The sequence below is a fragment of the Nocardia sp. NBC_00511 genome, from assembly GCF_045161165.1.
GTDB lineage: Bacteria > Actinomycetota > Actinomycetes > Mycobacteriales > Mycobacteriaceae > Nocardia.
The window spans coordinates 57,672-115,342 of sequence record NZ_CP107850.1; the positions used below are offsets into that span (position 1 = coordinate 57,672).

Annotated in this window: 44 protein-coding genes (1 of these 44 only partly in view); 6 read left to right on the forward strand and 38 right to left on the reverse strand. The window is 63.4% G+C overall.

Features of this window, described 5'->3' with window-relative positions; all coding sequences use genetic code 11:
- The 17 genes from OG300_RS41565 to OG300_RS41645 form a co-directional block, all read right to left on the reverse strand.
- Positions 1-673, reverse strand: partial view of an NAD-glutamate dehydrogenase gene (locus OG300_RS41565; protein WP_331723053.1) — the beginning only. Its footprint begins 4,217 nt before the window's first position; 673 of the gene's 4,890 nt are visible here — the first part of the coding sequence; it begins with the start codon at positions 671-673; its stop codon lies beyond the left edge, outside the window.
- Positions 674-803: 130 nt separating this feature from the next.
- Complete coding sequence (locus OG300_RS41570; RefSeq protein WP_405498971.1) at positions 804-1,529, reverse strand: hypothetical protein; 726 nt, start codon at positions 1,527-1,529, stop codon at positions 804-806.
- 10 nt (positions 1,530-1,539) lie between these two features.
- Entirely contained in the window at positions 1,540-2,616 is a 1,077-nt protein-coding gene (locus OG300_RS41575; protein WP_331723055.1) for a hypothetical protein, read from the reverse strand.
- A 68-nt stretch (positions 2,617-2,684) separates the two neighbouring features.
- Complete coding sequence (locus OG300_RS41580) at positions 2,685-2,984, reverse strand: helix-turn-helix domain-containing protein (RefSeq protein WP_405498973.1); 300 nt, start codon at positions 2,982-2,984, stop codon at positions 2,685-2,687.
- A 72-nt stretch (positions 2,985-3,056) separates the two neighbouring features.
- Positions 3,057-4,718, reverse strand: a complete 1,662-nt coding sequence (eccE, locus tag OG300_RS41585; RefSeq protein WP_405498975.1) for a type VII secretion protein EccE — start codon at positions 4,716-4,718, stop codon at positions 3,057-3,059.
- A 35-nt stretch (positions 4,719-4,753) separates the two neighbouring features.
- Entirely contained in the window at positions 4,754-6,073 is a 1,320-nt protein-coding gene (gene mycP, locus OG300_RS41590) for a type VII secretion-associated serine protease mycosin (RefSeq protein ID WP_405498977.1), read from the reverse strand.
- Positions 6,074-6,129: 56 nt separating this feature from the next.
- Positions 6,130-7,665, reverse strand: a complete 1,536-nt coding sequence (gene eccD, locus OG300_RS41595; RefSeq protein WP_331723059.1) for a type VII secretion integral membrane protein EccD — start codon at positions 7,663-7,665, stop codon at positions 6,130-6,132.
- Entirely contained in the window at positions 7,662-9,182 is a 1,521-nt protein-coding gene (locus tag OG300_RS41600) for a MinD/ParA family protein (RefSeq protein ID WP_331723060.1), read from the reverse strand. The genes eccD and OG300_RS41600 overlap by 4 nt, the downstream gene beginning before the upstream one ends.
- Before the next feature lie 36 nt (positions 9,183-9,218).
- On the reverse strand, positions 9,219-10,052 hold the full coding sequence (locus OG300_RS41605) for an ESX secretion-associated protein EspG (RefSeq protein WP_331723061.1): 834 nt from the start codon (positions 10,050-10,052) through the stop codon (positions 9,219-9,221).
- Positions 10,053-10,129: 77 nt separating this feature from the next.
- A complete protein-coding gene (locus OG300_RS41610; protein ID WP_331723062.1) occupies positions 10,130-10,429 on the reverse strand; it encodes a WXG100 family type VII secretion target in 300 nt (99 codons plus the stop codon).
- Positions 10,430-10,464: 35 nt separating this feature from the next.
- On the reverse strand, positions 10,465-10,812 hold the full coding sequence (locus tag OG300_RS41615) for a hypothetical protein (protein WP_331723063.1): 348 nt from the start codon (positions 10,810-10,812) through the stop codon (positions 10,465-10,467).
- A gap of 73 nt (positions 10,813-10,885) precedes the next feature.
- Positions 10,886-12,226, reverse strand: a complete 1,341-nt coding sequence (locus tag OG300_RS41620) for a PPE domain-containing protein (protein WP_405498980.1) — start codon at positions 12,224-12,226, stop codon at positions 10,886-10,888.
- A 36-nt stretch (positions 12,227-12,262) separates the two neighbouring features.
- Positions 12,263-12,598, reverse strand: a complete 336-nt coding sequence (locus OG300_RS41625; protein ID WP_331723065.1) for a hypothetical protein — start codon at positions 12,596-12,598, stop codon at positions 12,263-12,265.
- Positions 12,599-12,721: 123 nt separating this feature from the next.
- Positions 12,722-16,726, reverse strand: coding sequence for a type VII secretion protein EccCa (gene eccCa / locus OG300_RS41630; protein WP_331723066.1), 4,005 nt, complete (start codon positions 16,724-16,726; stop codon positions 12,722-12,724).
- The gene (eccB, locus tag OG300_RS41635; RefSeq protein ID WP_405498983.1) at positions 16,723-18,261 is read right to left on the reverse strand and encodes a type VII secretion protein EccB; all 1,539 of its coding nucleotides are present in this window, start codon (positions 18,259-18,261) and stop codon (positions 16,723-16,725) included. The genes eccCa and eccB overlap by 4 nt, the downstream gene beginning before the upstream one ends.
- An 82-nt stretch (positions 18,262-18,343) precedes the next feature.
- Complete coding sequence (gene eccA / locus OG300_RS41640) at positions 18,344-20,104, reverse strand: type VII secretion AAA-ATPase EccA (protein WP_331723068.1); 1,761 nt, start codon at positions 20,102-20,104, stop codon at positions 18,344-18,346.
- 466 nt (positions 20,105-20,570) lie between these two features.
- Entirely contained in the window at positions 20,571-21,599 is a 1,029-nt protein-coding gene (locus OG300_RS41645) for a C40 family peptidase (RefSeq protein ID WP_405498985.1), read from the reverse strand.
- Positions 21,600-21,690: 91 nt separating this feature from the next.
- Between OG300_RS41645 and OG300_RS41650 the strand changes: the two genes are divergently transcribed.
- Entirely contained in the window at positions 21,691-22,731 is a 1,041-nt protein-coding gene (locus OG300_RS41650) for a hypothetical protein (protein ID WP_405498987.1), read from the forward strand.
- Positions 22,732-22,830: 99 nt separating this feature from the next.
- On the opposite strand, the gene OG300_RS41655 is transcribed toward OG300_RS41650, so the two are convergent.
- The 18 genes from OG300_RS41655 to OG300_RS41740 form a co-directional block, all read right to left on the reverse strand.
- Positions 22,831-24,681 (reverse strand): type VII secretion target, encoded by a 1,851-nt coding sequence (locus OG300_RS41655; RefSeq protein WP_331723071.1) that lies wholly within the window; start codon positions 24,679-24,681, stop codon positions 22,831-22,833.
- A 104-nt stretch (positions 24,682-24,785) separates the two neighbouring features.
- Entirely contained in the window at positions 24,786-27,332 is a 2,547-nt protein-coding gene (locus OG300_RS41660; RefSeq protein ID WP_331723072.1) for a hypothetical protein, read from the reverse strand.
- A 12-nt stretch (positions 27,333-27,344) separates the two neighbouring features.
- The gene (locus tag OG300_RS41665; protein ID WP_331723073.1) at positions 27,345-27,659 is read right to left on the reverse strand and encodes a hypothetical protein; all 315 of its coding nucleotides are present in this window, start codon (positions 27,657-27,659) and stop codon (positions 27,345-27,347) included.
- A gap of 15 nt (positions 27,660-27,674) precedes the next feature.
- Complete coding sequence (locus OG300_RS41670) at positions 27,675-28,022, reverse strand: hypothetical protein (RefSeq protein WP_331723074.1); 348 nt, start codon at positions 28,020-28,022, stop codon at positions 27,675-27,677.
- Complete coding sequence (locus tag OG300_RS41675) at positions 28,019-28,732, reverse strand: hypothetical protein (protein ID WP_331723075.1); 714 nt, start codon at positions 28,730-28,732, stop codon at positions 28,019-28,021. Before OG300_RS41675 ends, OG300_RS41670 begins: the two co-directional genes overlap by 4 nt.
- On the reverse strand, positions 28,729-29,067 hold the full coding sequence (locus OG300_RS41680) for a hypothetical protein (RefSeq protein WP_331723076.1): 339 nt from the start codon (positions 29,065-29,067) through the stop codon (positions 28,729-28,731). Before OG300_RS41680 ends, OG300_RS41675 begins: the two co-directional genes overlap by 4 nt.
- Complete coding sequence (locus OG300_RS41685; protein ID WP_331723077.1) at positions 29,064-30,548, reverse strand: PPE domain-containing protein; 1,485 nt, start codon at positions 30,546-30,548, stop codon at positions 29,064-29,066. The genes OG300_RS41680 and OG300_RS41685 overlap by 4 nt, the downstream gene beginning before the upstream one ends.
- A 28-nt stretch (positions 30,549-30,576) precedes the next feature.
- Positions 30,577-32,340 carry a hypothetical protein gene (locus OG300_RS41690; protein WP_331723078.1) on the reverse strand — a complete coding sequence of 588 codons (1,764 nt, stop codon included), beginning with the start codon at positions 32,338-32,340 and terminating at the stop codon, positions 30,577-30,579.
- A 41-nt stretch (positions 32,341-32,381) separates the two neighbouring features.
- Complete coding sequence (locus OG300_RS41695) at positions 32,382-32,963, reverse strand: hypothetical protein (RefSeq protein WP_331723079.1); 582 nt, start codon at positions 32,961-32,963, stop codon at positions 32,382-32,384.
- Positions 32,964-33,077: 114 nt separating this feature from the next.
- Entirely contained in the window at positions 33,078-34,121 is a 1,044-nt protein-coding gene (locus tag OG300_RS41700) for an NlpC/P60 family protein (RefSeq protein WP_331723080.1), read from the reverse strand.
- A 443-nt stretch (positions 34,122-34,564) separates the two neighbouring features.
- The gene (locus OG300_RS41705) at positions 34,565-35,422 is read right to left on the reverse strand and encodes a hypothetical protein (protein ID WP_331723081.1); all 858 of its coding nucleotides are present in this window, start codon (positions 35,420-35,422) and stop codon (positions 34,565-34,567) included.
- A gap of 61 nt (positions 35,423-35,483) precedes the next feature.
- Complete coding sequence (locus tag OG300_RS41710) at positions 35,484-37,943, reverse strand: hypothetical protein (protein WP_405498991.1); 2,460 nt, start codon at positions 37,941-37,943, stop codon at positions 35,484-35,486.
- A gap of 171 nt (positions 37,944-38,114) precedes the next feature.
- Positions 38,115-40,628 (reverse strand): ATP-binding protein, encoded by a 2,514-nt coding sequence (locus tag OG300_RS41715; RefSeq protein ID WP_331723083.1) that lies wholly within the window; start codon positions 40,626-40,628, stop codon positions 38,115-38,117.
- Positions 40,618-41,040 carry a hypothetical protein gene (locus tag OG300_RS41720; protein ID WP_331723084.1) on the reverse strand — a complete coding sequence of 141 codons (423 nt, stop codon included), beginning with the start codon at positions 41,038-41,040 and terminating at the stop codon, positions 40,618-40,620. Before OG300_RS41720 ends, OG300_RS41715 begins: the two co-directional genes overlap by 11 nt.
- On the reverse strand, positions 41,037-41,303 hold the full coding sequence (locus OG300_RS41725; RefSeq protein ID WP_331723085.1) for a hypothetical protein: 267 nt from the start codon (positions 41,301-41,303) through the stop codon (positions 41,037-41,039). The genes OG300_RS41720 and OG300_RS41725 overlap by 4 nt, the downstream gene beginning before the upstream one ends.
- A 16-nt stretch (positions 41,304-41,319) precedes the next feature.
- A complete protein-coding gene (locus OG300_RS41730; protein WP_331723086.1) occupies positions 41,320-42,333 on the reverse strand; it encodes a conjugal transfer protein in 1,014 nt (337 codons plus the stop codon).
- A 64-nt stretch (positions 42,334-42,397) separates the two neighbouring features.
- Positions 42,398-43,516, reverse strand: coding sequence for a GAF domain-containing protein (locus OG300_RS41735; protein ID WP_331723087.1), 1,119 nt, complete (start codon positions 43,514-43,516; stop codon positions 42,398-42,400).
- A 159-nt stretch (positions 43,517-43,675) separates the two neighbouring features.
- Positions 43,676-44,569: an ROK family protein gene (locus tag OG300_RS41740; protein WP_331723088.1), complete on the reverse strand. Its 894-nt coding sequence runs from the start codon at positions 44,567-44,569 to the stop codon at positions 43,676-43,678.
- Positions 44,570-44,636: 67 nt separating this feature from the next.
- Here OG300_RS41740 and OG300_RS41745 point away from each other — a divergent pair, with 67 nt between their 5' ends.
- The 3 genes from OG300_RS41745 (at position 44,637) to OG300_RS41755 (ending at position 47,642) form a co-directional block, all read left to right on the forward strand.
- A complete protein-coding gene (locus tag OG300_RS41745) occupies positions 44,637-44,915 on the forward strand; it encodes a hypothetical protein (protein ID WP_405498995.1) in 279 nt (92 codons plus the stop codon).
- Positions 44,916-45,319: 404 nt separating this feature from the next.
- Positions 45,320-46,006, forward strand: coding sequence for a MerR family transcriptional regulator (locus OG300_RS41750; protein WP_405498997.1), 687 nt, complete (start codon positions 45,320-45,322; stop codon positions 46,004-46,006).
- Between the two features lie 916 nt (positions 46,007-46,922).
- On the forward strand, positions 46,923-47,642 hold the full coding sequence (locus OG300_RS41755; RefSeq protein WP_405498999.1) for a hypothetical protein: 720 nt from the start codon (positions 46,923-46,925) through the stop codon (positions 47,640-47,642).
- A 104-nt stretch (positions 47,643-47,746) separates the two neighbouring features.
- On the opposite strand, the gene OG300_RS41760 is transcribed toward OG300_RS41755, so the two are convergent.
- Both OG300_RS41760 and OG300_RS41765 read right to left on the reverse strand, forming a co-directional pair.
- Positions 47,747-48,793 carry a hypothetical protein gene (locus tag OG300_RS41760; protein WP_331723092.1) on the reverse strand — a complete coding sequence of 349 codons (1,047 nt, stop codon included), beginning with the start codon at positions 48,791-48,793 and terminating at the stop codon, positions 47,747-47,749.
- Between the two features lie 10 nt (positions 48,794-48,803).
- Positions 48,804-49,805 (reverse strand): hypothetical protein, encoded by a 1,002-nt coding sequence (locus OG300_RS41765; RefSeq protein WP_331723093.1) that lies wholly within the window; start codon positions 49,803-49,805, stop codon positions 48,804-48,806.
- 3,346 nt (positions 49,806-53,151) lie between these two features.
- On the opposite strand from OG300_RS41765, the gene OG300_RS41770 reads away from it, so the two are divergent.
- Positions 53,152-54,075: a ParA family protein gene (locus OG300_RS41770; RefSeq protein ID WP_405499001.1), complete on the forward strand. Its 924-nt coding sequence runs from the start codon at positions 53,152-53,154 to the stop codon at positions 54,073-54,075.
- Entirely contained in the window at positions 54,076-54,783 is a 708-nt protein-coding gene (locus tag OG300_RS41775; protein WP_331723094.1) for a hypothetical protein, read from the forward strand. It abuts the gene before it with no gap.
- A 154-nt stretch (positions 54,784-54,937) separates the two neighbouring features.
- Here the strand turns inward: OG300_RS41775 and OG300_RS41780 are convergent, their stop codons facing one another.
- Complete coding sequence (locus tag OG300_RS41780; RefSeq protein WP_405499004.1) at positions 54,938-55,855, reverse strand: replication protein RepA; 918 nt, start codon at positions 55,853-55,855, stop codon at positions 54,938-54,940.
- Positions 55,856-57,671 lie beyond the last annotated feature (1,816 nt).

Below are 57,671 nucleotides of genomic sequence, written 5' to 3' on the forward strand. Positions count from 1 at the left end.
GACGATAGCCATAGCCCAGGAGTGTGAAGCGACCCTCGACCAGCCAGCGCAGCAACCGCGCGCACTCGTGCAGCTCGCTATCCGTCGACCACTGTGCGGCGGTGTCGAGTTCACCGGCCACCGCCAGCATGCGTCCTGACATATCGTCGCTATCGGTCCACACCTGTCGCACCGCCGTCAGCAACGGTGACAGCGCCGTTTCGATGCGATCCAGCTGTTCGTTCTCGGTCGTTATGGGGAGTTGGACGTGGATCCAGGATTCCCCGGCCAACTCACCGTCCTCAGACCCCGCCCCGCCCGGCGCCACGCTGCGCAGCTTGCCGCGCTGATCGCGCGATACAGCGAAGATCGGATGAATCACTTCGGTCGCGACGACGCCGCAACGTCGCAGCAAGGACGAGACAGAATCGACGAGCATCGGCATGTCGTCGTTCACGATCTGGATCGCCGCGCCCAGCCCGGAATCGTCGTCCGGCCGATACACCCGGGTAGTGGCTGTCCCGGGTCTGCGAATGTGCGCCAGCGCCAGATGGTTACGGAAGATTCGCCCTGCCCGATCGGTCAGCGCGGCCGCCGAATCCGGCGCGAGCCAACGAAAATACACGGTCTCGAGATCGGCCGGATCCTCACGGAGCCGCCGCCAGGAGATCGCCTGCTGGGTGGTTGCCACCATGGAACCGCACCTTCCGGGAGATGAGCCGAGTTCATGCGCCGTTATTTAACGGCACGTTATTTACTGTAACACCTTTGCGGCGGGCGCAGCTCACGAAGTGGGCCGCGAGACAGCCGGACACATGAGGCGTTCAGTGAGTCAAAAGGCCCGCGCGCATCAGAAACGTGCGCGCAGCCGCAGCGTTGACCATGGGACCGGTCTCGACGGACAACCCCGAGCGGACATCGGCGTACCAAGCGTCATTGGATGGCCCGATCGCAACGAACGCGTCACCATCCGTCAGCACCGACGTCGCGGTCGAACGCCAACGGGTCAGTTCGGACGACACCTTGCTCGCCGGCACGATGTCGACCGTCAGCATCAGATCCCTGCCGCCGCTCACACTGCCCGAAAGGAGCATGCTGTCGGCCGGAATCACGCACCTCTGAGCGCTCTGCTCACCGTCCACGGAACGGCAGTCCGCCGCGAAACGCAGCGTCGCGGGTAGCGATTCGAACGGGGTGCCCAAACCCCCGATAGGAACTGCCGCCGCGCAGGATCGCAGGACGACCACGACAGCCACGAGGATCGCGGCAAGACCGATGACGACGGCCAACAGCTGCCCAAGCATCGTCCGACCTCGACTCGCAAGAGCTCTGCTCGCCGTTGCCACCCCGGCGGCGCCCACCGCGGCAGCCACGCCGCCCATCCGCATCGCGGACTTCTCGGCCTCCCGGGCCAGCTCGGCCGACGCGTGCACGCCCGACTCCAACCGAGATGCGATGGCACGCAACGGAGCACCGCAATGAGCGCAACACGACTGCACGCCGTCGGAAGGCCGCAGGCAATATTCACAGATCGACGACAACTCGCTCATTGCCACTCACTCAATGTCCGGTGATCACGATCGACGAGAGTGCGACGCTGTTCACGGCCTGATCACCCTTCGACTGCAATACCGTCAACACGATCGTCGAGGCGCTCACCGGCGGGTTCATCTTCGTCACCACGGGAGCGCGCTGATCCAGCGTCTGCTGCGTATAGCTGGTGGCGTTCGGATCATCGAACTGGTATGAAACCCGGCTCACAGTACGGTATTTCGTCCACTGGTCGGCTCCGTCGGTGCCGATCTCGTCGAAACCAGGCACGACACTGATCGAATCGATCAGGTACGTGTGGCCCAAGTCGATGGTCAGGACCTGCCCGTCCAGGTGATAGGCCCGCGCACATGTCCACGCCTTCCCCGGACCAGCGAAGGCATCCGAACCGGACGCACCGCCCGGCGGGCAATGCGCCTTCACCGCCCGTGGCTGAATGGTGCTGCCCGGCGGTGTCGACGGAGTCGGGGCCGTTGCCGATGGATTGCCGCCCGCAGTCGGCGCGGCCGTCGGTAGAACCAACCGATCGGTCTTGTTGTCGCCGCCACTGAAGACCAACACCAGGATCAAGGCGAGCACGATACCCCCGCCGATCATCAAGGCAACCTTGGGCTTTCGCACTACCAGCAGGAAGTTACGAACCCGGTCGGCAGGCCGCTGAAGAGCACCTTGTCCGGATCGCGGCGAATCCGAAGCCTCCGAGTCCAAGCCTCGATCGACCTGTGCGCTGCGATCTGGAAGTACCGTGGCAAAATCTGGCGCCTGAGCGTCGGCGGTTTGGCCGTTCAGCAGAGCCAGAATTTGCTCGCTTGCTCTGGGTCCGCGCGGACCCTCGTGTTCCGTTGGACGAGTCGGCGGATAGTCCAAGTCTTCGAGCGGATCCACGGGGTCCGATGGTTCGCCGACATCGAGGCCGTCGCGCGACAGCCTCTTTCGAGCCGAAGAACGATCGTCGAGCCCGGGAGCCGGCCCGACAGGGAGAGACCCTGACATGTCGGTCCCGCCGAGCACGGGATCGGACAACAACGCATCCAGTACCGCGACTCGATGGCGCAGAAAGCTATCGTCCGGATCCGCGGCGGGCATGGCCGGATCGTATCCGTGCCGATGGCCTCGCCACGCCGCCTGCTATTCCCGGTGACGGGAAAGCCGCGTCACCGAGTTCGCTGCCCGGTTACGAAATACTCCGGGGGCACATCGAACACTCGCGCCAAGGCGATGATCAGATCCAAACGCGGAATCGCGTCACCGTGTATGAGCCGGTACAGACCGGACTGAGAGACCGGGACATCGGGATAGGCCATTTCGAGATGCTGTGCGAGGGAATACAGCGTCAAGGATCGGGTCGCACCGTCTTCCGTCGAGACCATGGACTCGGAAATGAGGTCCGAGAGCCGACTGGAGAAGACCGCCGCGGCCACCTCGCGTGGGCTCGGATCCCCTGAGGATCCCACGGGCCGACCTTCGTCATCATGTGCGGATTCCGCTACCACCTCGACAGACATAGCTGTCCCACTTCCCTTCGCTTACCCGCCAACCGGGGTGATATCTGGAGGAGTTGACGTCAACGCGCCCGTCACGGAGGCTTCCGTGTCGACCGTAGATTCGAGGTACCGGGCCTCGCCGCGCGGCTCGATCACCTGAACTCGGACTGTGCGCATCGGAATACCGATGTCAATCGAGTCCTCGCCGACCTGCTCGATAGTCAAATCCGCCGACCGCCGCCGGATATTGCCGGAGTCACCGATGACAATGGTTGCACGTGCGCCCGTGCCGCGCACCGGGACTTGATCGAAAACCTCGATGGTCATCGACCGCTGATCGTCTTGTTCATCATCAGCGAGGTCGGAAGCCAATCGCAGTGCCCTTTCGTCGCCCACCGCGGAAACAGTCGACATCCAACGCTGTGGCCTTGACGAGTAGACCGTCACGCTCGCGCCGACCACCATCGTGCGCAAGACAATCTGCTGCGCTACCGCAAGACCCGTCCGAAGGTCGATTGTGCGACGTCGGGGATCATGCCGGACCGCGTCGAACAGTGGCAAGGCCAGAATATTCCTCTTTTGTCCGCCGATCGCACCGAGAATCTGGCCGTGTGGTCCCACCGGCACCTGGATTTCCGAGAGCAGATCGAATGGTGGGACCTGAGTATTCCGGACAAGGGTCAGAGAGCGGCCCGGTGGTGTAGGTGTCGGCAGCGTCATGAGATACGCCGTCGATTGTCGTCCCGTCAACGGGCACAGATAGGCGGGGACCCCGCCGACGACCTCCGGGCCGACGAACCGCACCAGGGCACGAGGCCCGGCTGTCCTGCGCGACAGCGTGATCACCATGGTGGTGCGCCCGCGATTGTGAATCCAGCAATCCTCCAGCCGCTGCTCACCGAGCGAGTGCCAGTCCACGGCGAAGGTGGTGACGAAACGCCCCGGATGCGCGGTGACCAAATGCTGCCAGGTCTCGCGCAACCCGGACGGTTCGATATCGGCATGCAGGGCACGGGTGGCATCGAGCAACGCCGAGGCAGGTAGCACCCTCGCCGCGAGGCCGTATTCGCGCAGGCGATTCGCGATCCGATGAGCTGCCGAAGCGAGCGCCTGCGGACCGGAGACCTCGCAGGGCCCACGGCGGACCAGCGATGTCACGTTGTACTCCAGGTCAAGACGCACCACCAGCCACGTGAGGCGTTCGCCCACCACAGGACGGGATCCGATGAGCTGGTCGTAGACCAGGCTGTACTCGCCCGTGGTACGGGCCCGGCGACCGGTGAAAGCGATGTCGATGTCGAGGGCGATCCCGTACTGGTCGAGGAGTGCCTCGACAACGTCCAGCGGGATCGTGTCTTCGGTGTACACCGTCGAATCCGCGATTACGGTCGGCAGATCCAGGTTGGGCGCCAGCTGAATCATCGCGACCAATGTTTTTGTGCCGGCATATATTCCGCACACACCGGCCGCGGTCACGACGTCGGTACACGAGGCGGAGTCCATGCGAGCCGCGGCACGGGCGTTCCGGCCGAATCGATACGCCGCCCAGTCGATGAGCCAACGCGCTGGAGTTCGACCGAGGATCTGCACGGCCACCGTCGTCACTGCTACCGCTACCGTCGCAACGAATCCCCACCACGACGTATGTCCCGAGACGAACACGATCACAGGGGTGCCAACGATGACCAGCACCGCGACCGGCACACGGTCGAGAGCACTCGGGCGAATTCCCAATCTTCTCATCGGCGCTGCCTCGTGACGGTGGGCACGACCCGCACGGCTACCCCGAGCAGTAAGGCACCGGCCACGAGATAGGCCGCCACTCGACCAGGCCGAGAGTCCTTCGCACGCGGAGGTACGGGTACCGGCAGTGGCGCGCCTCGAAACACTCCCGCCGGCGGCTGCGGCGGCGTACGAAAGCTCAAAGATGCTGCGGGATCAATCATTCCGGCACCCACGGCGTTGTCGATTCCCCGTGCGGGGGCGTGTGCGCCTGCCGCCAGCCGGGCGGCGATCTCGCCGGGTGTTTCGTCGGGGTAGCGCGAACGCACCAACGCGGCGACCCCGCTGACGTAGGCGGCGGCGAAGGACGCGCCACCCACCGCGGTCAACTTGCCCGGTTCGCCCACGGCATTGATCAGCCCGCCACCTCCCGGACCGAGCGATTCCACCCCGGTGCCCGGAGCGGCGATCGAAACCCACGGACCTGTCAGGGATTCGGATATCGGATCGCCGGTCGCGGTGGTGTAGCCGACCGTCAGGACATCGCCGAACCAGCCGGGGATCGAGATGGTCTTGACATTGTCCCAATTGCGCGGGTCGGTCGGGCGTCCCGGGTCGATTTCCGGATTCTGTTCGCAACCCGAGGCACTCGTGTCACCCGCACCGGCGACAATCAAGGCGCCGCGGACGTGCACCGCGTAGCCGATGGCGGCCGAGAGCACGGACTGATCGACTCCCAAATCCGCAGGGAGACAGCTCGGCATAGAAATCGTGATGACCTGAGCACCCAGATTCGCCGCATGCGTTATCGCCCTTGCCAAGGTGCGGACGTCCAGAGCTGCCTGCTGTCCTTGATCGACGCTCGCGCCACCCTGGGCCGGGCTGAAGGCACCCGATCGGCTGCGCAGCGAGATGATATGGGCATCGGGGGCCACACCGGCGAACCCGTCGGCGGGATCCGGTGCCGCACCGATGATTCCAGCGATCAACGTGCCGTGCGCGTCACAATCGGACAACCCATCGCCGCCTGTCTGCACATAGTCCCCGGCGCCGGACAGATTGGGCAATCGAGGATTCGGACTCACACCCGTGTCGATCACCGCCACCGTGACGCCGCCACCCCGGCTCAGCGAGCGGGCACGCTGCAGATCCAGTGCACGCTCCGGCTGTGGTGTCTGTGTCAGATCACTGTTCGGCAGCACTCCGACAGCAAGACAGCCCTTGTCTTGTTTGGTGGGAGCCTCCGGGCCCGGCGGATCGTCGGCGGGAAGGGCGCCGATGATGACCTGGGGCGGCTGCACCGCCAGCGCGGGAGCAGCGGACCCGGCGAGAAACACGCCGATAGCCAGAGCGACACCGCCTCCACTGCGAAGCGCCCGTGCCCCGCCCGGCATCAAATCGCCCGCATCGCGGTGTAGATGCCCATGGTCCAGCAGGCGAGGGCCGGGACAACCAGGATCAGCGCGAATTCGACCAGGTCTATGACACGGCGCACGACCGGTGAGAGGCGAATTCCCGGAAGCTTCACGCCCGCAACAGATCCGGCTGCCGCGGCCGCAGCGACCATGAGAACGACGGTCGCCCGCGCGGGCGCGCTACCGTAGCCGCCGATCAGAACGGCGGCCATGCCCAGGACAGTGAGCACAGCACCACCGAGCAATGTCACCGCCTGCATACGATCCGGATGCCAGCGGGCCCGCATCGCCAGCAGTCCCGCGACAGCCACAGCAAGCACGATCCCCCGGATCCCCCCTGGTTCAGCCGCCATAACCAGCACGGCCGACAAGCCCAGCAGCAGCGAATCAGCGAGGAACAGACCACGTAAGCTCGTCACCGCCAGCCGGGCGTGGGCTTCCAGCCTGACACCGGGCCGATCGTACGGCTGCTCCGCCGGCCCGTCCGGCTCCTCGATGCTTTCGGGGGCCACGGACTCGGCGTCGAAGATGTCGGTCAGAGTGCCCGGCCCCAATTCACGACCTGGATCAGGCAGATCCGGCGGCCGGATGCGTGCGACGACCACCGCCAGTCGCGGCGCGGTGGTCAACATGATCAGTGCCGCCAGAGCCGTCCCGCCGGCGATCTGGCGCACCGAGAGATCCAGGTAGGAAACCAAGTCCGAAGCGACCGCACCGACAATGCCGACGGTGGTGGCGGCGATCAAGGCGGGCGTCCCGATGCGTATCGAACGGAGGAGGACAGCGGCCACCACGGCGAGAACAGCCGCCCCTGCGGCGATATTGTCCGCGCCGAACCACCCGGGATGTCCATACGGTGGCGGCACCAGCATGGCCACTCCGGTGGACAACAGCGGCAGCGCTGCCAATGCCAGACTCAATGCCCCGCTCGTGCGCCCAGCGCGCCGGGCCGCAAACTCTGCACCGAACCAGCACAATGCGCCGAGTACGAGCGCCGGGACCGCGCACCACAGCACGGACGCTGTCGTGCTCCACGACCACGACAGCAACCCCGCGATGGTGAAGGCACCGAGTGCGAGCGCTACATGCCCAACCACAGCTGCAGTGCCGGAGTCGAATTCGCCGAATTCACGCTGATTGATGAAAGCCAGGGCATCGGTGATGTCCTCGACGACCGGGACGAAAATCTCGGTGGATTCGACGGTGGTCAACATCAGCACCGCGCCGTCGACGACGTCGTAGTCGGCGAGTGTCCGCCATCGGGGTATGGGTGGCATGCCGGGCTGGGCCAGAGTCCACTGGCCCGCGATGGGAGTGAACTCCACCGACTCGTCGTCGATCGCCGAGGCCAGAACCGCCAGCAGGTCATCGATGAAGGTCTCGACACTGAACTTCGTCGGCATCACCACATCGACCTGATAGTGGGCGATCATGATCGCGACCCGGACCCGCGCGACCTCGGCAGGCTGTTGTACCCCGGTCGGATTGGAAACCGGGGCTACCGCGGTGCTCACCAGTGGCCTCCCAGTTTTTGCTGACCTACCGATTCGGCTGGGAAGCCGTCGGCGAGCGCAGCCGCGAGTTCCTCGAATGCCAGCGCGGTGTCCTTCTGCACAAGCCGCAGATCGATCTCGCCGCCTTCGGCCAGATGCTCGTCATAGGGCAATTGGAACGTCGAGTGATTCGCGGAGTCGAACAGTTCCTCGATCCGGTTCACCTCGACAACGGGCTTGGTCGACTGCTGATGCACGATCGCGATGATCGAGGACGCCACCAGCCGATGGAGTCCGTGCCTGTTCAACCACTCGAGCGTGGCGACCGCTCCTGTCACCCCTCGCACAGTCGCCGGTGTCGCGACCACCGCTGCGTCGCTCGTCCGCAGTACCGTCGCGGTCACGGAGTCCAGAACGCCTGTGCCGCAATCGATCAGCATCAGGTTGTAATGCTTTCGGAGCACGCCCACAGCGCTGAGATACTCGGCTCCGGACAGCGCCTCCACCGACGACGGCGACCAGGGCGAGGCGACCACGGCGAGATCCGAGTTCGCGATCGAGGTGAACGACTGGACCGCCGAATAGGCTTCAAGTTTCGTCGCCTGCGCGAGGTCACGCAGCGTCAGGCCGAAGGGGTGCCGACTGCTGCGGCTGGGTAGATCACCGAAGTCGGGATTGGCGTCGACGGCGACCACGCGATCCGGGCGAAGCCCTGCGAACGTCGAGCCCAGCGCCGAGACGGTGGTGGTACGCCCCACTCCGCCCTTCACACTCAGCACAGCGATCTGGTAAGGCGTGTTGAGCTGCCTTCGAATTCGAGCGTGCCGACTCTCGGTCTGCTGCTCGGTCTGCGACAGTCCCAAATTGAATCCGACTCTGTTCAGCGCGCCCCGAACACCGCTGGTCGACCTCAGCTGTGCTTGCCGGCTCGCGGCGATGTCGGCGAGCAGTTCGGCCGATGTCAACGCGATGGGGAGCATCCCGGTCTGCTCGATGTCGGTGCCGCCGACCCGGTTCGCCGCGGTGGGCGCGACGTCGGCACGGACAGACAGAGCAGAAGGTGGTTGCGGGCGACCCGCCTGCGACGCGGTGGCGCCCGGCGCTGCCGAGCCGGCATGTGCATCGGTCACGCTGTGTTGTCGCGAGTACGCCCGCGCGCCACCGTGTACCGCGTGTGCGCCATCGGCGGACCGCGAACCGGACTGGGATTCATTCTCCTTCGACACGTTTCCCAAATCGATCGTGTGAAGGGAAGTAAAGGGCGGCTCGCCGATCAGGGGCGCCGATGCAGCCAACATGGGAATCGAACTTTGCTCTGTCACACCAGGCTCGGCGCTCACCACATGTCGTGCCGCCGTCTCGGCCGTTGCCGCCGCCGTGTGCGTGTCCGGCTCGGATCCGGACTCCGGCGCATGAGAGGGGTCGTAGCGCCGCTGTCGGTCTTCCTGCGGTTCCGGGAGCTGTGCGAAATAGGCCTCGTAGCCAAGGCGTCCCTGCGTGGAAGCCACGGCTTCACCGTTGCTCGGTGCTTGATCCACTTCCCACTCATCCTCTCGAAAACACCGGAAGGCCAGTCACATTCGGCTGGATACATACCAATTGCGGGCGGGCAGGAGGTCGACAAGAGCCCGTACCCCCAGGTGGAGGTTGACCGCGTCACCCGGCATATAGGTCGACAGGATCCGGCCATCGAGCGATCGCGCGGGTATCGCGACGAAGCGACCGGAAGGCGTGTCGTACACACTCAGGCACAGCTCGTGATCGGTGGAATTGTCGTCGTCGTGATACTCGACCATCAGCACCTCGGCCCGGCTCGTCGCTTCCGCCGCGGCTCGTGTCAGCAAACTCGCGGTATGCGGTAGCGCCCCCAGCTCCGCCAAGGCGCGCCGCCGCTCATCGGAATCCGCGGGGATGGTGGCCAGGTCTTCCTCCGCGACGGTGAATGGACTGAAATCCAGCGGGGCCGCGGGGCCGAGCGCCTCGAGAAGCACCGCCGTGAGCATGTCCAGCCGCTCACCGTCTGCGAACACCCTTTGAATGACGACATGGTCATCACAGCGCAACGCCAGTACGTGCGTGTCACCTGCACGCACCAGCGATAACCTCAACATCGCACCGTGCGTCGGCATGCCGGGTTCGGGGACGATGATGCGGGCCACCAATTCGGCATCTGGGCGCTCCAGGCAGCGCAGCCAGTGCTCGATCACGGGGTGAATGCGATCGCCGTCGATAATGCCCTGCTTGGTCAAGTCAGTGGCGACTGCCGCCCATACCCGCTCACGGTCGGCGATCCGAGTTATGTTCGGCATCAGCGCCAAGACCAGAGGATAATCCTCGAGACCGGCCATATGCTTGAGCATCAGGGCGGAATCGACATTCAGATCGATTGCCACCGGTTCCTCGTTCATCCGACCGCCATCAGCCGGAAGGGATGAGGGTGCAGCCCGGCCGTCATACCCGGGGCAGAACGGGCGGGCGGCACCAGTTACCCACCGATGGCGTAGAAGCGATTGCCATTGTTGACGTCGGTGACTTTCATCAGACCCTGAGACGAGGCCGTTTGAGCAATGGCACCTTTGACGCTTTGCATACTTGTGTGATACTCATCCAGTTTCCGGCCCAGGGCGTCCATGACCGTCTGATAACCAGTAGCACCGGAACCGGTAAAATCGCTCAGCAGCTGCGATTTCAGCGTTACCATGTTCTGATAATTCGACTCCATGTTGGCAATAATTGCCCCGAGTGTTGCATGATGGATATCTACTGCGGCGAAATCGTATTTCATTGGAATTCGATCCTTTCCGGGATTTAAGAGTTAAGTCACACTCGGTCGAGGTTGATTCCGGCGGCCGCGCTGGTACTCCAACCGCCGACCGAGGAATTCACATGCGATGCATTCTCGATGTCCTGAGCGTCGACCCGCACACCGGTCTGTGAAAGCTGGGTGACAATGTCGCCGAGGGTGCCGGCCAGCGCCTTGCCCTTCTGCCAGGCATCGCCCAGAGTGTTGTAAATTGCTGCTCCCGTGCCGGCACTGACCACGGCCTGGTGGAGGTCATCCTGGACGTTGCTCAAGGCAGTGAGCTGGTTCTCGAGCTCGTTGAGGCATTGGGTGGTGCTGTTCGCCGAACTTTGCAGCCGTGCGGGATCACCGGTGTAGATACTCATCTCGCGTTCCTTTCGCGGTCGATCTCAATGTCGGCCTCGGCATATGGCCGAGGACGTGCGGGGTGTGGTCGGATCAGTCGAAAGGATCCGACCAGTCTGCGTCGTGCCCGAGCGCAGCGACAGCAAGCAGGCTTTCCGAGGCCGAGACCCGGTAGTCGTCCGCGTCCGCGTTTTCGATGACACCGATCGCGGGTTCCTGTTCCAGAGTCGGCACATCCGTCGGTTCTCCAGGGGCGAAGACTCTGCCGGATCTGGTTTCCTCGTCGCGACGACGACGGCGAGCACCGGACACACTCGCGCCACGGGGCGCGGTACGAGCCGGAGCCGGTTGCGCCGACTCCGCCGCGGGAGCACCCGCCCCGAAAGTCTTTGCCGCGGAGAGCTTCCAATTCGCCGGCATCCGGAAGCCGGTCGCACTGCCGGCCATGGTGCCCAGACCACCCCGGACCATACTGAGCGGGACGGCACTGCCCACTCCTCCGTTGAGGCCGGACAGAGTGCTCGAGTTCGGCGAAGTGCCGTAGAAGCCGCCCTGACCGTCATTCGTCGCCGGATTCTGCGCACCGGCATCCCTGGCGGAATCCGTTGCGGACGGCGGAGCCTGTTGCCCGGCAGCAGACTGCCCGGGATCCACAGGACCCGGCGAGGGAGTGGTCGGCTGCCCGCCACCGTTCGGGCCCGGGCCCGGTCCGGGGGGATCGGGCTGCGTCCCAATCGGATTCGGCGGGTGGACCGGATTCTCTCCGATCGGGCCGCGGTCCAGAAGTTTACCGATCGGCACCGGCTTCACCGGTGTCGGGTTCGGCCCCGATGTAAGGCTGTGCGGGAATGGGGAAGTGTCGTAATTGCCAACAGGATTCGAGGCGAGGCTCCCGCCGCCGACAATGGTCGGTGCCGCGCTCGGTGCGGGCATCGCGGCCATCGCGGCGGTTGTGATGGCCGAGTAACCGGCCATCGCCACGATCGCCTTGACCCGCTGGACGTTGTACGCCACCTCGAGCGCCGCCATCGCCGCTCCGCGTGTTCCGACCACGTCCACAGCCATCGCCGCGGGTCGAGCGAGATCGATGGCCGCGCACTCGACCAGCACGTCGGCCATCGTCGCCTGCACGGACGCGGTGGCTTCGGCCACCTGGCTCAGCAACGCACCGGCTTGAGCGGACTTCGCCGCTTGCGTCCGCAGCCAGTCCGCATGGACTTTGAACGCGGACTGGGCGCGATCCGAGGATGGCCCCGTCCAGGTCACCGACATGGCGCTCATCGACCCGTCCGAGCCACTCGCCGCTGTACCGAGCGCGCCGGACATCGCGTTGTACGCGGCGGCGACTGTCCCCACCACAGCCGCCGACGGTGCCGCGAGCACCCGGGCGGCGATCACCTCGGGTACACCCGCTGAGGGATCAATGGGAATCATGGCGATGCTCCGAACCATCCGAGCCGACAATAGGAATCAGACGGTCAACACTCGCGAACCAGCCGCGCCGACTCCGGCACCGCCGGAGACATCGCTCGTCGCGTAGTCCAGACCAACCGGAATGAGCACATTGGCTCCTGCCACCAAATGCGCGATGCCCTCGGTCGTAGCGCCGAGGAACAGCTGCTGGTAGCCGAGAAGGTCGCCCCAGAACGACTGACTGACCTCATCACACTGCGACACCATGGCGGTCGTGGCGCCCACGATCGCGGGGAGCTCCTGGGCGCCGAGCACGGTCGTCAGGCTGGCTTGGTGGGATAGGAGAGCAGCACTGATGACCGGGAGTTCCTCGGGGATGACTTCGAGACTCATGGTTCATCTCCTAACGACGGTTTGCCGACTCGAATCGAGCCGGTGCAACACCAACGTTATTTCATTCCCACCGTTGGGAAAGAGAGTTGAACTGCTGCTCAGAGCACGAAAATATCGTTCATCTCACGAGGTTTCCGACGTGACGGCGGCCTGGACCAAGTCGCGGCGAGAATGCAGAGGCTCCACGAGAATGCCGCGGCCCACCGGTTGTTTCATCGCCTTGACGTCGCCGATGAGAATGCCGTCGAGTTTCGAACCGTCCATGATGAGGCCCGAGGAGTTCAAGTTCTTGATCTGTCCGAGCACATTGTCGTACATCGCCGTGTCAGCCTGTGCGATATTGCGCGCCACGATGACATGCAAGCCGGTATCGCGACTGTCGACAATGATGTCCTTGAGCGAATCGAGCGGGTTCAATTGACCACGCTGCGCGACCATGTGGTAGTCGTCGATGACTACGAATATCTCCGGCCCCTGCCACCAAGAACGGTCCCTGAGCTGTTGCGAGGTGACTCCGACAGGGGCACGCCGACTGCGCATTTTCGCCGCGAACGCCGGCAACCCCTCAGTGAGATCACGCTCGTTGGTCAAATGCCCGAGGAGCTGTTCCTCGCGCACCGCATCCAAGTGCCGACGACGGTAGTCGATCAGCAGGACCTGAGCCTGCTGGGGAGAAAAACGCCGACGAATGGATTCCAGCAGCGCCGCCAGCACCGTCGACTTGCCACAACTCGAAGACCCCAGCACGACCAGATGAGGGGAGACCCCGAAGTCGATCGCCGCAGGCCCGAGATCGGACTCACGGACCCCGAACGGAACCACCAGGCGCTCTGCCAGCGACACCGGTGCGGGAAGGCCGACGCTGATTTCCGCGAGACTGATCCGGCCAGGCAGCAGCCGCACCTCGGGCGCTCGACGGCCACGATACTTGCTGGTGAGCATCTCGATCGCCGCGTTCAGGCCGACGCTCGCCGTCTCAGGATCACCGATGCCATCGATGCGCGGCAACGCGGTGAGCATATGCAATGCGTCGGTTGAGACACAGCGGCCCGGCCGATCGGCCGGAATCGCGGCCACGATCTGACGATGCGACATGAAGACCGTGTCGGTCAGATCGCCCAGTCGCATCTCCAGTCGAGTCTGCAGCAGATCCTTCACCGCGGGGCGGATCGCCGCCCACCGCGAACTGCTGATCACCAGGTGAATCCCGAAGTTCAGGCCCTGCAACGCCAGGGACTCGACCACCGGGAGGTATTCGTCGAAATATGGTCCGCTGGGTGAGAATCCGACATCCCAGCCATCGATCACCAGGAAGACATCCCCGTGCAGGTCGCCACGCGCGCTCAGCTGCGCCGACTCCGCCGCCACCGCGCGTCGGCGCCGGAAATCCCGCATGCTGTCGATGCCCAGTTCCGCGAACAGCGACTGGCGACTCGCTATCAGATTCGTGATGAGCGCGAAGGTGCGCCGCACGCGGTCGCTGTCGCGCGCCGAGGCCACCGCCCCGACGTGAGGCAGGGAGCGCAGGCCCGACAGCCCACTCGAGAAGTCGAGGCAGTAGAACTGAACCTGCTCCGGGGAGTGGGTGAGCGCCGCGGACAAGATCAAGCTCTGCAGCGCGGTGGACTTACCGGACTGAGGCCCTCCGACGATGGCGACGTGGCCACCCGCCCCCGACAGGTCTACCGTCCAGATGTCCTGGCGCTGCTGGCGCGGCTTGTCCACCAGCGCCCATGGCAACTGCAATGTGCCCGGCTGCACAGCCTCCACCAAGCGGTCCAGTGTCGGAGGAATACCCAAGGGCTGCAACCACATTCGATGGGCAGGTCGCCCGTGTCCCGACAGCTCGTGCAGCACCGTGTCCATGATCGTGATCGGCTCCCCCTCCGGGGCAACGATCTCCACATCGGGCTCGGGTTCCGGCAGGGCCGAGGTTTGTTCCGCCACGGGCGTGGCAGTGAATCGGGTCGGCGGCCGGTAGCCACTTCCGGCGCGGCGCGCTCGCTGTGTGCTCTGTGAGGCCGCACGGACCGGCGCGCTGTAGGGCGCGCCGACGTAGGCCGCCTGGAAGCGCTGCAGGTCGCCCGAACCCGCTCGCAGATATCCCGCACCGGGTTTCTTCGGCAGATGGTAGGCGTCGGCGGTTCCGATCGCGTCACGAGAGTCGCTGGTCTGGTTGGTGCGCAGCGCGATTCGATACGAGAGATGCGCCTCGAGCTCGCCCATGCGGTTGGCCGGCACCTTCTGTGATGCCAGCAGCAGGTGGATGCGCAACGAACGGCCCAGCCGGCCGATGGCGACGAACAGCTTCGAGAAGTTCGGATGCTGTTCCAGCAGTTCCGCGAACTCGTCGAGGATGATCAGCAGCGTGGGCAACGGATCCAACCGGGCGCCCTGCTCGCGCGCGCGCTCGTAGTCGGAGACGCTGGCGAAATTCCCGGCGTCGCGCAGAATGCGCTGTCGCCGGGCCATTTCACCATTGATGACGTCCTCCATGCGGGTGACCAGGTCGGCCTCCTCCTCCATGTTGGTCACCACCGCCGTCACATGCGACAGCTTGTCGAATCCGAGAAAGGTTGCGCCGCCTTTGAAGTCGACCAACAGCAGGTTGAGGACATCCGGCGAGTGAGTCGACACCGCCGAAAGCACCAGGGAACGCAGGAATTCCGACTTGCCGGCACCAGTGGCGCCGATGCACATGCCGTGCGGTCCCATGCCCTCCTCGGAGGACTCCTTGATGTCCAGGTGCACGATCCCACCCATCGGATCGTGGCCGAACGGGATGTTGAGCCGGGTGCGATCAGCATCGCGGCGCGGCACCCAGTACTGATCCACACGGAAGTCTCCCGGATCGGGGATACCGACCATCTCCTCCCACGAGGTACCGACGGTCTGTTCCGCGGTCATCGCCTCGACCACACTCGAGAGCCGGTACGGCGACAGACGGCGAGCCAGGCCGATGAGCGCACCGGGAGACATCGCGTCCGCGTCGCCGACTCGCCGCCGCCCGCGCGCGGTCAACTCGAACAGCGAGCGGTCCGCCTCCACCGTGAAGCGCAACGCTCGCGGTAGCGGCTGTTCGGTACTGCCGAGCCGTATCCAGGTGCACCCGTCGATCCCGGCGATCTCACGTTCACTGGTGCTTCCGGTGACGCCCGAGATGAGCAGGAAATGCCTGCGCTCCAGCGAAGGCTGGCTGTTGACCGAGAAGGGACCTCGGTTGAGCCCGGCCAGCACCTTGGCGCGCAACTCGGCCACCGTGGAATAGATCATCCGGCCCGATCCGATGGCGTCGGTCTCGTCGGCGTGCTGCGTGTGGGGCAACCATTTCAACCAATCCCACTCCGGTGCTTCGGGGTTCGAGAGCACCGCCGCCACACCCAGCTGATCAGGGCCGTGCAGCACCACCGCCTCGGCGACCATGGCGCGAACCAGGGCGGCCGTCGCCGCCGGGTCGCCGTCGAGTCCTATCTCCGGCGCCGACAGGAGGTTGATCGCCACCGGCATCCCACCGACTGTCGAGTATGCCTTGGCGAATCGAGTCACCTCCACAACGCCGACCGGGTCCAAGTCCTGCAGCGGCGCCGCCTCGGGCACGATCACGCGTACTTGATTGGCGATGCGGCCGCGTCCCACCCGAACCCGCAGAAACTGCGGGCTGGAAACCTGGACCTCCCACATTCGGACGCTGCCGACGAGACGTCCGATCTCCACCGGCCCCGGATGGATGTAATGCAGATAGGCGTGCAGATCTGTCTCGGACCGCAGTACAGCGTGACGATTGTCGGCGACGCTCCGCAGATAGTCCTTGCGCTCCTCGTTCAGCGCGGCCGACCCGCCAGCGCCACTGCCGCCGAGCGCGCCACCCACCATGCCGAACATCGACACGATCATCATGACCGGAAAGAACATGGACATCGGCGACACCGAGCCGCCGCTACGGAACATCATGACCATCATTCCGCCCATCCCGGCCATCATGATCACCGGCATGATCATCCGAATCCGGGATGGCGGAACAGGTTTCGGCAACTCTGTGGGCGGCTGCAGGCGCAGCTCCGTCACCGCCGGAGCCTTCGGACCGCGCGGCGGCCGAGCCGGACGGACAAACCGACGAGTGGTGGTCATCGTTGCCCTCCAGGCAGCGTCGAGGCGGCCTTGTCCGTGGCGATTCCATCATGTTGAACGAACGCGTCCTTCTGCGACAGCGTCGGCCCTACCGCGAAGAGCGACACGATGTTCCATGGCGCGGGGATCGGATCTCGCAGGCCCAGTGCCGTCAATGTGGGATCCGCCGAAGCATTGCCGAGATTGGCTTCGATGCCGTAGCGGACGCCGCTGTCGGAGATCCAAAACAGCGCTTCACGCAATGGCGAGGCCGGGTCGGCACCGGTGACTCGAACGAATCGACCGGTGTTGCGAGGCAGATAGACCGCATCCGCGGTACTGCCGTGCGACCCGGTGGACGTCACCAATGGCACCGTACTGTTCTGTTCGTCGCCGTCCAGCGGCAACTGCCGGCCTACCAGCAGACCTGTCGCCGCACTCGAATCCGATCCACCGCGCGACCATCGATAGCAGGTGACATTGAAGCGCTGCGCGTCCAGAATCCGGACGGTCGCGACAGGATAGGACGCGGTGCCCGGCCAGTCCCCCGGTCTCAGGTTGGCACTGATGATGTCGGGGCCGACCGTCGTCGTCGACACCGCCCCGTGCGCGTTCGCGTTGCGAACCATCGCCGCCAGCACGGGACCCACCTGAACCACGCCTGACTGGGATACCAAGTAATAGGCGGCCCCGTGGTCCAAGGTCGACACCGTCAGAATCGACCCCACGGAGACTATGAGACCGCTGGCGAGCGTCACGGTCTGACCGGCGCCGGGCACATCCGGCACCCTGATCGGCGGCACCTCCGGGATCGCCCCCAGCAATCCCTTCGAAGCGGGCATCACCTGTGCCGTCGCGTCGATGCCCAGCGCCATCGTGACCGCTGTATCGCTGAGATCGATTGCGGCACGGACTATTCCGCGGTCATGATCGGAGTAGATCAACCAGGTGGTCGAGCTCTCCCGCAATAGTCGCGCCTCCCCCGCAACCAGCGGGCGGGTCGTGTCGCCATCGACGGTGAGCGGGCTGCCGATCGCGAACGTGCTCACCGGCGAATAGATGGTGGAAGGCAGGCCGGTGTTCTGATCGACGGGCGCCGCCGCGCCGGTGCGTGTGCTGTCACACACCGACCAGAATGAGTCCTGGCCACCAGAGTTGACGATACTTCCAGGTGCGCCGGGGATACCGACCAACGGCCCGCGCGGATACTTCGACAGTTCGTCGCGAGACACGCCGATCGGATCTTCCGGCGCACCGGCGATGAGCCTCGCCGAGGTCAGATTGAGCGCCGGAAAGAGTCTCCCGTTGATGTGCACGAACAGCGCGCCCGTGTCCTTGTCCGCGACGACGTGCGATTCACCCACCTGTTTGGCGGGTTTGAAGAACGCCAGCGCGGCCGAGCCGGCGATGACGACACAGGCCAGCGCCACGCCGATGGACAGCGCGGTGGAACGGCCCCGATGTGGATCGTCGAGCATCGACGCGTCCCGCCGGATCAGCGCGTGCTCGATCCGCCTGAACAAAAATCGCCAGCCCGAGATCTGGTGCTTGGTCACCACCCGAAAGCGGGCCGCCCCTGTGCTTTTAGGAGAAACCGCCGTACCTCTCGCTCGATGAGCCATCCGACCATGCCGTCCCTCAGCCCACGGTGGTGGGAGCCAAACCCTCGAGCGCGGCCGCGATATCGTCCGCCGATATCGTCATCAGCTCTTCATCCGTCATCTGGGCGACATCGGCGTCCTCGCGCGTGAAGCGATAGTCACGCTCGGCTTCGGCGGATTCCAGCACATTGCGGATGAAGCGACCGTTGCCGACCAGGTCGATCCGGCGACGTCCGTTCCGGGTCTGCGAGGCCAGCTGCTCACAGCGCTCGCGCAGCACCTCGAGCGCCGACGCCGCAAGAATCGAATCCTTCTTGTGCGCAATATGATCCGCGATCCGAACAAGTTCGTCCGCGTCGTAGCTGGCGAACCGGATGCGTTTGGTGAAACGCGACGCGAGGCCCTCGTTCGAGGCCAGGAAGCGATCGATCTGATCCTCGTAACCGGCGATCACCACCACCAACTTGTCGCGGTCGTTCTCCATACGCGCCAGCAACGTATCCACCGCTTCCTTGCCGAACGCGTCACCACCGGACAGGCCCTCTTGGATAAGCGTGTACGCCTCGTCGATGAACAACACACCACCCAACGCCGAATCGATGAGCGCGTTGGTCTTCGGCGCGGTATGGCCCAGATGCGTACCCACCATGTCAGTGCGGGATACCTCGACGACCTCGGCGTTCTCGACCACGCCGAGACCTGCGAAGATCTTCGCGATCACCCGCGCGATGGTGGTTTTGCCGGTGCCCGGCGGTCCAGAGAAGATCAGGTGATGAGAGCGGGACTCTACGGCCAGACCACGTTTCACACGCACCTGGTCCATGAGGACACCGGATTTGAGCCGGTTTACCTGCTCCTTCACCGAGGCCATTCCGATCTGCGCCTGCAACAGATCCGAGGCCTCGGACAGCAGGGACTCGCGCTCGGAGCGGGCTGCCGTGGCAGCGGCCTCGGTCGGATCATCACCGGACTTGGGGTCCCAGCGGTTCGTACGGGTCGCGAGCACATCGGCGGTCGTGACCTCGAAGCGGTACGCCTTGTCCGCCACCGCCTTCTGCCACTCTGGACGCTCGGGCCACAGCGCTGAGCTCCGCAAGCTCTTCAGAATTCGGTCGGCGTCCTCGTGATCTCCGTTGTGGCGCATCACCATACCGAGCAGGAAGTGAGCATCGGCCCAAATATAGGAGAGACTGCCAGAAGCGCTTTCTTCCACGAGGCGCTGAGCACGCGGCAGTGCCTCGCCGAAACGACCCTGATGGGCAAGCGCCTGAGTCGCCATCAACTCGGCCGCGATGTCCAGCAACCCGTCTTCCAGAATCGGCTTGCGGGAGCGGAAATCGGTGACATCGGGCCAGCGTTGAGTCCGGAAGTACAACGACAGGCGCACGAAATTGGCGACATCGTCACGCGGAATGCGATCGAGAATGGCGGAGGCCTCATCCCATTCGTTGTCCGCGGCGTACTGGCACGCTTGTGCCAGAGCGATCTGATCGCGATCGGCCATGGCCACCCGCAACCCATACATACCGATATCGACCTGGCACCACAGAGACCGATCGGGCAGACCAGCACGCTGCTGGTCCCGATACAGGTTGTGCACCGAACGATAAGCCCCGTAGATCACCTCCGACGTGATCTCACCGGCCATCGCCCGGCCCAGCCAGGCATCGCACATGTCCGGATCTAGCCCCGTGGCAGCCCGCAGAGCCGTCAGAGCATGCTCATCGTTCCGCGCTCCCCCCGCTACCAGTCCAAGGCTCTGAACCCCCGTGTAAAACGCATCCTCGGCCGCAGACACCTCGGAATTCCCTTCCGCCGATCACCGTCATAACGGAGGGTAGACACGCTGGACCGGGAAGCGTTTCCCATCGGTGGGAAGATCGTCAGGGGGAAGATCCGACGCCGAACCTTCCCCGAAATGGGAATCAGTGCCCACTGGAGGCGACTCACATATGCCACACTCTGGTGCGCCGCCAGTTGACGGCACACCAGATCGGGACCGATGGGTATCCTCATCCCCACGGCCCCGACTCGCGACGGGATTTACCCGGCATCCAGTCGCGAGTGGCTTCGGGTCGCGACCCTCCTGGGTCATGACGGGGTGATTGGGACTCCACCCCGCAACCGGAGCCTGGTTCGGCACAAGGAAGCCACGTCCAACCCACAGCCGCCGACTTCCTTGTGCCGATCAACTCAACATCGGGACATATCGCCCGCTTGCACGGAGGCCGGACATACCGCTTCGATCGGCAGTCCAGGCGAATTCACAGCACCCGCACGACTACGGCATCACTCGACATGCGTGACCATTGGACGGTCGAGCCGGAGTGTGGCGCTTCGATCACCATTCCCTTGCCCGCGGCCAACTGCACATGCTCGGGTCCGCGGGTGCTGAACGACCCGGCCGGGAACACGAGATCGCCTGGGCGCACCTCGGATACCGGCACTCGAACGCCGGCATGCATCTGCTCATAGGTTGTCCGGGGCAGCACGACATGCCCGCCCGAGGCCCGCGCGACCGCGTATTGGGTCAGCCCCGAGCAGTCGAACCCGCCACGACTGGGGCCGCCCGCACCACCACCACCCCACACGTACGGAGTGCCCAGCCAACCACTCGCGGCGCTGACCGCCTTGCTGCCCAGGGTGCCATCCGAGCGAAAACGAGGGATCTGCCGAGTTCTGCGCACCCTCGTCTGCCGAGACCTGGTGTTGCGCCGTCCTTTCACTGGCTGTGGTGTGGCCGCCGGCATGATCTGCGCGGCGAGTTTGCGGTTGACGACCGTATCGGTGTCGACCTGATCGGTGGCCTTGACGATCGCGATCTGGGCAGCGTCCAGCAATGCCGGCACGCTGAATCTGGTGTCCCTGACCGATGAGATGGCCTGGATACGCGATTGCAGATCTGCGATCTGATCGGTCAGCCGATTGCGGCCCGCTACGGTGGCGCCACCGGACGTGGATACGGTCTGCACAACCAACCCGTCACGGTTGGCGTGCGTGTCGGCCACCGACAGCTGCATGCCACTGGCACCGCTGTATCCGGTTTCGAGCGCGCCCGCGAACGCACCGGGACGCGCAGGTGTCGCCTCGACAATGAGCGCGCGAGCGGGATCGGGGCGATCGGTGCCGTAAAGGCCCAGAAGAGATTTGAGCACCCCATTCAGGTCGTCGGTGAACGCAGTCGCCATTCGTACCACCAGCCTTGACGTTTCATCGCGCCGACCATCATGAACGAATTCGACTATGCACGAACAAAACGACAACCGCTTCCCACAATCGGGAAGATCAGACAATAGGTGAGCAGACAACAGTGAGGCGGTGCCAGCGGATATGACCGTGCCTACGGATGCTCAGTCGTCGTCGCTGGGCGGGGACACACAGCTCGTGACGGACCCGACTCAGTCGACACCGGTCGTCGCGCAACCGCTGTACCCCACATCCGATCCGTCCAGCGGATATGGAGTCGGCCAGCACTATTGGACCGTGCCGGCATTGCCTGCGCCTGCCGCCGCGTCCACAGCGCTGAAAAGTTTTGTCGCCCTGTCCGATACAGCGATTCAGACCGCGGTCGACCTGCTCGGCCGCGGACTCTCCCAGCCCCCACCGCAGGTGAGCGATCTGATGAGCACAGTCGTGGTCTCGAACCTCGGTTCAGGAACGGCCACACAGGCATACCAGAGCACACTCGACGCAGTGCAGACCCGTGCAGCTCGACTGCAAGATCTGGACGCTCAGGTACTTCAGGTGTCGATGGTCTGTGCCGCGAACAAGGACAAGACGCTGGCATGGATGGAAAGGACGGTCGGCAACCTGGTCGGCGATCTGGGCACCAAGGCGGCGGCCATCGGTCCGCGAAAACCGAAGCCGGCAGAAGAGTCGACGATCATGAGTGAGATCGCCGAAGCGGTCGATGCGGTGTACGAACGACTCGCCAGCGTCGCGGAAGACAATGCGGCGATGGTCGGCGGCAGCAACACCGGCAGTGACGGCAGCGGTGCCGGCGGAGATCCGAATAGCACTGATCCGACAACCCAGGGCACATCGGGCTCCACGACCGCTGGTGGATCCACCGGCGGGGGATCCACCAGCGGTGGCGACAGTGGCATCGGCAGCATGCTCTCGTCCTTGGCCATGCTTCCGGTGATGGCGATCCCTCTCGTGTCCGAGGTCGCCAAACTCCTCAAACCCGACGACAAGGGCAAGGGCCAGAACGACCCCCAGCATCCTGACGGCCAGACACCTGGGGGGCAGCCCACCACGCCACAACCCGCCGCGACCGACGCTCCGGCCGCACAGCAGGCCGTCCCGTCCGTCCAACCTCCTCAGGTAGCCGGCCTGCCGCCCGCGTCAGACCCCAACGCGGCCAAAGCCACCCCCGCGGCCCCTGACGCCGCCAAACCGGCTGCCGCACCCGCACCGACGTGAGCGAACGGCGCTGATGTCCCAGCGGCGCCGCATAATACGATGGAGGCCGAGTCGCTGACAGCGACTCGGCCTCGCCACTGTCCACTGTGGCGCAAGGAATTACGAAGATTCCGGTGTCGGAACAACCGTCGGCCCGGCCACCGAGACACCCCCCGGCGGTCCCGCGACAACAGGAACGACCACGGCACCGTGGCCGACGCTCGGGGTGGACGCTGCCACCGAACCGGCACCGGGGTGAGAAACGATCTGCTCGTGTGCGTACACCGTGTCGCGCAGAGATTGGCGAGTCGGATCGCCCGCCAGCAGCAAAACGATTTCGTTCGCCCGACGCTCGAAGACCAACGCGCGCAGGGCTTCCGCCTCGGTATCCACGCGCAGTCCGCCGAGGTCGACCCGGCCGACATCGACCCGCCGCGACAGCGTGACGGCCGCGAGCAGGTCGTCGGCGTCACGCAGATCATCCCAGAGTTGGCGGGGGACAGAGATTCCAGACTGCAGGGTGCTGAGAATGCGCTCGCGCATACTCCGCACAGTCGCGACGTGGGAGCTGGATACGCCACGGGAGGCCGTCGTGTGAGCCCGATACGCGAGTACCAATTCTCGGGCGCGGATCGCCGAATCCGGCACCGCCACCAAGGTCTCCGGAGCGGTAAATCCGGACAGCGCGAGCCTGTCCACTGTGCCGTCGACCGGTACTCGCAGGTCGAGGTCGTATGAAGGACCGACGAGGTCGTCGATCGCCGTGTCGGGCAGTGCGGCACGCAGACTCGCGTCGATCGGGCCGGACGAGACGAGCGCGGAGAGATGGGCTTCGGACTCGCGGGACCGAGCCAGGGCGAATTCAGCCAGTACACGGGCGGGATCCGCCACTCCCTCCCAGGCCGCGGTGACCTCAGCGTCGATCGGTTCCTCAATGGCCCACGGGGTCGAGACCTCATCGGGCAGGAACAGACCGGCAGGCAACCAGCCACGACCCTCGTTGGAGGTGAGGAGGATTCGCTGTCCGGACGGGCCGCGCATGACCGATACAGCCCAGGCCAGACCCACCGGCGGGGTGTCCACCGCGGCGAGCACCGCGCCCAGCAGGGCGCGAGCCAGCACAAGGTCCTCGTTGACCACATCGTTGACCACGTGCGAGGTGCCGGTCTCCCGGTCCTTCGCCGCGGCCACCGCGGCCGCGAACGGCGACGGCATCGGCAGGGCGGCCGCGCCGCCATCGGCCATCTGAGTGGACGCCGCGCCCGTCGTCGCAGGCGAACCGCTGTCCTGCGTTGCGGGCGTCGCACCGATTGCCCCACCGGCGAATGGTCCAGGACCGCCGTCTGTCGCAGCGGGCGCGACGCCGCTAGAAGGTGACGCGACCGGTTCGGATCCGCTCGTGTTCTGAGCCTCCGCACCGGTGGGCGGCGCGACGCCATTCCCGGCGAGATCGGCGCTATTCCCGGCGAGATCGGCGCCACCCGCTGTAGGCGCCGTGGATGATGCGGCCAGGCCGCCAGCCGTAACCCCGGTCGGCGCGACTGTCGGCGGAGCCGAAACCGGTTGGGCAGTACTGTGATCCGATGGCGCCGAGTTCGCGGTTCCGCCCGGCGTACCGGTGACCGGCGCGTTGCCGTTGGAGTGTGGTGGTGTGCCCGGCTGGTCACCGCCGTGGTTGATCGCCGCGGCACCTTCATGGTCGACCCGCTCATAATCGTCGGCCGCGCGGCGCAATGCCAGGGCTGTCTGGTCATGTTGATCGGCCAATTGCATTCCGGCCTTTTGGCGCGCATCGTAATAGCCGTACAGCGCCGTCTCGACCGCGCTCGCAATCCTTCCGTAGGTGTCAGGGAACGCGGTGAGCCACTCGTGGGGTGGCTCAGCCCACGCCCGGATCGCAGTCGCGACCTCTTCGTGTTGCACTGCGAGTCGACGCAATACCCCAGGTTCGACTTGTACGCTGTCCGGCATGCTGATCCGAACCCCTTTCACACTTCGCCGCTAATTGTCGGCCATTCCCTCCGATGGGAATACACCCATTCCCATCCGAGGGAAGTGAATTGATCGGCGCACAGTCAGTGTCTGGCTACCGTACGAATGGGTATTCCGACTTCTGCCAACGCCGGGTGATCTGCGATTTGACCGTGCACATAGACAGCGTCTCGCAGCGAAACGCGATCGGGTTCGGTCGCGAGCAGGAGCACCAACTCATTGCAGCGCCGTTCAAATGTCAAGGCGCGCAACCGCCCCAATTCAGCGCTCAGGCGATCGATCCGCAACTCTCCCACCGGAATACTGGATGTGTTCAGTTGGAGCGGCAACATCATCGCAGCCAGCAGATCGCTGGTGTCGGACAGTTCATCCCACCACTCGGTGGGTACGGGCCGCCGCCGCAGCAGCGTGTGCAGCAGACGTACACGAGCCGCCACCGCACCGAACTCGTCCACAGATCCCGCCGCGGGCGTAGTGGTCACCCGCCGATGTGCGTCCTGTGCCAGATCCAGCCGTGTGCGCGCGATCGCCTCCTCGCGGACCGCGGCCACCCGTTCGAGTAGCCTTGGCGCAGCGGTCATTTCGAGCCGATCCCTTCGCCCCGGAGCAGGCGTGGAGAAATCCAGCTCCCGCGCGGCGGTCACCGCCTCTGCCATCGGGAGATCAGGGAAGGCTCGGCGGATACTCGAATCGATCGGCCGGGACGACACCAGCGCCGCGAGACTCGCATCTGAACCCGCGCCCCACGCCAACGCGAACTCCACCAGCACGCGCGCGGGGTCCGCCAGTCCTTCCCAAGTGCTCTCCCGCGCGACCTCCCATACCCAGGGAGTCGCGACCTCGCGCGGCAGATACAACCCCGAGGGGACCCAACCCCGGCCCTCGTTCGAGGTCACGAAAGCACTGAGACCCCTGGCATGCCGCAATACCGCGACCGACCATGCCGGCCCCAGCGGCGAGTCATCCACCACCGCGAGGATGCTGCGCAGCAGGGTTCGCGCCAAGACGAGCTCACCGTCAACCGTTCGGCCCGCCGTGAAGCCAGGACCGGCGGCCATGGCCATGGCCGCGCCGACAGCGCTCACAATCGAGTCCGCGCTCGCGTCGCTACCGCCGGGACCTGTCCCGACGACGACCCGAGGATCTGACTCGGCCCGTCGATCGGGTCGCCCGTGCCCGCGGCGCGAATGATGTTCTGCGCCATGCGCGGAGGTGGCCGCGGTCGATGCGGTCGGTCCGACCGGGCTGTTGGCGGGCCGGCCCGCTCCACCGGGCGCGGCAACACGCGGCACAGGGTTGGAAACACGTGCCGACGTGGTGTCGGTCGGAGGTTCGGCCGGGCCGAATTGCCGAATAGAACGCATCGACGGCGAATCGGGCTCTTGCGTGTCCTCCCGTCCGGGACGAACCGGAGCGGGTCGAATATCGGCAGCGCCGATACTCGGCAGCACAGGGCCGATCGGCGAAGGCCCCGGAAACGACTGCGCATCAGACGGGACGATCGGCGTTGGGGTACCGTCGCCACCCGTGTCCGGATCCCACCGTGCCGAACCTCCGCCGCCTGACGGCGAAGCAGTATCGAGGGTGGAAGTATGCGGGTCGACCCCGCTGGGATAGCCGGCATCCCCCGGGTTCGACTCGGCTGCTGATCCTGGCGAATCCGGCATCGGTCCGCCCCCTACGGTACCTGGATCAGGCTGCAGCAGATCAGAACTCGGTGACGTGACGCCTTCCGCCGCTCCCCCTGGGTACCACGGGGCCGCGGAATCCGCTCGAGGCCACTCGGTTTGCCACCCGTGCCCGTCCGAGCCTGACGTCACGATTCCCGGGCCGCCGCTAGGTGCGGGCACCGAGCCCGCGTCCCCGGCGGTCTCTGAAACATTCAGGCGTGGAGAACCGTCCCGTCCATGCCCGAGTGCCCCCATCGCATCGACTGTCCCGTGAGGTGAGGCCCACTCTCTTTGAGACACAATGGAATTCGGATCGAAACCAGCGCCCAGCAAACCCGTCTGACGAAGCGGAGGACCTGAGCGCCTCCCGCCGGAAGAGTTGTGGCCGGCCGAGGGATGAAAAGGGATGGGCTGCGTACCGTTGCCCCCTGGATTCGGCCGCCCCGTCAAATCCGCGATATCCGCCAAGCTGGGAAAGCCGCTCGGCCCCACGGCGTGCCGCGCGTCCGAGATCACCTGGTCGACCTCATCTTTGGCAGCGTTGATGATCGCCACGATGTCGGCGGTCTTCTCTTTCGGCGAGCTGCCGTCGTCCGATCGCCCCTGCACAGCCCGGATCCGGGCTTCCGCGTCGTCGGCGATATCGAGAATGCGATTCCGTGTTCGACGGACCAGATCCGCCATCTGATCGAAGACGTCGGCAGCGACATTCAACGCACCTTCGAAACGATTCAACCGAACTTGTTCGGCCGCCATCGCGTCCCGCGCCGGCGACAAACCGTCGCTGACCCGGACGCGCTCGTCGAAACCACGCCGCGCCTGCGCGTAACCCGCCACATCGACTCCAGAGGCACCGGCCCGGGCCGCGGATCCCAGTCCGTTCCAGGATCCGGGTTCGATGCTCGGCCAGTTGTCGCCGACGATGGCCTGCCAGTTCGGATGGTCATGCTGAGGAGACATGGGCGATCCGGTCTAGGGGCCGGCCCGCTCGACCGCGACACCACCGGCAGAGTCGACTGCCGCCAGCGACTGTACGGCCTCCGCGGTGTGCCGATAGGTATCGGCCACGATCTGTCCATTGCCCGCGACAGCTTCGGCCAGAGTCGTCCTGATCCAGCCCGCGGTGGCGGTGAGGTCTCTGTCGAGAGGAGACAACCCGACACCCTGCGGTACCAACAGGGTCAGTGCTTTCGACAGCCGTTCGGTGGCCGCGGTCGAGGCAGTGGCGACCAGGTCCGCGGCAGCCAGCACCTCGTGAGGTTCATCGATATCGAGCTTGTCAGCCATGATGTTCCATTCGCATCAAGGTCGGAGGGTCCCGAGTTCGGCGGCTTCCGCGAGCCGGTAGGAGGCCTCGGTCGGCAGATCGAACGAATCGATGGTGTACGGGCGAGTCCCGTTGTACTCCATTTCCGCCCGCAGACCGACACGAGACTTCAGATGCGCGAGCCGGGCGAGTTTCACGATCTCGGCCGCCAACCACTGGTCCCCGTTCTCACGTGCCTCGTCAGTGATATGGATGCCGACGATCTCACCGTCGCGATTACAGGCGACACCGGCGCAGTGATCGGGATTGAATACCTCGTAGGTCATGTTCAGCCAGTCCGGCACAGCGTCTTCCTGCGCATCGTATTCTTCGATGTCGTTCACCGCTGCTCCTCGGGGTCGGCCGCCGACGGCGGAAAGGGGGAATCTGATTCGCCGAGCGGGTTTTCCAGCTGTTCGACGAGTGGCGCCCAGGTCGGATCCTCGATGCCGAGGACACGTCGCAGCTGCCAGAAGCGACTGCCCAGATACAGGTCCGCCGTGCGGTCCTGTGCCACATCGAGATGATTGGACCCCTCGGCCTCGGGGTTGAGCCGCACCGTCGAGACCGGCGGCTCGCTGTCGTCCACCAACATCACCGTTCCGCCACCGGGTATGAAGACGTGCTGGCAGCGCTTGTCGGCCGCGATCGCTACCGCGGCGCAGTTGGTGGTGATACTGACCTGAGGGTCCAGGAGTAACTGCACGACCCACGCTCGTGCGGTGATCTCCGGACGATCGCCATAGATGCCCAGCGACTGCGCCACTTCGAGATCCAAGACCAGCACCGCGTCCGACGCTGTCACCCCGACGACGACAAGACGCCTCGGGCTGCCGGACGGATACGGGAGATCGTCGGCAGCCAGTGTCAACACGTCGGTGCCGGGGCCGGCGACGGCGTCGGGAAACGCGGTAACCATGCCTGTCGCCACCTCCACGGAATACGCGATGACAGGGCTGGGCGCTCGCCCACCGACTCCGGCCAGCCGCACCAATCCCTCGTCATGCAACCAACGGACGGTCTCGGCGACGGACACCTCGGGCACCGTGGTCATGAAGTGACCGCGACGCTCTCGACCGTAGCTGCCGCGGGCCAGGGATCCTGCTCCATCAAAGCCTGGTACTGGCGGCCGGCGTCAGCGGTGCTCTCCGCGATCGCCGCCATGATTTCCGCGACCAACTTCGTGTTGCCCAACTGTTCGGCGGTGCCGGGCGTGAGATAAAGGTCGGTCAATCTGCCCATCGCGTCCACCTCGGGAAGGACCGCACCGCTCGGAGAGGGGCGGCGGGCACGAATGGCGTTGATCTTTTCCCGCAGATCGGCGATACGGTGACGCAGATCGCGGGCAGCGTCCAACGCGGCTTGCACGTCGGGATGAATGTCGCTCACACAGAACCTCCAGAGTTGGCGGGGGCATAGTTGTTGGCGGGCGCCGGAGTCGGTGGCGTCACGGTCGGTGCGATTGTCGGCTTCTCGCCGATCACCGCCTCGGTATACGGAGTGTCATCGACGTACATGAGGCGGTCGGGATGCCAGGCGACCACGCGATTGCGATCCCCGCCCGCACCGCCGCCCTGCATCCCCGGCGCCGAGGGCATGTACGGCATGTAGGGCGAGCTACCGCTCCGGGCAGCGACACCTGAACCTGCTGAAGTCTGCAGCGGCTCAACAACATTCGTGCGCGGGAGCCCATTGCTGGTCAGCGCGGCGGCGGTCGGCACCATCGGCATGGTCGCCGCCTGGTAGGCGACCGGCGTGACCGCATCGGCGGGGGTACCGAGACCACCGGCGTCGACGGAAGGAACAGCCGGGTCAGCGCCGCCGATATCCGACGACGAGGGCACCGACGGCAAGCCGTCGAACGGATAACCGCTGTCGTCGAGGGTCGGATCGTCGGCTATCGAGTTACCCTGCTGCGTAGCGGAATTCATTCCGCTCAAGGCCGCCATCAGGGCGGGCATCATCTGAGAGAGCATGCTTCCGGTGCCGGCGCTGCCGCCGCCTGTGGTCTGGCTGCCACTGCCCCCAGCCTTGGTAGGCTGAAGGGTCGAACTGAGTTTGGTGCTGTACTCCGTGGCCGTCTGCGCCGATCGGGCATTCTGCTCGTTGAATTGCGCCAGGGCAGTCGCCAGCGCGGCAGAGTTCTTGGACCGCATGGCAGCCAAAAGCCGTTGACGCACAGCGATGATCTCCTGCGGGGTCGGATGGCGCGCTTTCGCGGTCTCGAAGGCCTCGGCGTACGAATCGACATCGCTGGCGAGCCCACCTAGCGTTGTGCCGATTTCGTCCAGCTGATTGCGGTAGCCGCTGAGCTGTGCCGCCGCTGTGGTACCGACGGGGGTCCATTCGTGAAGAACCGGAATCGCGGCATCAAGCCCCGCGAGCGTCGAGCTGTGCGTACCGGACAAGAATTGACGGACCGAATCCGCGAACGATCTCGCCGGCCCTGGACCAGGACCACCGTTCAACTGCTGAGCGAAAGTCAGCGAGTCCACCGGCGCGCTACTGATCGCGCTCGGCAGCGGGCCCATACGATACCCGTAACTGTCCGGCTCGGGAAGAGGATTGGCGAGAACGTCACCGGTGTCGCCGCCGATTCGGCGGCCGCCCTCGGCATCGGTCGCCGTGTAGTCGGCGACCGATGCTCCGATCTTATGGCTATGCGGCGCAAGCCGATTCAGCGTGGAGATCGCGTCGTTGGTGGCTGACTCGAATCGCGCATTGTGGTACGACGCGGCCAGCACAGAGCCGAGGTCTCCCCCGGCCGCTTGCACCCAGCCGGTAGGCATTCCGGCATGGAACTCCCGCGTCAGCTGAGCCAGCGTCACCGCCGTTTCCGTCAGCTGTTGCGGATCGACATTCAAAGCCATGCGCGTCTCCTTTGCACCCGCCTACTCGTCAGCTCGTGGACGCCGCTGCCATCGATACCTGCGTTGCGTTCGGATCGATGCCTGCGGCCATCGGGTCGCCCGGCTTGCTTGCGGCACTGGTCATCTCGATGCCGTGCGGATGCATGAAGCCGGCGAAGGTCCCGATATCCCCGGCAGCATCGGGCGAGGTATCCGATGGCAGGCTCGACTGCGCGCCGTCCGGCGGCACCGGCTGAGTCGGGGAAGTGGGCGCGGTCTGACCATCGCCCGACAACGGCTTCAGCTGACCGTCGTCGCCAAAGCGCATCAGGTTACCTCGGACAATGACGTCGACGGTGCCATCCGTCAGCGACCCCATCACCCGCACGATCGCGGTGTGCTCCGGATCGTGGAAGATGGCTACGTCACCGGTCATCAACTGGCTCGGATCGACCCTGTCACCAATCTGCTTGTTGTCCGACCACTTCGCCGATGTCTTGGCATACGCACCCTGGGCATCGGTATCACCGTGGTTGGAGAACGCGGCATCCAATGCCTGCGCCACGACGGCCGAAACCTTTTGCGTCACACCGTCGGGGAAGGTGTACGTCACCGAACCATCCGCATCCGGCTGATGCGCCATCGGTTGGGCAGTCGGCTGAGTCGACGTCGTCGCCTTGTCCACGGGCGCGGCCTGCTGAGCCGCAGGCGATGTCGACGGCGAGCCGGACGTACTCGTCACCGGCGGAGGTGTGGCAGCCGGTGAAGTCTGTGCAGGCGTGGGTGTCACCGGCGGCGGGGAGGGCTCGTACTGCCCGTTGCCGAGCTGGTCTCCAGGAGTGTCGCCCAGGCCCTGCTGGCCACGCAGCATGTCCATCATCATGGGCAACGAACTCAAATCGCCCAGCCCGCCAGCACTCGGTGTGGTCATAGGGGCGTTCGAAGGAATAGCGTTGAGCTTGTTCGCGAGGTCGTCGAGCTGTTGCGCGGTTCCGTTGTTTGCCCCGGTGGGATCGGTGGCCGGAGTAGGTCCGGGGGTAGAACCCGGAGTTGGACCGGTGGTTCCGTTCGGATCTATTGGTGGCGGCGCGGAAGCCTGCCAACCATTGGGATCGGCGGGAGAACCGGAGGGGTCGGTCGGAGAGCCAGAGGGAATCGTGGGGGAGCCAGACGGATCGGTGGGAGAGCCAGAGGCAGGGCCGGGCACCTTTGGTACACCCGAATTCGCGCCACCGGTCGGATCACCAGTGGATACGGCTGGAATTTTCGGTGCACCGTCCGCCTGAGCACCGAACTGGCCAGCATAGCTTGTCATGGTATCCGCAAGATTCTGCAGCGACGCTGCGATGAACTGCATGACCCACATATTCTCGGTCATCGTTGTCGGATCGGCCGGTGCCTGCACCGCGTAGCTATTCATCTCCTCGATACACCTGTTGATGTCCTGCCGACCTTGCTCGGCGATATCCGCGCTCGTCTTGAGCCACTTGAGTAGTTCTGCCTCAGCAGTCTGCAATTGCTTCACCGCCGCACTCATATTGCTCACGAGCTGCTTATATGACGTCAACGTGTCGCCAGCGCCCGCTAGCTGGCCGGGCAGGGGAATATTGACATCCAGAAGACCAGGCGGCGGGGCAGTATCGCCGTTACCAAACCTATCGAATTGCTTTTTGAAGTAGACGGGCACACTCTTGTACATCTCGACTCCAGCAGGGGAGAGCAGATATACGGGGTCATAGTGCGCAGTAATCATCTTGTCATTACTCGGCATCTTGACAAAAGCCATTTGGGTAGTCACTTGGGTAGTCACCATGCCGGATCACCTTCATCGATAGTTTGCACGCGACGCATCCATCATTCAGGCGTGGGACCGATGACTACCGCACCAGTCGCGTCGAGAAGATCGTAGGGAATCGACGGCTTCAGCGCGATGGAGCGTGGCTTGGCTTGTGTATCGGACGAATTGGGTAGGGCTTTTACCGCCACCTTCTTATCCAGGTCCTGATAGAATGCAAGGGCCCCATCAAGGGTCGAGCCTGCGTATCGATTGAGCTTCGCCTGCGTACTCTTTTCAGCATCCGAAAGAACGTTCGCCTTAACAGCTTTCGGCGAAATTTTCAACCCGTTCTCTTTTGCCAGCGTTACGAAGTCTTTTATATTGTTCTTCGGCAATTTCCGCAAGGCGGCGTCGCCCGCATCTTTGAAAACATCCATACCGACTTTATCCAGCGCTGGACCGAGAAGATGACCACCTATCGGTCCACCAATAGTGTATAAAGCGGCGTCGAGGGCACCGGCACCGACCGCGTCGCTGAGAGATTTTCCATTAGCAAGTTCGAACCCGGCGTCAGCCACACCAGACAGCACCCCGCCCGCGACCGGGACCATGCCCAAACCACCGACGACGAGGTCTTTCCAACTGAAGCCCCAGCTCATGAGATCACCTGTACCTAACGGACGAGACCGCTTACTCACGCTTCTGTCATTCTCCGGGATTCCCAGTGATGGGAATCCCGGCGTCTGAGAACGCTCAGGCGCCTTACCGATCGATCAGGACCATCGGCTGGCATGAAAACTACTCGGAAGGCCAGTCACTCTGACGACAGCACCCGTATGAGGTGCCTCGACGCATTGTTCATTTCCGATGTACATCATCACATGCTGCGGGCTCCCACCATCGAACTCGGAGTCCGGAAAAATCAGATCACCTGGACGAATATTTGACGGACTGACCTTGGGGAGCTGCTGATACTGCGCGGTGGCGCCGCTGGGGATATTCACGCCAGCCGACAGCGCGGCATAATGCATCAACCCCTGACAGTCGAAAGCGTCAGGGCCCTCTCCACCCCAGACATAAGGTTTGCCGAGCTCCGACACTACGGTCGAAATCGCCTTCTGCGCGGCGGGGGTCGTCACCGATCCGGTCGACAGGGCCCTACCTTGGTAACTCTTACCGTTGAGGTTGTACAAGTACTGCAGTGTGAGCTGGTTGATCGCGTCCGCGATCTCGCTGTCCGTCAGCTGGGTTCCCGAGACCAGGCTTTGCCCCTGCTTCAGGGTCGCAGCCAGGATATCGTGTACTTGCTGTTGGCCGGCGGCGGTATACGCGCCACTACCCACCTTGGACAGCGCCGTGTCCAGGTTATGGATGAGGGTCGTCAATGCCGTGCGATCGAGGCCGTGTCCACCCGCAAGGCGAGTCAGATACGCGGCGAGTTGGTTGTCGAGGTTGTTGAATGCGGTTGCGGCGGTGTGTTGATAGAGCTGTGTCGTGGCCAACGCCTGTGCAGCCGAGCCGTTTCCCGCGACTACACCCTTTGTGCTGCTGGCAATCGGCCTGCTGGCGGGGGGTGTTGGTGTGGCAGGCTGAGGATTCTTGCCGTAGGCGCCTTCGAGCGCTTTCAATGCTTGCAGCGCGGCCACAGCATTAGGGTTCGGCGCGGTCACGGCATGCCCGCCGCCCGCGCCACCGCCGAGAAGCGACGAGGCCAGCATCGGCAGCATCAGCATGCTCGGCAAAAGGTCGGATGCCAGCGACGACAAAGCATCCGGATCGATGCGCAATCCCGTGTCATGTTCCGGAACCTCGGTCATTGAACCGGTTCGGCCTGGGCTCGGGTTCCCGACTATCGGGCCGGTCGCGGGCGGCGCAGCTGAAAACGTCTGCGACTGCAGCACATCGGCTGGCGGCGACATGACCCCCGGCGTAGTACCTACCACGGGAGGCTGGGGCACCCCGGTCCCCGAGCCAGCCTGTGTGACGGTCTCGAGTTGTCCGCCCGCTGCCGCATCGGGCTGCGGGGCCGTCACATTTCCAGATTCCTGTGGTTTCGCGCCAGGCTGTTCAGGAACCGCGATCCCCGACTGCGGCGACGCCTCCGTCTCGGACGGCCCTGCGTCGATCTGGATAGCCGGGCGCGGCATCCCATCGACGTCGGCGCCCTGGACTCTCAGCGCGCGAGTCCAGGGCGTCGATGCGGCAGCTTCTGGATCACTGTGCGCGGCTGCGTCTTCCGGGGCGATCCTGGCATCCTCGGTCACTGTGCCGCGCTCAGCACCCGTTTGATCCGTACATCACGTCCGGTTGGCAACGCCTGTTGCACCATCCGACCGCTGGCCCCGTCGCGACACACGATCTGCTGCGGGCCGATAGCCACTCCGACCCGTGTCGGCGCATAGTTCTCGTAGCCCCAGAACACCAGATCGCCTGCGGACACCGCTGCCGGATCTACTCGGCTACCGCAATAGCTCTGCACTGCAAGGGTTTCCGGCAACACAACCGTGCCGGTGGCGGTCCGCGTGGGACACTGCACCGAGCGCACAGCGGGATCACCCAGCGAGCCAGTGTCCGCCGGATCCCCATCACAGGATCCGGGCGTACCGGCCGCGGTCGAAGCATCGCGAATTATCGATGCCGACACCTCGGCCGGATCGGTATCGGCGCCGAACGCGTCAGGTCGTTGGGTCAGCGACTGCGCGATCATCGCGGCGCAATCGACGGCGAGGCCGGTGTTGAGGAATCGCTCAGGAGCGGACTGATACGGCGCGTACCGCATGGCCGTCGCGCAGGCGCGCATCCAGCCCGAGACCTGCGTATCGTCGTCCGCGAATGTGATCTGCGCATAGGGATTCACCGCCGGCGACGCATCGGACTGCGGACCTGCCGCGGCCACTGAGACCGCCGCCGTTGTCGGAGTCGCGGCGACCGTCGATGCCGGATCCGGACCAACCGCAGTATCGCACTGGCTGAAGAAGTCCCCGCCCACCGCGGAGAAGGTGCTGGCAACCCCCATGACGACAACCACCAGCAGAACAATCGGGATGAGCACGACGAGCGCTGCCAGCATCGACCAGACCACCCGTGCGGCCGTGAAAACTGCCAGTAGTTTCAGCATGATTCATCCCTTTCCGAAATCGTGCACCACCATGCCGACCCTGACTCCCGAGCACCCTCGCCTATTGACGCCACCCTCGGCGAGTCCACGGTCGCCACCCCGGGCGCGGACGGTGCAATGTGTCTGCCACGTCAGACATCCAGTCCGGGTAGTCCCTGGTTGCGGAGCTGACCGGTCCGGGCGGCGCGAGCAGCGCCCACGGCGAAGGCATATTCATCGGAGCCGCCCATTGGTCGGTGGACTGCGCCTTGGAAACTTCGTCTCGTGCACGGCGCATCCGCTCGGCATTTGTCGGATCGGCCATGAGGTCAGTGACCGACACACGTACGCGCTTAGCGTGCTCATTGCCAATCCAGGTCCACATACGCTTTGCCGCATTTTGATCGATTCCGTCATTACGCATGTCAGCCATCAACTGTTGCTCGTTGTGAACGGGGGTCGGACTTCCCGCCGTCCGTTTTGCGGGTACCCAGACCCCCTGCTTCTTGACGGCATATCTTTCCAGATCGTCACCGCTGGCCAGCGCGCCCAGCACTCTCAGGCGGTCCTCGTTTTGATCTTTCATATAGGCATTGACCCACTTGAGCTGGTTTCCTTTGCGCCCATTATCCAATGTGACACCTCCTTGGTGAGCACGACGGAATCCGTGAGCAGCTGCTTCCAAAGTGGCCAAATCAGCAGCGACATTTTCATGTGAGGCCAGCCCTGCTTCGGCCTTGGTTGCAGACCGTGTACGCCGATTGGTCGAGTTCACAACACGGTTCATCGCCGCGGCCACGAATTTGAGGTGCGCGTCGGTTACTTGGTATCCCTTAGCGTCGTCGGTAACGATGCCCCACGAACGGATCGCCGCGTGGATGACTTTCCCATCTCGGAATCCGGCACCGATCAGAGCCCCGTGGAGGTCGGGCGCGCCTGCGCCTACATCCACAGCTGACCTGATTGCTCGCGAAGCGCCCTCGACAGTGTCGATTCCGTCACGTCCCGCGCCGCGCCGCGCCGCGTTCGAGAAGAGCTCGCGATTCATCATGGATTGCACATAGAAGCCGTTGGGCCCACCTATTCCCGGGGCGCCCCAGACGCCGTATTGTGAAATCGACGTAGCCTTTTCCTGCTTAGAGAAACGTCGCAGCGGGGTGCGTCGATTGAAGGCCCACTCGGTGACCGGCGAGTTATCGAAGGCGCTGGCCGCTGCCAGCGTAGCCAACACGCCCACTCCATGCCGAGACGCACCGACGCTACCCATTCCTACGGCGGTACCTCCGCCACCGCCTCCACCGCTGCCATTCGTTTTGGCTGCACCGTTCTGGATCGCCAGCGCAACACGATTGGAAATCCAGTCACTTCCACTGTTCAAGCCACGAGAAAGCTTGGAACTCTGCAGTATTGCGACCATCGTGAAGATACCGCTGAGGATCGCGACCGCACTGACTTGTCCCTGAGCCTGCCGAAGTAAGCTTGTTTCCAAGATCTCGTAACCGCCGAGAAAAACGACTTCAGCAACCATACGTCCGACCGCGAACCCGGAGTGCACCAGATTCCGCACCGTCGCTGTCTGTGTCGGGCCGTATATATAAACCCCGAAAGTCAGGCAGACAACCGCAATCAGCGCGTGGTAGATCGAGTCGAGTACCGACCATATAATTCTCACCGAGAACATACCCGAGAAAATCAGCTGAGGTATGGCAGCAATCAAGAACAACAGTCCGGTGCCGATTTTTCCGGCACTCGGGTTTTGGATAGATTTATAGGCAGCAACGTCCCCACATGCCTGGATGGCCGCCTTTACCTGACCATCGTCACCACTTTGCTCACCCGCTTCCCAGCCTGCCTTACACGCCCCGGAAAGTGTATGCCCGAAGTTCCATACTTGAACGGTATCACTTCCGAGGCCATCCGCCATTTCCTCCTGCATTGTCGCAACCAGTTTAGTGGGTTGCGGATCGCTGTTACCCATCAACCCGGCATCGAATTCTATGGCGACATCGCGGCCTTGAGCAATCCACCCATCCGGCGACAGGACGTCGGCCAGCGGGTCGGCGAGTATCAGCGTTCCCAGCACTGCCGCCCCGAGCATGACGACTATTTGCATAGCCATCTTGGCGTGGTAACCACGCAGCGCGAACCACGCGACGAAAAAGGCGCCGATGGTGGTAGCAGTCATCAGGATGATCGGTGTATTCAGCTGTCCGGCAAACGATTTACCCATAGCCCGTAGCGGAGTCGCGATATAGTTCAACCACGAGAACCCCATAACATATCCAGGCAGCCACAAGACAAAGTCGATAATCAGAAGCCAACCTTCGAAAATCGCGCCGTTGAACAATGCGTATCCCGTTTTTATGGGATGTAACAGGCCACCGTCGTCGAGAACAATGGAGTAGCTCGAGACATCGGTACCGGCCGAATCATGAACTTTCATGAAGCTCATAGCGCTGTTACCGGATGCCGTGGCCGTACTGCTCTGTGCCATGGCAACCGCACCGAGGATGCCAGGGAAGACGAACAGGCCGAACAACACTCCACAGATGATCACCACCCACTTTCGGCGGCGAGTGGTGCAGATCCACCCCCACACCCAGCGAAGTAGCGCACGCGGGTGCGAGCGGCTCATTCGATCGATCAAGGCCTCAGGCATGTTCCACCCGCTGTGTCTTCGTATCACCCGTGTTGCACGAACGCCATCCCTGTGTCATGGCAGGGCTCGTCGCTCGAGTGACCGGCTCCTGGCGGCGACCGGCGTGCTGGTGATCGCGGCCGCGCGATCGGGACGCGCCGGACCCAGTACCTTCCCGCGTCCGATCCGGTTGAGCGCGTCGCGCATGAACATCTCGCCACGTCGCTCCTCAGGCACCTGTCGACCTATACCGGCGGGCGGGGAGGTCTCCTCTCGCAGAATCTGCAGAAGATAGGGCGCGTGTTCGAGATCGACCCCGAGCCATTCCAGGCTGTTGCGCGCGAGAGTCTCATCCCGCTGCCGGAAGACGAATCGGTTCGGGATGAGGTTGTGTGCGGCACCTTGAAAGTCGGTGGCCGGATCGTGCGACGCCAATGCGATCGCCGCCAGATGCTTACGACCATCACGGCTGAAATCCGAGGTCACCGCGGACCCGACCTGGGTCTGGGTAAAATGATGCGCTTCGTCACCGACCAGCAGGCCGAACCGGCCGTTGTCGCTCAGGAACGCCTCACGGGCCGCGACCCCGACCAGCTCGTACAGCGCGGTGCCGAGCCGCTTGGTCAGCGGTAGCCGGTTGTACAGGTGCGGAGTGGTGAGCTCCTCCGCCGTCGGCAGCGCCACATTGTGACTACGGATGACCGTGGCGGCGGCATCGAGACGCAACGGCCTCAACGCGGGGTCGAACAACACAGGCACCCGATCTGCGACCGTTCCGAGCCGCGCCGCCAGATCGGCATACTCCTCCCCCGTTCCCCGCGTGTCGCGTAACCGTAATATGACCTGAAACAGATCCTCCAGTGAGCGGATCTTGTGCTCTTCGATGCCACGCGGCGTCAACAGCGCACTACACAAAGCGCCGGCACCGGAGGTAGGCGACAGATCCAGCAGCGGAAGAATTGAATCCAGCGCCCGTTCACCTGCGATCCGCGCATCGAACAGTCTCAACGGGTCCAATGAGACTGTGGGATTCGCCAGATCGATGATGACCGCATCATCGATCGCCGACACGAAGTGCTCCCATTCCCCGACCTGGCTGCGATCGATCGCAAGAAATTGCCCACCCATATCGTGCACGAGTACAGCGATCAACTTGAGAAAGTACGACTTTCCCGAGCCCAACTCACCGGTGACAGCGAACGACGCCGACAGGTCGTGCAGGGCCGCCTCCATGATCCCGAAATGTATCGGCTCGAAATGACCCGACATCAGGTTCACACCGATGACCGGGCCGCTGTCGTCCCCGATTTGACTGGTGGTGAACGGCACAAAGGCCGACCACATATCCGACGGGACAATATGGGAGTAATCATCGAATGCCCGCCGCGGCGGGCACCCGGGGATCAGCATCGACCAGAGATCGACCTGCGCGCCGAGTGGGGCGGTCAACTCTATCTGAAACCGCTTATAGCGACGCTTGAGCAGGTTAACCGCATCCATCGTCGTTTCACGTGAGGGACTGCCGATCGCGATCACGGTCGTGAACGAGACCTCCGACTCTCCGCCCTTGACCTCGAAGTGCTGGTTGTATTCACCCAGCATCTGCGCCTTCGACAGTAAGGTGTTCTGCGCGAAGGACACCTCCTGGTCGCGTTGGTCCATCTGTTCCCCCAGGCGTCGCAGATTCGTCTCGTTGGCCTTGAGGACCTGATCAGCGGGCCGCGTCGATACCCGGATCCCCCAATCGACGCTCACCTCCCCGATGCCTTCGAGCACGCTGAGAAATTCACTGCCACCGGGAAACGTCATACCCGCGTACGGGAACGCATGCGGGGTCAGCATTGCCTGGTAAGAGGGTCGGAACTCGAAATCGGGCTGGACGATCTTGATCACCGGCACGAACGACGGACGTAAGCGTCGACTACTTTCTACCTGAGCGCCCTCATCCAATGCCGCCGATCGGAAGACCGCCGCCGTAGCGTCATCGAGCACACCCGCCTGCGTCGGTGCCACCGGATCGCCGGCGGCACCCCGTGAAAGGTAGTGCTCCCAGAGCCACTGAAACAGCGCGGCCGGCACGGGCACCGGATCGAAGTCTCCTCCGATCCGGGACAGAATCTCGTTTGCTTTCTCCTCGCACTCATCCAGATCGCCGCGTGAGATCGCCGTCGCGTCGCCTCCACCGCCGTGCCACAAACGCGTCAGCGCAGTCATCCCCGGACTCGTCGATCCGACTGGAATCGACAGCAGAAATATGCGGGTCTGCGGCACGATCGCGCGAATTCGTTCGTACGATGCCACTACCTCGTCCGCGTAGCCTTCACATTCGTCCAGGTCGACGCCCTCCACCATCTTGCTCAGCACGTCGACGGTGTTGAGGCGAGCCTGAATCCCGAGCATCAGGGATCCGTTGGGCAGGTTGTTGACCAGCGCATGATGCGCTTGTTTCACATCGAACTTGTCACTCGCGCTGCGTAATCCATAGCCGAGTGGGCTCATGAAGTAGGTCGCGGTGACCAGCCCCGATTGAGTGAACTGAAGGTTGCCGCGAATAGCTACCGTGGGCTGCAGATCGCGGTCAAACCGCATCGGAAGCTCCCTGGACGACGTCCGGTAGCAGCACGACAACCGTCTGTTCGATGAACAAGGTGCGCCGCGCAGATTCAGAATCTATCGGCATACCGGACGCCGAGACCGGCTTCCGACTTACCAGCAAGCGCCCCAGCCAGTACGCTCGCGAACTCAATCGGACGCCGGTGTACGGGATCAGGCCGAGAGCAAAGACTGTCACTACTGTGATGATCACTCCGGTAATGAAGGTGATCGCCGGATTCCAGGGTAAATTCACCGAGCATACGCTCGTAAAAAGCAGCAGTACTGCCGCGGCGCCTATCTGAGGAAGCGTGTAGGGGCCGAACGGAAGCCGCTGCCCGTTCGGGGCTTTACCGACCATCGTAGGCACACGTTTGACGGGAGTGAACACTTTGATCACTTCGGTCACCGATACCCCCCAATGGGGTAGTCCGGGACGATAGTGCCCGAGTCCACTCGGCCGTAGTTGATGACCGATGGAAGTATCCAGAAAACGACGCCCGCAAAGATCGCCGAACCGGCCACCAATGCCACCCTGCCGGGAGAGAGTCTATTTCTGAACGCTTCTGATATAAGGATCCCTCCGGAACCGATGGTCAGAATCACTATTCCGAACCAGCGACCCTCTTCCATTATATTGGTTAATATCTGGAGCAGGTGCGGCGTTCCCATGATGAATTCCTTCTGTTCAGTTCTGCGTCGGCGGCGGGATGACAGCCTGACTTGCAGGAGTTCGGTTTGCGGTGCTGGTCGGGCCGGCACCGCCTTGGGACTCGGGACCGGACTCGATGGTCAAGGGATTCAGCAGTGCAGGAGCCGGATCCACACTTGCGACCTGCCATTGGCCCGCAGTCCGAACCATCGTCAGCGGATAGTCGAGCGTCGGTGTGACCACCCCGCCATCGCCTTTGGGATTGATCGACACCAGTACCCTGGCGGTATTCGTACGGGTGCCGCACTCGGGATCGTCGGCGCTGATAGTTGCCGTCTCGACGGAGGTGAACGGTGTCGGTTTGAGCGCCGCGATGCCGGAACCAGCGGTCGTGTAGCGCGCGATGTCGCCGGAGCCGGTGAGCAGTGCTTGCAGGAATCCGGAGGCCACTGTCCCCAGCACGGTGTCGACGGCACAGGAGGCGCGGTACACCAGGGTCAGGTCCGATCCGGAAGCGGGTGGTTCCACCACCGCGGGCAACGACAGAGCGCGCACCCGGCCCGCGCCGACCGAGACCGCGACGCGATAGAACTGGCGTTGTACATCCGTCTGCGCGGTCGCACGCGTGGCTGATCGCACGGATATCGTCACCGACCAAATGTCGATACCGGACTCGGAACTCGACAGTGACACGAAAGCCACCGCGGGGTCGGAAACCTGCCTTCCGACGGGTGGCAACGTGGCCGATTGAGCGCCGCTGACGTAGGCCCCCAACTGGGACTGTCCAGCGGCGCTGAGACTCAGGTAGGTCACCACGAAGTCGCGAGCGAACGATCCCGCAAGCTGCGCGTGCCCGACAACCGAGGTCGTCGTATTGACCGTTGGTCCGGAGGAAGAAGAATCGAAAGCATCGAAGATGGCACGGCCGCCACCGAGTATGGCCAGACCCGCGACCGCGATGACCGCGATACTTTCACGACGACGGCGAGCCGCCATTCTGCGAAGCAGCAGGTCACCGGAATCGGTCTTGCTACCGGTCAGTGAACTCACTCTCGAATGGTAAGGAAGAACCACTCACTTATTTCTCCGCAGCTATTCCCACCCCTGGAGGGGCTCAGAGTGATCTACTGCCCCGCCCCCACCGCGCCCGCAACTGATCGTCGTAGCCTACCGGCGATGTACGATCCCGTACCTGCCAGACCGTACGGCTCGCGGGCGTGGACAGCGGCGATCCAGGTGCGGCGTGAACGAATTGAACGATGGCCAGTGGTTGCCGCGAATAGCCCGGGTAGGGATAGACCAACAGCGAAGTCGGGGTGTATCCCCCATCGTAATTGAGTGTCCGCACCACGATTCCGGCCGCGTACCCTGTACTGACCTGATCACTCAACGTCACCAGCCGGGCGCGGTCGTCGGGATGAAATACATCGCGGGGACTGAACAGATAGTCCCAACGGATCCAGGGTGCGGGATCTGTCAACCAATGTGAGATTGCACCGTGCGCCAGTTGCACGACAGCGAGTCGGGTTCCAGCCCGCCTGTGGGCTTCTCGCAATCCCACCCGCTCGAGGCCAGGGGCCTGTGCCGGATGGTCAGGCGACGTAATGTCCTCGATCAGCCACCACGCACCGCGTCCGCGTTGATCCTCACGTGCCCGCATGCTGATTCTCCACCGGCTCGGACATCCGGCTCCGTCGGTGATAGCCGCCTCGAACTGTAGCTTTGCGCCGGGCTTCGGGTCATAGAGCAGGTCTAGTACCTCACCGTGCCGATCGAAAGTCGAAACCCGGTGGAAGAGTTCGGCGATCGACATTCGGGGTGTGTATTCCTCGGGGGCGACACCGGCCAATTCGACGATCCCGCTGGGTACCGCGATGGTCTGCGAATCCAGATCCCAGATGGCACCGACCGCTGGGCCGAGGACCGGTGGTGACACTGATGCCGGACCCATCCACAGCTGCACCGCATGTGTGTCCCCCGCCGGGCCGAGGACCGGGCGTACCCGCAGCAGATGTGGTCCGGATCTTGTCTCGACGATCCGCTGTGACATGGCGGCACGTTCGCGTACCAGTGACACAGCCTCGAGGATCTCGGCAGTGGTCATGACGTCGTACATGGCGGGAACCTTGGCCAACTGGCGCTGCAGGGAACGCTGCCAGGCGGCGAACTCGCGGGATTCACCGCCGACCGAGGCGACCGAAGGGTCATCCGGTACCAACGTCTCGATAGTCATCCAGGAAATCACTGAGCCGCTCCATTGTCCTAACTGACACATCCACGACCCGAGACGGAGGTCCCGATAAGGACTGCCACAGAGCACAATGTACCGTTATATAGCGGCTCATTCAAATTTGACCAGAACGGCATCCGCCGGCCACAGCTCCACCGATTCCTAACCCCGCGCGAGGGACAGCGCCAGCACTCCGGCTCCGGCAATCACTCCGATCTCACCCACTTCCGAGGACACCACCCGGAGACTGGGCAGATAGAGCTGTTTGGCGTGTTCGACGACGGCAGCCCTCAACGGTTTCCACAGCACGCCGCCGGCCTGGGGCAGGGTGCCACCCAACGCGACCAGCTCCACATCGAGCAGGGCCGCTGCCGAGGCGATCGCGCGCCCGAGCGCGGTACCAGCCCTGCTCAACGCCTCGATCGCTACCCCATTGCCGACGTCGGCGGCATTGATGAGATCGGCGACACCATCACCGTGCCACCCACGCTCCCGTGCCCAACGGGACGCACTGGCTCCGCTGGCGACAGCTGCCAGGCACCCACGTCCCCCGCAGTCGCACGATTCGTCGAATCCCGGAATCAGGAGATGCCCGAAATTGCCGGCGTTGCCAGTCCGCCCGACCAGAACGAAGCCGCCTATCGTGATACCGCCGGTAATCGTGTCCGAGACACGCAGCGCCAGACTGTCGGTGCAGCCCGCGGTGGCACCGAACGTCCGCTCGGCCAGCGCCAGACACAGTCCGTCCGACCCCAGCTGAACCGACGCCTGTGGGAACAACACGCGGGCCGCCTCGACAACCCCGAATCCGGCTCGCCACGAAGGGATCCCGCTCGGCGCGATCATGCCTGCGGCCATATCGATCGCCCCGCCACACGCGATGCCGAGCGCGCTGACCTCAGCTCCACCCGCGACCTCCAGCAGCAAGTCTCGGCACACATCCCAGGGCGCCGTGCGCGGCAACGGCGCCCGTCGTATCTCGGCCACGTCGACATCGTCGCGCACAGGCGATACCGCGAAGTCGGTTGTTCCGATCTCCAACGCCAGGATTGTCATGGATTACCTACCATTGCAGTGAGTTTCGTGCAGCTCGACTTCAGATCGCGCTGGTCGGACGAATCGGGTGCCCGAGAACGAGGAGCCGTTTCGGCGTGGGGTGAGACGCCTCGACGTGTTCGCGTTCGGCACCGATCCGAGTGATCCGCATCGGGCGCTTCTGATCTATGGACATGACACGGTGGCGATCGAGGTCATCGACGACCCTGCCCGCGTTGTCGTAGGCGACACCCGCCCATATCACGGCACGCGGGGCCTCGCCGCGTGCGATGAACACCTGTGCGAGTTCCTGGCAAGTGCTCAGCAATGGACAGCTGCGACATACCTGAACTGCCGTTCTCCATGACTCCGGTGTGCCGGCGTCGAGGTCCCAGTCATTGGGACCGTCAGCGCACGGTGGGCGATGTGATCTGCTGGTCACCGCGGCGACACCGGCTGATCCGGTGGTCACCCGTGGTGGGGTGGTGGTTCGAAGGACGCTCATAGCCGACTCCGGAAGTTCACAGGACGCGCGCCCGGACCGCAGACGTCGCCCCACTGATCGGGCGGTCATCGAGGCTGCTCGACAGTCCTCGGAAACGGCCGAGAATCAGCCGTATCAGCACGCTAACCGACGAATTAGTCGCTCCGCAAGGTTTACACCGTCATGTAACGGCTCATTGACGAAGGCGCAACGTCACCGCATCGTTGTATAGTGGTTCGCTGAACAATGAACCATTGGCAGACGAAGATTCGAGGACGATAGGCACCGTGGAATACACAATCGACGAACTGGCGCGGGCAGCCGAGATGACGGTCCGCAGTGTTCGGGTGTACCACGAACGCGGTCTGCTACCCTCCCCCGACGTCCGTGGTCGCACCGGCTACTACAGCATGGATCACCTGACCCGACTCAACACGATCGCTCGACTCCTCAACCGGGGCATGAAGCTCAACGGCATCCGCGAGTTGCTCGATGCGTGGGACCGCGGCGACGGCCTCGCCGAGCTGCTCGGTGTCACCGACCAGCCGAGCGCGGAATCCACCCTCGATGCCGGACCAGCCGATACGACAGTGGCCGTCAACCGGACTCCGGATCAGCCTGACACTCTCGAAACTCCCACGAGCGACGACAATCCGCTCGAGACCTACCGACTGGCCAATCCACGCTGCTACGACCTAGCGACAAGACTCACGAACGCTGGCTTGCCGGCGCCCAGCGCCTTCGAACTCATAGAACGACTGCGCCTCGACTGCGCTCGACTCGTCGCAGGCTACACCGACGACATCGGCCATCTACTTCGCAGCACAGCCGTCTTCGAATCGTCACGAGAACCCGGAGATCCCGTCCTCGAGTCCGACCTCACGATCGCAAACCTCATGATTACTCGCGCCACGGTCGAGCTCATCGACCTGGCAGCGCTCCGTTCTCGCGATCAACCACCCACGTCCTCCTGACCCTCACCCGCCCGCGGACGCCTGCCGGGCGACCGGCGCGTATCGAGTCGAAGTACATCGGATCCGAACGATCGCGAGTTCGCCGCTGCCTGGCTCCGCAGTGGGTCAGATATGCGGCGCCCGGCCCGTCGACGCCGCCGCGATCTTTCCGTTCAGCCGCACCGCAGTCACTGCGGAGTTACGCAATGTCGCGGAAGTATCCGATACACAGCTGGTCTCAGCACATAGTCCGCGGTCGGCTCTGAAAGAAAACACGCGTAGGAACTCCGATGTTCGCTCAAGTCGTTCCCGGCAGGCTCAATTCGAGACCTGAGCCTGCAGGAGGCCGCCATGAGCAACACAGAGGAAACCCGGGCGTCGATACCATGCACCAAACCTCGCGTGCCATGCTCAACGCGGCCCAGCGACTGGGACCTCGACGCAAGCGGACCCAACCAGTGGCAACAAGCGATAGAGACATGCCAGCAGTGCCCCGTGCTGTCTCAATGTCGCGAACTGGTACAACTTCTCAGCGCGAAAGGCACCGGACCAAAAGGGATGATCTGGGCTGGTATCGCTTACGACAGTCGAGGCAGGGTCGTACTGGATCTGAATCAGCACAACGATTCTGCGGTGCTCCACGCGTCCATGAAGATCTTTCGCCGTTCACCCAACACGATATCGATACACTCGACCACTCGCGAGCCATTCGATGCAACAACAGTCAAGGGCGTCCACTTGGTTTTGCGTCGGCGCGACCACTCTCGAACATCACAACGCCCGTCGGCTGTGCTCGAAGTTAAACAGCAGAGTCCTTCTCACCACTGGTGAGTTGGCTCAGCGTCCCGAGCGCGGTGACATCTAAGGTAAGTCGATGGTTCGAGCGACGCCATGGCACCTACCGAAAAATCACCCACAAGGTACCGGTGGATCGCCCGTGCGGACCGTCAGCCGCGTCTGGCACCGCCTCGAGAACATCGCCACACGCCGACCTCGGGGCAACGCAGGAAATCTGTTCACCGCGGCCCTCTGCATGTTTCTCCTGTTCCTGCTGTTCCGCCCATGGGTCGCCGCGTCTGGCGTCGATGGCGTGGCCCAAGCGAATGCCTTCGGAACACTTCACGTGACCAACACACGGGTCTCCTTCTGGTCTGGCTCGCCCCCTTCAGGTGCGCTGATTTCCGGCACGAGAGGCATTCTGACGGGGCTCGCCGCCCTCGCCACCCTCTTCACCTCACTGGCGAACTGGCGTGCACCGAACCGGACCGCATCCTATGCGGTCCCCGCCCTCGCGACCGCCACCACGCTGTTGACCACCTCTACCGTGTTGTACCTCGATAGTAAGGGCAACGATATGAGGCACATGCTCGCACCGGGTCCCGCGACCGATCTAGGCACTCAGGCAGGACTCGTCATCCGATGGCTGGCCGGCAACGGCGACTACCCGGTGCCGGGTCTGCACAAGTCCAGCTACACCACCGCCAGTCTCACCGTGTGGGCGACGCTTGCCCCGGTAGTCTCGCTCGCGTCGGCCGCCGTCGCGATCAATCCCCTGATTCGGCGAACCACAGGCCGGTGGAGGATTTCTGCTTCCCGGTCACCCGTGAAGCAGAAATCGCTGCGGGTCGGCCTCGATGACGAGACCTGGCACCAATAGCGCCTGCGCGCCAAGCCCTGACACCTCGCGGACAGATGCCATCGATTTCCCGCGGCCAAATCAGTCGGTTGCTGAAATCCTGTCGCGGCCAACGCTACCGAGTTCTACTCGTGTCCGAGCGCGAGCCGGAGCATGTCGGAGGTCTGATCGAGCAGTTTCTCCATACGGGCTACTGCGTCGTCGAGCAGATCCGGTATAGCAGACAGGGTTTCGTGATCGCGACGGCGCGCGGCGATCCCTTTGTCGAAATAGTCAGCGCTCAAGCTCGTATTACCACCGAGGTCCGCCACCACATCGACACGACTCTCCGTAGCCGTATTCTTCTGTTGGACAACATATTTGGGCAAATCACCCGAGAGATGCCGAGTCACGATCGCAGAGACGGCTTCGGCGGACAAACCGGGCAGCGCTGGGGATGCCCCCCGCCGATCGATGCACGGCATAGGGGCATAACCATGCTTATCGAGCGTGACGAACAACGGCTGGTCGACGCCGACTGCGTCGATCGTGATGCCTGGCACGGTACCGGATTCGAGCGCGGCCTCCAGCATGGCATTTCCACTGTAACGTTGAAGTGCCGGACGGACATCCAGCCAGGCGTGCAGCGTCGACGCGTGACACGGTTGCGAGTCGATGGAAGCGTTGATCGTGCTCAGCGGTTGCGGCCCGATATGGATCGCTCCCGGTTCCACGCGCACATCGCCGACGGTTAACCGTCCGATGTCGGCATAAGACATTCCGGCGGCCCGGAGTACCAACAATGCCCCGTTACGCCTACCGACCAGTCCACCAGGCCAGCCCCACGTCGGGATAAGCGGCAGCAGTGCATCGACAGCAGTGCGCCAGCGCGTCGACTGTGCGGCGCGCGCCTGATCGAGAGCCTGCCTCAGCTCCTCTGCCCGCCCAGGGGCAGGCAAACCCGCAGCACGATGAGCTCGATTGATGGCGGTGACCCGGCCCGCCTGAGTTGCGGGACGGCCCGGATTGTCCGCGAGATACTCCAGAAGCGTCAGAGGCACTGCGGGAAGCGCTGAGACCTCACCCGCCGCGCACCAGACAGCGAAACTTCGCCAATCCCGGCGATACCGCGCGGACAGGCCGGAAGGCGCAGCGGCGCAATCGAATTCGCCATGCGCGATGTCCGCCGGCATTCGTTCCTCCCTACAGACCCAGGTGATCGGCCACAGAAACGGATTCCGCCTGCCCGGGCTCGATGTAGCTGCTCACAGTGCGAGCGTCACGGTGACGCAGGTGCCGAGCGACCATCTGCGCGTCCGCGCCATTGGCGAGCGCCTGAACAATTGTTCCCACACGGCCCGAATGCCCGCGTAGTTTGGCGACCACCTCAGGCTCGAACCCGGCTTCAAGAGCGCGACGTTTGAGCATGTTGGGCACCGACCGGGCAGTGATGGCGCGCTCGTGCGGAAGTCCGTCTCGGTCGAGCGGACGAAACAAAGGAACCCTGACTCGCCGGAATTGCGGCCAATTGCTGTCGCAGATATGCAGTTCAGCGCCGGTATCGTCACGGCGAAGCGCCCGTTGGACCGCCAGTTGTCCGGCCGCGGAGGAATCCGCGGCACCGGATGCGACGGCTCGGTCGAACACGGCGAGCACCGTCAGCCAGCGCAGCAATACACACCCTGGGCACGTCCTGGCGTCGATGCCACGCCCGACCGCAACCTCGTCGCCAGGCACCGTGCCACCGGTAGCGGGTACTCGGATCAGCAAATATGGGTTCTCAGACCTGCTCATGGGGCACACATCGGCGACCGACATCGCCACCAGTTCGGACCGACGTAGGCCTGCGGCGAATTGGAGGACCAAAAGGGCGATATCGCGTCGCGCGGCGATCCGATCCCGCCAGCCCTGGGCACTCTCATCGATGCTCGCGACCAAGCGCCTCAACATCGGGGATGAGAGCGGCACGGCCGTGTCCGCCTCGGCCCCGCTTTGTGCACGCAGATCGCCCAGACGGGCCAGCGTCAGTCTGACAGTCTCCGAGCAGACGGGATTGGGCAACCCTGCCGCGGCGTAGTGATAGCCAATGGCCGTACACCAGGCCTGGATCGTACTCATCGCGTACTGCGGCTTCCCGTCGCGCGTGATCGATTCGCCGGCCTGGGCCAGGTAGGTCGCGACACTTTCCTCGCATGTCGCGACCATCCCCGAGTCTGTAGGCAACGGGGGAACACCGCACGCGTCACACCAGGCGACGAACCTCGTCCATGACGTGGCATAGGCCGCGAGGGTCTTCGGCGATTTGACCCGTCCTCGGAACTCGAGAGACGCCGCTGTGGAGTCCGCAATCCTCACGACGTCCGAGCATACCGACCCGGGGTCGGTATGTAAGCCGACGACACGACCAGTACGTGCTCAATTTATCTGGCCTCGCCTGCGAATATCTCTGCCTTGTTTCCGATATTCGCGTGTAAGGGAAGCCGATACAACAAACTCCGGGGTGAGCTGAACACTAGGTTCGAAGCTCGTGATCTCCGGTCCGCGGAGGTGGCCCCCTCGACCCTGCATGCCTTCTGCAGGTCCGTAAGTAGTCTATAGCAGATCGCCTCTACCTGCGGTTTCTCTGGAATGGGGCGATGGCTCACCCCCCGACCGGACCGGGCGGCAATGAGCCGGGAATCTCGTGGCCCAAGCTCTCGCCGGCCAAATTCACCAAACGCACGTCGGACCCACTAGCCGACTGATCCAATCTCGTCTCGAGTCCGAGACACCTCAGCCGCCGACGACTTCGCGACAAGTATCCCCAGGTCAAGACATACAACCCACCAAATCGAACGGTGCCCGACTTTTCGCGGTCTTTGCACACCTTCCTGCCAAATCAGTAGCAACGAGGCTCAGCGTGCCATTTAGGGCCTATTCTGGGGTTTCTCCACCTCGCAAGCATGGTCGAAGCTGCGGAGAAACCACGTTAGGGTGAGATTTCAGCGAATACACAGCTATCAGTCGTATTGGCGTCGAGATCAGCTCAGACCGCGGAATCGCGGTCATCTCCTCTCCCCGATCGTCGGATCCTGCGACTTCGGTGCGGGCCCGCAAGGCCGAAGCGGGGACAATCGCAGAAGGTGACACTCGGAGGCCTCCCCCACCTCCTCGTCCGGTTCCCGCCGACTGCCGCCATCGCGGTCTGTCGCGCGAGGCAAAAGTCTGTCGCGTCGCCGATAGGCCGGCGGGCAGGCCTGGGCTCGTTCCCGTCCACTCGTGCTCTGCGGAACGAGCATCGAGCATCGAGCATCGAGTGACCTTCGACAAGAAGCCGTAGCGTTCACCTTCCCTCGGAGATGGCAGGCCCAGGCGTGGAGCTAAGGATGGGTGTAGATCCCAGCGTTGACCGTCGCCCTTCAATGCTTCTCAGTACGACGGCGACGTTGATGCCACTCCCCCGCCTTTCGAGTGCCGACTCCCGCGGCGAACGCACTCGTGTCACCCGGGAGCGGGGGACGCACCAGGCATTTGAGAAATCACCATCCCGCCGAGGCAGCAGATATCTGATGCATGTAATCGGATGCGGGCAGATCGGGCGAGGCACACGAGGCTGATCCGATTGTCAGCCCCGGCGACGGTTCCGACTGATCCGGCCAAGCTAGGCCGTGGAGCTAACGACTCCGTGCAGGCTACAAGGACGGGGAATTTCAACAGGAGAGCTCGCACGTCTCGACGTGTGCGCCTGTCCACGCATGCATTCAAATCTGCGGCACAGCCCACGGATCCTTTGCGCCCCAACACACCCTGCACCCAGTGCCGGGTCCACTTGCCGCAGCGACAGGGAGAGGCACGGGCACTCTCGACCGATACCGGCTCGATGCGCTTCGCCACCTCACTATGCGGGAGCACACGGCGAATGGAGGATCCTGCGCCTCAACCCTCCCGGCGCTTGCGATCGCATCTCATCCAGACATCGCCTACGGCGACGAGGATCGCAGCTTGCTCCAGAGCATCCACCGATGAAGCTGCCAACCGTCACAAGCGCGCTTCCCGGCGCGAGTTGGATGGCGCGATACACTTAGCGCTGCTCTACTTCCGGCGAGACTATCTGCAACGATCCGAGACCTGAGGGGAGGTACGCGATGCTGAAGCAGACAGGGTATACAGGACGGCTCGGTGTCGCGCAGATACCTCCGGTCGCCCCGGCACACATACTCTTGCCCGAAGGGAGCGGGCACTTGAGGCACCAGCGCCAAGCGCCTCGATTGTTCCCGAATCTGCACCCTGAGCTGCAGTTCATGAGTTATGCAAGACAAGTGGCGCGCCTCTCCGCCAAACCAGCTGCCCGATTTAGCGTCTTACGTGAGGCGGGTAATCAGACTAGTCATGCGACGTACACTAAGACGATAGATAAGACCTTAGAACACTCCTTGCGTATCGCCGAATTCAGAGTCTCACGTCAAGGCCATGTCGTAGGCGCAGTTTCGACAGATACATATATCTCTCGCTTCACCCATACAGACACCCTCGAACACGTCATTGAGGTAGCTTGGTCACTGACCACAGCAGTGGCAACATCCACGAGGTTCAACAAAGTCGAATCGATGGCAATCACAATGGCGAATTACGCTCCCCTTACTAAGTCAAGCTCGTCTCCCCTAGCCATTGCGATCAATGAGACCATTGTTGCCATCACTACAACAGTCTTTAGGTTGACCTTTTCCAATGGTTTAACTTTGCCCCAAGACACTGTACCGACTTTGGCAATCGATGCCCCTCTATATAATGGCTTTGTTGAAGCACTCGGCACTGGCAGAATTTTGGCAACCAATAGGGGGGCTGAGGTGGCGCTCACCATTACCCCATCACCGATAATATCTAGTGCCCTTTTACAGGCAGCTAAACACACCCTCGAACTTGCTGGACCATATACCTTCATATCGACAATAATCAGTGTAATCAATACAGTCACATCAAGGTCATCTCATTCTGCTTTTATTGTGACACTTACATTGACCTGTCAATCGGACGATACAGCTACTTGTTTTAGTGCGAATAATAAAGTCGTCTACACTGCGTGGTGTATCACCCTAAGATCGGACATATATCAGATATCATCGCAAGGCGTCCAACGCATCTCTTCGAGTGCGCATTTAATTGCCTTTCTTTCGCCTGTTACTAGTGCAAAATTATCGCCTTCGAACAAGAGCTTATTTATGACGCTTTCTATAACAGCTTTCATGCCGCTTATAATCGTCAAATCACCGACCAGGCGTCACCCCCGGACATAGACCTTTTCGAAGTCCATGACGAGTGCTCTGAGCACGACACGGATCTAGCCAGGAACCCTGGCGATACGCACGACGGGAATCGACGTCTAGCATCGGACCGGTAAGTCACCTCGGTTCCAGACCATGAACCCGATGGGTTTTCAGACCACGCCACAGAGTGGTTGCGCTGCAAGAAATTTGACGAGACTGACTGGGGTGTCCGACGTCTGAAGACCGCCGACGACACACCCCTTCGAGATGGTTGGTTCTGCCGCAACGCCTCCGGTAGTGTTCCGTGCGTGACCAGTTCGCGTTTGCTGTCAGATGTCCGAGCCGTGAGACGAACGATTTTGGTGGCCAACCAAAAAGGGGGAGTGGGGAAGTCGTCGATCGTCGCTGCCATCGCCGTAGCCGTTGCTCGACGCGGCAAGCGGGTGTTGGTGGTCGACGCCGATCAGCAAGGTAACTGCACTGTCCGCGATCTGGGCGTCAAAGAGTCCGACGAAGGCCGATCATTGGCAATGACCCTGCAGTACGGGTCACCACTCGAGGCTGTGCGCGATGTCCGACCGAATCTCGACGTCGTCTGCGGCGGAAAGCTTCTGGCGATGGCGGGCGCGGTCGCCGCTGGTGCCGAACAGCACGGCATCGATCCGCGGCAGAATCTCCTTCTCGCGCTCGAAGCGCTGGTCGACAGTGTCGGCTACGACTTGGTCCTCATCGACTCCGGCCCCGGTGACCGGGCCGTCCTGGACCTCCTGCTCCAGGTCGTCAGCTGGCTGATCGTGCCCACCAAGGAAGACGACGGCAGTATCGACGGCGCTGAACTGCTCGCGCGACGCTACCTCTGGGCTCGTAAGAACGGCGCGCAGATCGAACTGATGGGCATGGTGCTGTTCGACTGCAACCCGCGCGCGATCCGCCGCAACGAGGACACCCTTGGCAAGATCATGGACCTCCTCGAGGGCACAGGGATCGAGCCCTTTCGCAGTTTCATCAGGCAGGACAAGGCATCGGCGCTCGATGCCCGGGCCTTCCACCTGACCGCGGAGGAGTTGATCGCCTTCTCTCCGAAGAACAATGCGGGCGGCGAGACAGACGAGGCCGGCCCCGCCAAGCGATGGTCACGTGACACTGAACCGCTGGCAACCGACTACCAAAAGCTGACGAGAGAAGTACTGATCCGACTCGCAGCGGGCGAGCGCGCTAAGGAGGTCGTGTAAATGGCTCGCAAAGGGGCTTTCAAAGAAGACGATCTCGGCGACATCGACGACCTTCTGCCTCCGCCCCCACCGGCGCCGGTAGCAGCGGTCGCCCAGCCGCCCAGTGTGGCGGCGGATCTCTCACTTCACGAGCCGGCAGTCGATGAGCCCGCACAACCGTTACCCGCCCCTCCTAAAGCACCACGCAAGGCTGCCGCGCCCAAAAGCGCTGCGGCGGGAACGGACACGTCTGCCAAGCGGACACGCACAACGCCAGCACGCGCCCGCGCGGTACAAACCATCGCTGAAGCGCACGTCGCCGCACGCGTCGCCGAGGCCCTGCGTCACCTCACGCATAGTGAAAAACAGCAACGGGGGAAGGGCCGAAGCTACGGCGAGGTCGTCCTCGACGCAATCGAGGAACACGAAACAGAACTGCGCCAACACTTTCAGGAGCTTGTCAACGCCAAACCGTCGGGTCGACTCTTCAGCCGCGTCGATCAAACGCGACCGCGTCGGCGCAGGCATACCGAGCCGCCCGTGAAAATCCCACTCGCCGGCATCATCGCACCCGATATCCAGCTACTCGACAACCTCGTCGACGAGTGGCAAGCAGGTAGCCGCAGCGCACTCGTCGACGAGGCCCTGAAACGCTACCTCGCCGAAGAGATAGCAGCGCTCACCATCGAAGGCGAGATCCACGAAGACGAGATGGAGACCTCTGACTGAGTCGGGAATCCATCTCATGACGGTGAAGGTGCCCGGGACCCCACACAGACCTGGTCCCGGGCACCTTCGGTGAAGGAACCCCAAGGGCGACTACCAATGTTCGTCAAGTGACGAAACAGTAGCCGCACCGGTTTCCTCGATACCGCAGATTCTGTCACCGTGCGAGCGCCCGGAACCCCGGAGACATCGGGATATGCGGAAGCCCCGGCCGCAGAACCACACCCGCCTCATTGGTGTCAACGTTCGCCTGCGGATAGACCACCAGGACCTGCTTGAGCGCCTCGGTGAAGTCACGTCGGAACTGGTGGCGGCGTCGCCGGTCCGAAGAGTCTGCCGCCGAGCCGAACTGGACCATCAGTGATTCCCACGGAATCGTCGTCTCGCGCTTCACCGAGAACATGCGGTAGGTGAGCCAGGCATAGATGTCGAGACGTAATGCGGAGCCACCCAACGCCTTGATGGCGTTCATGTCCAACGGCACCGGGTGCGAGGTGACCTCGTTGAAGAACTCGTCACTCAGACGAACCGTCGATGTGAACAACGACGGATGGCCATCCTCGGACTCCGCACCACACCAGATGTTGTATGCGCTGGCCACGTACAGTTTCGCACCGATGCGACGGTTCAAATCACCCTTGTACTCGATGGTGAGCGTCGCGTTGAACAGTCGGTGAGACTGATTCCGCATCCTAGTCAGCGACCCGTTCTTGCCACCGGTCGCGGCCAGGCCCATAGCGGCCATGAAATCCGTGAGACTGTCTCCCAGAACGACTTCGGGCGATCCCGTCCGCACCGCCTCGGTCGACAAAAACGTCAGGATCAACCGCGGCATCGTTCCATACGGGTAACCGATCGACACGGGCTTGTTGTTGATGTCGGTCGTCATGCCCGGCTGCACAGTCAATGACAAGTCGCCATTGCGGCGACCCCAGGCCGGCACATCGCCCGGATCACGGTACGGCAGCGAGGTCTGGGTGAACATGCGAGCCAAGTAACCGACTTCCTGCTCGCCATCCCACACTTCAGCAGCCGCCCGGACAATCTCCAGGGGAGTGCGTTTGGGGCGTGCCATGACCCCTAGCATGGCACGCCGTCAGCAAAATGCCAGTGTCCCTCGCGCCTGCGCATACCTTGCGGACACAACATGGTTGATCCCACGCATATTTTGCGGACATGCCGGATGCAATCACCCGGCAGCCGTCGATTCGGAGCCCTCAACATCCGCCAACCCACGCATATCTTGCGGACAAGATGGTCCATCCCTGCTCGTCACAGACCTTCCGGGAAGCGAGCGGATCCATGCGGCGGCACGCATATCTTGCGGACCTGCCGAGCATCGGCGCCTGCGGGTAGAACAGTCGACCTCGCACAACCGCCGCGAAGGTGCCCGCGCCACACAACAACCGGCCGCGGCCTCACTGCGCATACCTCGCGGACGGCCCGCTGACCTGGCGGGTCTCGCCCGCTGCATGTCTTGCGGACTTCGACTCTGCCGGGCATCGTCCGCGCGCATATCTTGCGGACATGCACCGGCAATCCACGCATATCTTGCGGACAGTGGATAAGTACCGTCCGCAAGATATGCGTATGCATCGGGCGGGCAACACCGAGGCTGAGCTACATTTGCCCAGCTCACAGCCGTCCCGAACGGCATCTCGCGGGGTCTGCGACGCGAGGACAAACCCAGAAGACCGCGCATATCTTGCGGACCGTGAACCGATGGAGTTATCCACGCATAACCTGCGGACGATCTCCACAGGTTGTCGCGCGAGGCGCCTCGAGGCGTAGCTTTTCCACGCATATCTCGCGGACAGCCTGCGCGGCGTTTTCCCAGCATCGCGCGCATACCTTGCGGACACACTACGCATACCTTGCGGACGCGGACGCACCGTTTCCGCAGCTGACACGCACTAAACACGTCCCCCCTGTAGTTCTTTCCCTAGAAAAGAATCCTGTAGTAGGCTCGGCGGCGGTTGTGGATAGAGACCCTCCGGGCACAACCACTCTCAAATGCGAATTCCATCAAGCCGATGCCATCTGATGCCTGGTCATCGGCATGATTGCCCCTGTTCCCGCTGGCTACGCCCCGGGCCCGGCGACGTCCATGCTGAGGTTCATGCCACCCCGCGCAGTGCCTCGACTCCACGAAGCGCCCCGCTCGTTGCCCCAGTTCTGTCTCCGGTCCGAACGCATCGAACACGTCGGCAGAGATATCGCAGGACCTCGGGCGTCCGCCTCTTATGCGCGATCCAGACCGACAACATCCGCCGAAACCACCGAATACTCAGCAACGACGCGACCACGCACTGGCACTCGGTTCGGTCAGGATCAATCAGCGCAGGCACCCGAGCCCAACCTCGGGTCTGACAACCAGGGCAGATCCAACGCCCGCAGCAGGCCGAGGGCCTCTCAGCGCCGTCTGTCCACCTGGCACTCGACGTAATCCACGAAGTTGGACGAGACTGGCAACCCGCGATAGTCCTGCCCGGCCGTCCAGTTCAGCCATTCGACTCCGCTCAGGCAACCGTTCCGCACCCTGGCGGATGTCTCGGCCGACCGGCACTGCTTACCGTCAACAGCGTCGGCGGCGCGCGGAGAGTGAGCCGCACAAGCGGACCGTACAAGGACAATTCAGTTGAGCAGCAAGGCAATTGACGCCCGAAATGGCGCTCAAGATGCCACCCGGACCACGCCCGCTGCTCTACTGCTCCACACAGTTCTGCCTGTCCAACTCATGCAGGACACGCTGCCCGGCTGTCGATCCCATATCGACACTGGACACTCCACAACAGAGGTGCCCAGAAGCGAGCAACGAACCAGTCACTGACTCAAGTTATTTCACCGCCGAGCATCCTGTCCGGTAGTCGATTGACAAGCTCAAGGGAGGC

Bases quoted from the DNA above. Each gene is read 5' to 3' on its own strand.
- OG300_RS41700 (WP_331723080.1), bottom strand. From the start codon at position 34,121: ATGACCGAGGTTCCGGAACATGACACGGGATTGCGCATCGATCCGGAT.
- OG300_RS41705 (WP_331723081.1), bottom strand. From the start codon at position 35,422: ATGCTGAAACTACTGGCAGTTTTCACGGCCGCACGGGTGGTCTGGTCG.
- OG300_RS41625 (WP_331723065.1), bottom strand. From the start codon at position 12,598: ATGAGTCTCGAAGTCATCCCCGAGGAACTCCCGGTCATCAGTGCTGCT.
- OG300_RS41760 (WP_331723092.1), bottom strand. From the start codon at position 48,793: ATGCCGGCGGACATCGCGCATGGCGAATTCGATTGCGCCGCTGCGCCT.
- eccCa (WP_331723066.1), bottom strand. From the start codon at position 16,726: ATGACCACCACTCGTCGGTTTGTCCGTCCGGCTCGGCCGCCGCGCGGT.
- OG300_RS41740 (WP_331723088.1), bottom strand. From the start codon at position 44,569: ATGACAATCCTGGCGTTGGAGATCGGAACAACCGACTTCGCGGTATCG.
- OG300_RS41675 (WP_331723075.1), bottom strand. From the start codon at position 28,732: ATGACCACGGTGCCCGAGGTGTCCGTCGCCGAGACCGTCCGTTGGTTG.
- OG300_RS41780 (WP_405499004.1), bottom strand. From the start codon at position 55,855: ATGGCACGCCCCAAACGCACTCCCCTGGAGATTGTCCGGGCGGCTGCT.
- OG300_RS41570 (WP_405498971.1), bottom strand. From the start codon at position 1,529: ATGAGCGAGTTGTCGTCGATCTGTGAATATTGCCTGCGGCCTTCCGAC.
- OG300_RS41615 (WP_331723063.1), bottom strand. From the start codon at position 10,812: ATGAGTATCTACACCGGTGATCCCGCACGGCTGCAAAGTTCGGCGAAC.
- OG300_RS41660 (WP_331723072.1), bottom strand. From the start codon at position 27,332: ATGTCTCCTCAGCATGACCATCCGAACTGGCAGGCCATCGTCGGCGAC.
- OG300_RS41575 (WP_331723055.1), bottom strand. From the start codon at position 2,616: ATGCCCGCCGCGGATCCGGACGATAGCTTTCTGCGCCATCGAGTCGCG.
- OG300_RS41655 (WP_331723071.1), bottom strand. From the start codon at position 24,681: ATGCCGGACAGCGTACAAGTCGAACCTGGGGTATTGCGTCGACTCGCA.
- OG300_RS41690 (WP_331723078.1), bottom strand. From the start codon at position 32,340: ATGGTGACTACCCAAGTGACTACCCAAATGGCTTTTGTCAAGATGCCG.
- OG300_RS41605 (WP_331723061.1), bottom strand. From the start codon at position 10,052: ATGAACGAGGAACCGGTGGCAATCGATCTGAATGTCGATTCCGCCCTG.
- OG300_RS41665 (WP_331723073.1), bottom strand. From the start codon at position 27,659: ATGGCTGACAAGCTCGATATCGATGAACCTCACGAGGTGCTGGCTGCC.
- OG300_RS41735 (WP_331723087.1), bottom strand. From the start codon at position 43,516: ATGACTATCGAGACGTTGGTACCGGATGACCCTTCGGTCGCCTCGGTC.
- OG300_RS41775 (WP_331723094.1), top strand. From the start codon at position 54,076: ATGGCTCGCAAAGGGGCTTTCAAAGAAGACGATCTCGGCGACATCGAC.
- OG300_RS41715 (WP_331723083.1), bottom strand. From the start codon at position 40,628: ATGCGGTTTGACCGCGATCTGCAGCCCACGGTAGCTATTCGCGGCAAC.
- OG300_RS41695 (WP_331723079.1), bottom strand. From the start codon at position 32,963: ATGAGCTGGGGCTTCAGTTGGAAAGACCTCGTCGTCGGTGGTTTGGGC.
- OG300_RS41765 (WP_331723093.1), bottom strand. From the start codon at position 49,805: ATGGTCGCGACATGCGAGGAAAGTGTCGCGACCTACCTGGCCCAGGCC.
- OG300_RS41725 (WP_331723085.1), bottom strand. From the start codon at position 41,303: ATGGGAACGCCGCACCTGCTCCAGATATTAACCAATATAATGGAAGAG.
- OG300_RS41620 (WP_405498980.1), bottom strand. From the start codon at position 12,226: ATGATTCCCATTGATCCCTCAGCGGGTGTACCCGAGGTGATCGCCGCC.
- OG300_RS41685 (WP_331723077.1), bottom strand. From the start codon at position 30,548: ATGGCTTTGAATGTCGATCCGCAACAGCTGACGGAAACGGCGGTGACG.
- OG300_RS41610 (WP_331723062.1), bottom strand. From the start codon at position 10,429: ATGAAATACGATTTCGCCGCAGTAGATATCCATCATGCAACACTCGGG.